49 protein-coding genes (2 of these 49 cut by a window edge) are annotated in these 56,921 nt (G+C 62.1%); 38 read left to right on the top strand and 11 right to left on the bottom strand.

The features are described 5' to 3' along the window. From ACIOMR_RS10295 to ACIOMR_RS10305, 3 genes are all read left to right on the top strand, one after another. Nucleotides 1–329: the final stretch of a helix-turn-helix domain-containing protein gene (locus tag ACIOMR_RS10295; RefSeq protein WP_008437064.1), read on the top strand. Its footprint begins 436 nt before the window's first position; 329 of the gene's 765 nt are visible here — the last part of the coding sequence; the start codon falls outside the window, past its left edge; it ends in the stop codon at nucleotides 327–329. An 89-nt stretch (nucleotides 330–418) separates the two neighbouring features. After that, nucleotides 419–592, top strand: a complete 174-nt coding sequence (locus ACIOMR_RS10300) for a DUF1427 family protein (protein ID WP_177008241.1) — start codon at nucleotides 419–421, stop codon at nucleotides 590–592. A 28-nt stretch (nucleotides 593–620) separates the two neighbouring features. After that, nucleotides 621–1,580 carry a zinc-binding alcohol dehydrogenase family protein gene (locus tag ACIOMR_RS10305; RefSeq protein WP_102369314.1) on the top strand — a complete coding sequence of 320 codons (960 nt, stop codon included), beginning with the start codon at nucleotides 621–623 and terminating at the stop codon, nucleotides 1,578–1,580. 126 nt (nucleotides 1,581–1,706) lie between these two features. On the opposite strand, the gene ACIOMR_RS10310 is transcribed toward ACIOMR_RS10305, so the two are convergent. Then, the gene (locus tag ACIOMR_RS10310; RefSeq protein WP_177080214.1) at nucleotides 1,707–2,744 is read right to left on the bottom strand and encodes a purine nucleoside permease; all 1,038 of its coding nucleotides are present in this window, start codon (nucleotides 2,742–2,744) and stop codon (nucleotides 1,707–1,709) included. Between the two features lie 20 nt (nucleotides 2,745–2,764). Next, nucleotides 2,765–3,721, bottom strand: coding sequence for a nucleoside-specific channel-forming protein Tsx (locus ACIOMR_RS10315; RefSeq protein WP_032899590.1), 957 nt, complete (start codon nucleotides 3,719–3,721; stop codon nucleotides 2,765–2,767). Between the two features lie 224 nt (nucleotides 3,722–3,945). On the opposite strand from ACIOMR_RS10315, the gene ACIOMR_RS10320 reads away from it, so the two are divergent. After that, nucleotides 3,946–4,755, top strand: coding sequence for an aminoglycoside phosphotransferase family protein (locus ACIOMR_RS10320; protein WP_008437070.1), 810 nt, complete (start codon nucleotides 3,946–3,948; stop codon nucleotides 4,753–4,755). On the opposite strand, the gene ACIOMR_RS10325 is transcribed toward ACIOMR_RS10320, so the two are convergent. Then, nucleotides 4,725–5,672 (bottom strand): helix-turn-helix domain-containing protein, encoded by a 948-nt coding sequence (locus tag ACIOMR_RS10325; protein ID WP_401193863.1) that lies wholly within the window; start codon nucleotides 5,670–5,672, stop codon nucleotides 4,725–4,727. The two genes, ACIOMR_RS10320 and ACIOMR_RS10325, sit on opposite strands and share 31 nt — an antisense overlap. Before the next feature lie 214 nt (nucleotides 5,673–5,886). Here ACIOMR_RS10325 and ACIOMR_RS10330 point away from each other — a divergent pair, with 214 nt between their 5' ends. Both ACIOMR_RS10330 and ACIOMR_RS10335 read left to right on the top strand, forming a co-directional pair. Continuing rightward, nucleotides 5,887–7,197 carry an ABC transporter substrate-binding protein gene (locus ACIOMR_RS10330; protein WP_401193866.1) on the top strand — a complete coding sequence of 437 codons (1,311 nt, stop codon included), beginning with the start codon at nucleotides 5,887–5,889 and terminating at the stop codon, nucleotides 7,195–7,197. Nucleotides 7,198–7,219: 22 nt separating this feature from the next. Further along, nucleotides 7,220–7,993, top strand: a complete 774-nt coding sequence (locus tag ACIOMR_RS10335; RefSeq protein ID WP_008437073.1) for an L-iditol 2-dehydrogenase — start codon at nucleotides 7,220–7,222, stop codon at nucleotides 7,991–7,993. A gap of 163 nt (nucleotides 7,994–8,156) precedes the next feature. Here ACIOMR_RS10335 and ACIOMR_RS10340 read toward each other — a convergent pair whose 3' ends face one another. Further along, a complete protein-coding gene (locus ACIOMR_RS10340; RefSeq protein ID WP_401193869.1) occupies nucleotides 8,157–8,864 on the bottom strand; it encodes an NUDIX hydrolase in 708 nt (235 codons plus the stop codon). Nucleotides 8,865–9,011: 147 nt separating this feature from the next. Here ACIOMR_RS10340 and ACIOMR_RS10345 point away from each other — a divergent pair, with 147 nt between their 5' ends. From ACIOMR_RS10345 to nadE, 3 genes are read left to right on the top strand one after another with little or no spacing between them, the layout of a single operon-like run. Next, complete coding sequence (locus ACIOMR_RS10345) at nucleotides 9,012–9,659, top strand: nicotinamidase (RefSeq protein WP_177008239.1); 648 nt, start codon at nucleotides 9,012–9,014, stop codon at nucleotides 9,657–9,659. Nucleotides 9,660–9,669: 10 nt separating this feature from the next. Next, the gene (gene pncB / locus ACIOMR_RS10350; RefSeq protein ID WP_003208126.1) at nucleotides 9,670–10,896 is read left to right on the top strand and encodes a nicotinate phosphoribosyltransferase; all 1,227 of its coding nucleotides are present in this window, start codon (nucleotides 9,670–9,672) and stop codon (nucleotides 10,894–10,896) included. A gap of 1 nt (nucleotide 10,897) precedes the next feature. Then, nucleotides 10,898–11,713 (top strand): ammonia-dependent NAD(+) synthetase, encoded by an 816-nt coding sequence (gene nadE, locus ACIOMR_RS10355; RefSeq protein WP_087694155.1) that lies wholly within the window; start codon nucleotides 10,898–10,900, stop codon nucleotides 11,711–11,713. Here nadE and ACIOMR_RS10360 read toward each other — a convergent pair. Together ACIOMR_RS10360 and ACIOMR_RS10365 are read right to left on the bottom strand one after the other, a co-directional pair. Further along, a complete protein-coding gene (locus ACIOMR_RS10360; RefSeq protein ID WP_401193873.1) occupies nucleotides 11,693–13,123 on the bottom strand; it encodes a serine hydrolase domain-containing protein in 1,431 nt (476 codons plus the stop codon). The genes nadE and ACIOMR_RS10360 overlap by 21 nt on opposite strands. Nucleotides 13,124–13,148: 25 nt before the next feature. Then, entirely contained in the window at nucleotides 13,149–14,063 is a 915-nt protein-coding gene (locus tag ACIOMR_RS10365; RefSeq protein ID WP_003208132.1) for a LysR substrate-binding domain-containing protein, read from the bottom strand. Between the two features lie 389 nt (nucleotides 14,064–14,452). Here ACIOMR_RS10365 and ACIOMR_RS10370 point away from each other — a divergent pair, with 389 nt between their 5' ends. From ACIOMR_RS10370 to ACIOMR_RS10410, 9 genes are all read left to right on the top strand, one after another. Next, complete coding sequence (locus ACIOMR_RS10370) at nucleotides 14,453–16,012, top strand: ABC transporter substrate-binding protein (protein ID WP_087694153.1); 1,560 nt, start codon at nucleotides 14,453–14,455, stop codon at nucleotides 16,010–16,012. 2 nt (nucleotides 16,013–16,014) lie between these two features. Beyond that, nucleotides 16,015–16,956, top strand: coding sequence for an ABC transporter permease (locus tag ACIOMR_RS10375; protein ID WP_003208135.1), 942 nt, complete (start codon nucleotides 16,015–16,017; stop codon nucleotides 16,954–16,956). Continuing rightward, nucleotides 16,953–17,831 (top strand): ABC transporter permease, encoded by an 879-nt coding sequence (locus ACIOMR_RS10380; RefSeq protein WP_168197512.1) that lies wholly within the window; start codon nucleotides 16,953–16,955, stop codon nucleotides 17,829–17,831. Before ACIOMR_RS10375 ends, ACIOMR_RS10380 begins: the two co-directional genes overlap by 4 nt. Then, complete coding sequence (locus ACIOMR_RS10385; protein WP_307519272.1) at nucleotides 17,828–19,471, top strand: ABC transporter ATP-binding protein; 1,644 nt, start codon at nucleotides 17,828–17,830, stop codon at nucleotides 19,469–19,471. Before ACIOMR_RS10380 ends, ACIOMR_RS10385 begins: the two co-directional genes overlap by 4 nt. A gap of 112 nt (nucleotides 19,472–19,583) precedes the next feature. Further along, nucleotides 19,584–20,837, top strand: coding sequence for an OprD family porin (locus ACIOMR_RS10390; protein WP_401193879.1), 1,254 nt, complete (start codon nucleotides 19,584–19,586; stop codon nucleotides 20,835–20,837). 207 nt (nucleotides 20,838–21,044) lie between these two features. Then, on the top strand, nucleotides 21,045–22,163 hold the full coding sequence (locus ACIOMR_RS10395; RefSeq protein ID WP_087694149.1) for a succinylglutamate desuccinylase/aspartoacylase family protein: 1,119 nt from the start codon (nucleotides 21,045–21,047) through the stop codon (nucleotides 22,161–22,163). A 166-nt stretch (nucleotides 22,164–22,329) separates the two neighbouring features. After that, on the top strand, nucleotides 22,330–23,523 hold the full coding sequence (gene rocD, locus ACIOMR_RS10400) for an ornithine--oxo-acid transaminase (RefSeq protein ID WP_177080209.1): 1,194 nt from the start codon (nucleotides 22,330–22,332) through the stop codon (nucleotides 23,521–23,523). After that, entirely contained in the window at nucleotides 23,520–26,171 is a 2,652-nt protein-coding gene (acnA, locus tag ACIOMR_RS10405; RefSeq protein ID WP_401193884.1) for an aconitate hydratase AcnA, read from the top strand. The genes rocD and acnA overlap by 4 nt, the downstream gene beginning before the upstream one ends. Next, a complete protein-coding gene (locus ACIOMR_RS10410; protein WP_003214641.1) occupies nucleotides 26,164–26,877 on the top strand; it encodes a transporter substrate-binding domain-containing protein in 714 nt (237 codons plus the stop codon). The genes acnA and ACIOMR_RS10410 overlap by 8 nt, the downstream gene beginning before the upstream one ends. On the opposite strand, the gene ACIOMR_RS10415 is transcribed toward ACIOMR_RS10410, so the two are convergent. Next, nucleotides 26,874–27,236, bottom strand: a complete 363-nt coding sequence (locus tag ACIOMR_RS10415; RefSeq protein WP_177035985.1) for an NUDIX hydrolase — start codon at nucleotides 27,234–27,236, stop codon at nucleotides 26,874–26,876. The two genes, ACIOMR_RS10410 and ACIOMR_RS10415, sit on opposite strands and share 4 nt — an antisense overlap. A 141-nt stretch (nucleotides 27,237–27,377) precedes the next feature. Here ACIOMR_RS10415 and ACIOMR_RS10420 point away from each other — a divergent pair, with 141 nt between their 5' ends. After that, nucleotides 27,378–28,358 carry a Gfo/Idh/MocA family protein gene (locus tag ACIOMR_RS10420; protein ID WP_401193887.1) on the top strand — a complete coding sequence of 327 codons (981 nt, stop codon included), beginning with the start codon at nucleotides 27,378–27,380 and terminating at the stop codon, nucleotides 28,356–28,358. A gap of 36 nt (nucleotides 28,359–28,394) precedes the next feature. Beyond that, entirely contained in the window at nucleotides 28,395–29,033 is a 639-nt protein-coding gene (locus ACIOMR_RS10425) for a ribonuclease (RefSeq protein WP_401193890.1), read from the top strand. Nucleotides 29,034–29,039: 6 nt separating this feature from the next. On the opposite strand, the gene ACIOMR_RS10430 is transcribed toward ACIOMR_RS10425, so the two are convergent. From ACIOMR_RS10430 to ACIOMR_RS10440, 3 genes are read right to left on the bottom strand one after another with little or no spacing between them, the layout of a single operon-like run. Beyond that, nucleotides 29,040–29,882: a metal-dependent hydrolase gene (locus ACIOMR_RS10430; protein ID WP_401193893.1), complete on the bottom strand. Its 843-nt coding sequence runs from the start codon at nucleotides 29,880–29,882 to the stop codon at nucleotides 29,040–29,042. Between the two features lie 15 nt (nucleotides 29,883–29,897). After that, nucleotides 29,898–30,797 carry an SDR family NAD(P)-dependent oxidoreductase gene (locus ACIOMR_RS10435; RefSeq protein ID WP_401193896.1) on the bottom strand — a complete coding sequence of 300 codons (900 nt, stop codon included), beginning with the start codon at nucleotides 30,795–30,797 and terminating at the stop codon, nucleotides 29,898–29,900. Further along, complete coding sequence (locus ACIOMR_RS10440; protein WP_177022782.1) at nucleotides 30,794–32,329, bottom strand: NAD(P)/FAD-dependent oxidoreductase; 1,536 nt, start codon at nucleotides 32,327–32,329, stop codon at nucleotides 30,794–30,796. Before ACIOMR_RS10440 ends, ACIOMR_RS10435 begins: the two co-directional genes overlap by 4 nt. A 303-nt stretch (nucleotides 32,330–32,632) precedes the next feature. Between ACIOMR_RS10440 and ACIOMR_RS10445 the strand changes: the two genes are divergently transcribed. From ACIOMR_RS10445 to ACIOMR_RS10500, 12 genes are all read left to right on the top strand, one after another. Continuing rightward, a complete protein-coding gene (locus tag ACIOMR_RS10445; RefSeq protein WP_102369302.1) occupies nucleotides 32,633–33,631 on the top strand; it encodes an alpha/beta fold hydrolase in 999 nt (332 codons plus the stop codon). Between the two features lie 318 nt (nucleotides 33,632–33,949). Continuing rightward, entirely contained in the window at nucleotides 33,950–35,230 is a 1,281-nt protein-coding gene (locus ACIOMR_RS10450; RefSeq protein WP_102369301.1) for an alkane 1-monooxygenase, read from the top strand. Nucleotides 35,231–35,376: 146 nt separating this feature from the next. Next, entirely contained in the window at nucleotides 35,377–35,871 is a 495-nt protein-coding gene (gene praA / locus ACIOMR_RS10455) for an alkane oxidation protein activator PraA (RefSeq protein WP_102369300.1), read from the top strand. 131 nt (nucleotides 35,872–36,002) lie between these two features. Continuing rightward, nucleotides 36,003–36,518, top strand: coding sequence for an alkane oxidation protein activator PraB (gene praB / locus ACIOMR_RS10460; protein ID WP_008437145.1), 516 nt, complete (start codon nucleotides 36,003–36,005; stop codon nucleotides 36,516–36,518). A gap of 148 nt (nucleotides 36,519–36,666) precedes the next feature. Continuing rightward, a complete protein-coding gene (gene praB, locus ACIOMR_RS10465; RefSeq protein ID WP_087694131.1) occupies nucleotides 36,667–37,182 on the top strand; it encodes an alkane oxidation protein activator PraB in 516 nt (171 codons plus the stop codon). Nucleotides 37,183–37,285: 103 nt separating this feature from the next. Then, nucleotides 37,286–37,780: a protein activator gene (locus ACIOMR_RS10470; protein WP_146013732.1), complete on the top strand. Its 495-nt coding sequence runs from the start codon at nucleotides 37,286–37,288 to the stop codon at nucleotides 37,778–37,780. Nucleotides 37,781–37,887: 107 nt separating this feature from the next. Next, on the top strand, nucleotides 37,888–39,330 hold the full coding sequence (locus tag ACIOMR_RS10475) for an outer membrane protein transport protein (protein WP_008437147.1): 1,443 nt from the start codon (nucleotides 37,888–37,890) through the stop codon (nucleotides 39,328–39,330). Between the two features lie 262 nt (nucleotides 39,331–39,592). Then, entirely contained in the window at nucleotides 39,593–42,130 is a 2,538-nt protein-coding gene (locus ACIOMR_RS10480; RefSeq protein WP_401193904.1) for an acyl-CoA dehydrogenase, read from the top strand. Nucleotides 42,131–42,289: 159 nt separating this feature from the next. After that, entirely contained in the window at nucleotides 42,290–43,633 is a 1,344-nt protein-coding gene (locus ACIOMR_RS10485; protein ID WP_401193907.1) for a 3-oxoacyl-ACP reductase, read from the top strand. A gap of 2 nt (nucleotides 43,634–43,635) precedes the next feature. Continuing rightward, nucleotides 43,636–44,526 carry a MaoC/PaaZ C-terminal domain-containing protein gene (locus ACIOMR_RS10490; RefSeq protein ID WP_177047368.1) on the top strand — a complete coding sequence of 297 codons (891 nt, stop codon included), beginning with the start codon at nucleotides 43,636–43,638 and terminating at the stop codon, nucleotides 44,524–44,526. Beyond that, complete coding sequence (locus ACIOMR_RS10495) at nucleotides 44,523–45,821, top strand: acetyl-CoA C-acetyltransferase (protein WP_401193911.1); 1,299 nt, start codon at nucleotides 44,523–44,525, stop codon at nucleotides 45,819–45,821. The genes ACIOMR_RS10490 and ACIOMR_RS10495 overlap by 4 nt, the downstream gene beginning before the upstream one ends. A gap of 31 nt (nucleotides 45,822–45,852) precedes the next feature. Continuing rightward, the gene (locus ACIOMR_RS10500; RefSeq protein WP_003214676.1) at nucleotides 45,853–47,556 is read left to right on the top strand and encodes an AMP-binding protein; all 1,704 of its coding nucleotides are present in this window, start codon (nucleotides 45,853–45,855) and stop codon (nucleotides 47,554–47,556) included. Between the two features lie 114 nt (nucleotides 47,557–47,670). Here ACIOMR_RS10500 and ACIOMR_RS10505 read toward each other — a convergent pair whose 3' ends face one another. Next, complete coding sequence (locus ACIOMR_RS10505; RefSeq protein WP_003214679.1) at nucleotides 47,671–48,567, bottom strand: MurR/RpiR family transcriptional regulator; 897 nt, start codon at nucleotides 48,565–48,567, stop codon at nucleotides 47,671–47,673. 303 nt (nucleotides 48,568–48,870) lie between these two features. Between ACIOMR_RS10505 and iolC the strand changes: the two genes are divergently transcribed. From iolC to iolD, 6 genes are all read left to right on the top strand, one after another. Continuing rightward, nucleotides 48,871–50,808 (top strand): 5-dehydro-2-deoxygluconokinase, encoded by a 1,938-nt coding sequence (gene iolC / locus ACIOMR_RS10510; protein ID WP_401193915.1) that lies wholly within the window; start codon nucleotides 48,871–48,873, stop codon nucleotides 50,806–50,808. Between the two features lie 147 nt (nucleotides 50,809–50,955). Continuing rightward, a complete protein-coding gene (iolE, locus tag ACIOMR_RS10515; protein WP_087694126.1) occupies nucleotides 50,956–51,849 on the top strand; it encodes a myo-inosose-2 dehydratase in 894 nt (297 codons plus the stop codon). Beyond that, nucleotides 51,846–52,640: a 5-deoxy-glucuronate isomerase gene (iolB, locus tag ACIOMR_RS10520; protein WP_003214687.1), complete on the top strand. Its 795-nt coding sequence runs from the start codon at nucleotides 51,846–51,848 to the stop codon at nucleotides 52,638–52,640. The genes iolE and iolB overlap by 4 nt, the downstream gene beginning before the upstream one ends. A gap of 22 nt (nucleotides 52,641–52,662) precedes the next feature. Next, nucleotides 52,663–54,165, top strand: a complete 1,503-nt coding sequence (locus ACIOMR_RS10525) for a CoA-acylating methylmalonate-semialdehyde dehydrogenase (protein WP_401193920.1) — start codon at nucleotides 52,663–52,665, stop codon at nucleotides 54,163–54,165. Between the two features lie 27 nt (nucleotides 54,166–54,192). Then, nucleotides 54,193–55,008, top strand: coding sequence for a TIM barrel protein (locus ACIOMR_RS10530; protein WP_003214691.1), 816 nt, complete (start codon nucleotides 54,193–54,195; stop codon nucleotides 55,006–55,008). Between the two features lie 10 nt (nucleotides 55,009–55,018). Continuing rightward, nucleotides 55,019–56,921, top strand: partial view of a 3D-(3,5/4)-trihydroxycyclohexane-1,2-dione acylhydrolase (decyclizing) gene (iolD, locus tag ACIOMR_RS10535; RefSeq protein ID WP_087694124.1) — the 5' portion only. The gene runs 29 nt beyond the window's last position; the window shows 1,903 of its 1,932 coding nt (coding positions 1–1,903); it begins with the start codon at nucleotides 55,019–55,021; its stop codon lies off the right edge, out of view.

The raw sequence follows: 56,921 nt of genomic DNA on the forward strand, positions 1-56,921 counted from the left end.
TCCGTATCGCCTTGCCCGTGGGCGCCGACCGACGCCTGACCAGCGCCTGCCAGGCGGTGATGGCGTCACCGTCCCTGGACATTCCCTTTGAACAGCACGCCGAAGCCGCCGGCGCCAGCGTACGCACCCTGGCCCGGCTGTTCCAGAACAGCCTGGGCATGGGCTTTGCCGAGTGGCGCCGCCAGGTGCAGTTGGCCACCGCCGTGGCCGAGTTGATCCAGGGCCAGTCGGTCAGCGCGATCGCCCGTTCCCTGGGTTATTCGCCGAGCAGTTTCAGCGACATGTTTCGCCGTGAACTGGGGATGGCGCCGTCGCAGTATCCCGTCTGAGGCTTGGCCGAAATCCTGAAGCACTTGGCCGATGCTTCGGTTTCAGGCCCCCTACACTGACCGCCTCAACCCTTGCTGCGGAGTGTTCCATGAATTACCTGATTTCCTTGGCCATCGGCCTGTTGGTCGGCGTGATTTACGGTGCCCTGGACTTTCGCTCGCCTGCGCCTCCCGCCATTGCCCTGGTGGGGCTGATGGGCATGTTGATGGGCGAGAAACTCTGGCCCATGGGCCGGCAGTTGGTCAGCACCTGGTTGTCCTGAACCCTTTGAACTTCGATGGATATTGGCCATGAAAGCACTGCAATTTTCCGCCACCGGCGATCTCGCCGCCCTTGCTTACGTTGATGTCGCCACGCCGGTGCCGGCGGCCGGTGAAGTCCTGGTGCAGATCAAGGCTGCCGGGCTGAACCCCAGCGACGTGAAGAACGTGCTCGGGCGTTTCCCCTACACCACGTTGCCACGCATTCCCGGCCGTGATTTTGCCGGGGTGGTGGTGGAAGGCCCGCAGGAACTGGTCGGCCAGGAGGTCTGGGGCACCGGTCGCGACCTGGGTTTTTTCGCCGACGGTTCCCACGCCCAGTACCTCACCGTGTCGGCCAAGGGCGTGGCGCACAAGCCCAGCCATCTGAGCTTTGCCCAGGCCGCCAGTCTCGGCGTACCGTACACCACGGCGTGGGATGCGCTTGAGCGCAGCGGTGTCGGCAAAGGCACTCGCTTATTGGTGATTGGTGCCAATGGAGCGGTAGGCAGCGCGGCGTTGGCCCTGGCGAAGATTCGTGGGGCCCAGGTGCTCGGGGCCGTGCGTCGGCCGGAACAGGTCGAGGCCTTGCGCGAGCAGGGTTTCGAGGGCTTGTTACTGGGCCAGCCGGAAGCGCTGGGAGGGCAGGTTAATGCGCTGTTCGGTACGGGCGCCGATGTGATCTTTGACACCACCGGCTTCTGGTTGCCGGCAGCGGTGGCGGCGCTGGCGCCTTTTGGCCGTATCGCGATCATCGCCGCGCCGGTGGACGGGCACGTGCAACTGCCGGCCCTGGCGTTGTATCGCAAGGGTGGTTCGGTGGTGGGGATCAATTCGCTGCTCTACAACTGCGAGCAATGCGCCGTGATGCTGGAGCAGTTCGGGCGGTTCTTCGATGAGGACTTGTTGCCGCTGCCGACCGGTTTGCGGGAAGTGTCGCTGGCCGACGGTGTGAAGTGCTTTGAGCAAGTGAACCAGGGCAGTGCCGACAAGATTATCTTCCTGCCCTGACCCGCTTATTGTGGGCGCGGGCTTGTGTGGGAGCGGGCTTGCCCGCGAATACGGTGTGTCAGCCAATACATTCGGCACTGATCCACCGCTTTCGCGAGCAAGCCCGCTCCCACATTTGATCTTTATTCAGGCTTCGGGAACGCCTTTTTCCCACGCCGACCAGTTCTTCAGAATTGCCTGCACCAGCGGATTACCGGTGCGATACAGGTTCTCCAGCGCCGGCACAAACCCGCCCTGGTCCGCATACTTCAGCAGGTTGTCCACTTCGCTGTAGCCCGGGTACGGCCGATCAAAGTCGGAACCGGCCCGCACCACCGCCAGGCGATTGATATCCACCAACCCTTCACGGCTGGCCCGCAGCAACGCTTCATAGGTGGAGTTGTCTTCCTGCTGGGTGGTGCAGTACACGCCTTTATTGTCCGTCAGCAATTTGGTCCAGACCTCGGCGCGCTCACTCAGGCGCGTCCCGGAGAACCAGGTATTGCCCGCCAGGGTGTCGCACTGGGTGACCTGCGGCGGCTGATTGGCCGGCGCGTACGGATAGTGTTTGCGCCAGGCCGTGGACTCCTTGCTTTCACTGAGCTCGACTTTTTGCGACAGCGCAAACGCCTTGGCTTGCAGCTTGGGATTGAGCTCGAACACTTCGGTCTTGTAGTCCAGCGGCGGCTTCTCGTTCGGCCCCTTGGTATTGATGCCGATATAGCCGGTCGGCCAGTCCTTCGGCGCGTCCCGTGAATCCAGTTCCCATTGGGTTCCGAACTCCACCAGGTAATGGGCCCACGCGGCGGTGCCGATGGTGCCATGGTGCGGGTTGATCCCGGCGATCCCGGCGATCAGGAAGTAGCTCTGGCGCAGGTCGAACTTGGGCGACAACGCCAGTGCCAGGGTCGAGGCGGCGGCGTTGGTCTGGCCCATGCCGGTCACCAGCAGGCACACGTCCTGGGTGTTGCAGCGAATCACCGGATACTCGGCCGACAAGCCCGGCACGCGCACTTCCTGCTTGAGCTCCAGACGGTCGATCCAGTTCTGCGCCTCGGGGGCAAACATGGTGATCAGCATCACCTTGGGCTTGATCGGGGCCGGTGTATCGGCCAGCACGACCTGCGGCAACAGCGCCCCGGCGGCCAGGCCGATGGCGATTGAAAGGCGGGTAAAGGTCTTCATCTACTGCTCCTTGTTCACACTCAGAATTGATAGCCCACACCGGCGTAGTAACCCCAGCCGTTGGAGCGGGCGCGGAAATTGCCGTCGCCAAAGTTCAGCTCGCTGCCGTCTTCCCAGTTGCCGCCGTTGTGGAAGTAACGGCCTACCAGGGTGAAACGCAGGTGAGTGAACGAATACAACAGCACGTTTGTTGCAACCAGGGAGTTGGCGGTGCGCGCGGGGTTGTCTTTGTGCAGATCCGAGCCGAAATCGTAGTTGGTGAAGCCGATATAGGTCAGCGACGCACCATTGTCGAAGCTGCCGATGGGCACGATGTATTTCATCTGCGCACGGTAGCCGTCCCATGAGTATTCGTTGCTGGCGCCGTAGTTTTCCCACTGGTAACGGCCATAGAAGTTGGCCGACAGGTTGACCCGCGAGTGGGTCTCGATGTCGGTGCCCAGGCCGCTGTACAAGGTGTTGGCACGGTTGTCCTTGTTGCTGCCGTGGTCGTAGATCCAGTCGAACGCCACATACCATTCCTTGAACGGGCCGATGGCCAGGCTGCGACCGGCCAGGTAGTCGATGGAGATGCGCGGTTCGTGCTCCATGAACACCGGCGAGCCGTGGTCCCACGCGCCTTTGTCATTGCTGTTGCCGATCCCGAAGATCTTCGGGATGTCGACGTAGCCATACAGTTCGAACGGGCCCTTGCGGCCGAAGTATTCGTACTCCAGGTACACGTCATCGGCGGGTTTGGGGCCGAAGCTGATGTCTTTGCTGCCGATCACCGTCAGGTCCTGGTTGAACCAGTCCGACAGGTACACGCCTTTTTTCGACGGGCTGGCTTCCGGGGCCAGGGCTTCGCCCTGTGCTGAGTCATCGGTGGGTTTTTCCTGCGCCAAAATGGGTCCGCTGAGTACTCCCGTAACGGCAGCCAGTAGCAGGGAAACAGCAAAAGGGGTAGCCGACGCGGATCGTCTGGAAGTGGGTTGCATTGAAAATCCCTGTTCGTACGCGGTTGGGGCCCGATTCTTCGGGTTGAGGTGAACCTGGTTGCCAAGTTCGTTCCGCAAACGTTTGCACAGGTTGTACCAATTTGTGTCAATTGCATGAAGGAATTGAGAAAAGTGGGAAATAGTCGGCCTTTTGGTCAGAAACGTAACGGACCGGGTAAAGGCGTGTGTGGCATCCTGCAGGACCTCGCACTGGGAGCCGCCCGATGTTCGATCACTATTTGAAACGCTGGAACCTGACACCCGAGGGTGACGCCATCATCACCCCCGGCAGCGACCTGCTGCCGGTGCGCTGGGACGGGCAGCCGGCGATGCTCAAGATCGCCCGCGAGCCCGAGGAAAAGCTCGGCGGCGAATTGATGACTTGGTGGGCCGGCAAGGGCGCCGCCCGCGTGTTTTTCCATGACGGCGATGCCGTGGTGATGGAGCGCGCAACCGGCCCGGGTTCGCTGATGCACATGGCCCTCAACGGCCAGGACGATGAAGCCAGCCGCATTGCCTGCGCCACCGTGGCGTTGTTGCATGCGCCGCGCCCGTCGCCACCGGCGGGCTTGCACTCATTGGAGCTCTGGTTCCGCTCCCTGTGGCTCGCCGCTGAGGGTAAAGGCGGGCGGATACGCGAGTGTGCCGCCACGGCGCGCAGCCTGCTGGCGTCACCTCAGGAACCGGTGGTGCTGCACGGTGATGTGCACCACGACAACATCCTCGATTTCGGCCCCCGGGGCTGGCTGGCGATTGATCCCAAGCGGGTGGCCGGCGAGCGTGGCTATGACTACGCGAATTTGATCTGCAATCCGGATTTGCCCACTTGCACCGATCCGGCGCGATTTACACGCCAGGTCGAGATCATCGCCGGGGCTGCGGGCCTGGAGCGCCAGCGCCTGTTGCAATGGGTGGTGGCGCACGCCGGTTTGTCGGCGGCGTGGTTTCTGGAGGATGACCAGCGACACCGCGCCGATGGGGAGCTGGAAGTGGCACGCCTGGCTCAATGCGCCTTGGTAAACGGCAGCGCCTGATCGCCATTGCGGTTAAACAGGTACATCGCGGTTTCCCGGCGATATTCGCTGGGCGTCTGGTTCATCTCGATGCGAAAGTGCCGGTTGAAGTTGGAGAGGTTGGCGTAACCCACTTCAAAGCAGATATCGGCGACTGACATCTCGCTTTGCAGCAACAGGCGGCAGGCGCGCTGCACCCGGAACTTGCGCATCAGGTCGATAAAGCCGTGACCGGTGACGCGCTTGAAAAAACGCGAGAAGCCCGGTTCGCTCATGTCCAGCCGTTGGGCGATCACCGACAGCCGCAGGTCGCCGGTCAATTCCGTCATCAGGTATTCGAAGGCCTTGTGGATACGCTCCGAGCTGCGGGCATCCAGGCTTGGCGTGTAGCAGGCACTGGCCAGGCAATGGGCTTCCCCGGAGGGTGCCTGCCCCAAGGTATGCAGTAACTGGATGAACAGAATCAGGCGCGCCAGGCCCTCGGCGGGGCCGATGGCCTCCAGCAGGTGCGCAGCCTTCAGGGCGGTTTCACCGGTGAATTCCAGGCCGCGCCGGGCCCGGTCAAACAGGCCTTGCAGGTCGCCCAGCTCAGGCAGCGTGGTGCGCAGGGCCAGCAATGCGGCGCCGTCGAACTGCAACACCACATCGCGCCCCGTCAGGTACTCGCCGGGGGTCAGGTCGCCGATCCAGTCGTGGGGCAGGTCGGGGCCGATCAGTGCGACATGGCCGGCGCCAAACGCACCGATATAGTCGCCCGCCACCAGCTTGCCGCTGCCGTGGCGGATCAGGTGGATTTCGAATTCGGGGTGATGGTTCCAGCGGGCCAGCTCGAACGGATAGTCATGTTCGTACCAGCGAAAGCCATGCTCGGGCTCGGCCAGAATCACTTCCAGCTCGGCGGGGCGCTGCTCGAAAAGGGCGGATCGGCTTGCAGGCATGGGCTTGGCCCTTCTGGGCTTTTTGGAATGGGACCAAAATACGCCCTTTGTCCAAGTAGCCGCTACCCCGGGTTTTGCCCGCCACTGATACTTTTTTGATCTTGGCGATGCGGTTAAAAAAGTATCAGCCGGGCATCCGCCAGTCGTTTGTCCGGCCTTGGGCAAGCTGCTGTAATCGGGCCGTCAACAACAAAAACAATATGTGGAAACCGCCATGCTCAAGATTCCGAAAGCGCTGTTCCTGCTCTCCGGCCTCACGCTCGCGATGGCCGCACATGCTGCCGAAACCGTGACCATCGCCACGGTCAACAACAGTGACATGATCCGCATGCAGCGCCTGTCCAAGGTGTTCGAACAGCAGCACCCCGAGGTGAAACTCAATTGGGTGGTGCTCGAAGAAAACGTCCTGCGCCAACGCCTCACCACCGACATCGCGACCCAGGGCGGCCAATTCGACGTACTGACCATCGGCACCTATGAAACCCCGCTGTGGGGTGCCAAACACTGGCTGGAGCCGATCACGCCACTTCCCGCCGATTACGACCTGGAAGACATCTTCCCCGCCGTGCGCCAGGGCCTGTCGGTGAACGACACCCTCTACGCCTTGCCGTTCTATGGCGAAAGTACCGTCACTTATTACCGCACCGACCTGTTCAAGCAGGCCGGCCTGGCGATGCCCGAGCATCCGACCTGGACCCAACTGGGCGAGTTCGCCGCCAAGCTCAACCAGCCCGCCAAGGACCAATACGGCATATGCCTGCGGGGCAAGGCCGGCTGGGGTGAAAACATCGCGTTGCTGAGCACCATGGCCAACGCCTTTGGTGCACGCTGGTTCGACGAACAATGGAAACCCGAGCTGACCAGTCCCGAGTGGACGGCGGCGGCGAACTTCTACGTCAACACCCTGAAAAACTATGGCCCGCCGGGCGTCTCCAGCAACGGTTTCAACGAAACCCTGGCGCTGTTCAACAGCGGCAAATGCGCGATCTGGGTCGACGCCAGCGTTGCCGGCTCGTTCACCACCGACAAAACCCAAAGCAAAGTCGCCGACAGCGTGGGTTTTGCCGCCGCACCCACCGAGGTCACCGACAAGGGTTCGTCGTGGCTGTACGCCTGGTCCCTGGCAATCCCGGCCACCTCCAAGCACAAGGACGCCGCCAGAGCCTTTATCACCTGGGCCACCTCCAAGGAATACATCCAGCTGGTAGCGGATAAGGACGGCATCACCAACGTACCGCCGGGCACGCGCCAGTCCACCTACAACGCGGCGTACCTGGCCGCAGCGCCGTTCGCCAAGGTGACCTTGCAGATGATGCAACACGCCGACCCCGCGCACCCGTCGGCCAAACCCGTGCCGTACGTGGGCATCCAATACGTGACGATCCCCGAGTTCCAGGCCATCGGCACCTCGGTGGGCAAGCTGTTTTCGGCAGCGCTCACCGGCGGCATGACGGTCGACAAGGCACTGGCCGAGGCGCAGTCCACCACCGAGCGTGAAATGAAACGCGCCGGCTACCCGAAATAATCACCTCAGGGACACTGCATTGATGAATCGACTGGAAGGTAAAAGTGCGCTGGTCACCGGCAGCGCGCGGGGCATTGGCCGGGCGTTTGCCCAGGCCTACATCAACGAAGGCGCGACCGTAGCCATCGCCGACATCAACCTGGAGCGGGCGCGGGCCACCGCCACGGAGCTGGGCCCGAAAGCCTACGCGGTGGCGATGGATGTCACCGACCAGGCGTCCATCGATGCCGCGATTGCCGCCGTGGTGGCGCAGGCCGGCAAGCTCGACATCCTGATCAACAACGCCGCCTTGTTCGACCTGGCGCCCATCACCGACATCACCCGCGAGAGCTTCGACCGGCTGTTCTCGATCAACGTCGCCGGTACGTTGTTCACCTTGCAGGCGGCGGCCCGGCAGATGATCAAGCAGGGGCATGGCGGCAAGATCATCAACATGGCCAGCCAGGCCGGGCGCCGGGGTGAGCCTCTGGTGGCGGTGTACTGCGCGACCAAGGCGGCGGTGATCAGCCTCACGCAATCGGCGGGGCTGAATCTGATCAAACAGGGCATCAACGTGAACGCCATCGCGCCGGGAGTGGTGGACGGCGAACATTGGGACGGGGTGGACGCGATGTTTGCCAAGCACGAAGGGCTGCCGCTGGGCGAGAAGAAAAAGCGCGTAGGAGCAGAGGTACCGTTTGGGCGGATGGGGACTGCCGAGGATTTGACCGGAATGGCGGTTTTCCTCGCGTCCAAAGAGGCCGACTACGTGGTTGCCCAGACCTACAACGTCGACGGCGGCAACTGGATGAATTGAGCGGGACGCAGCTCCTCGAACCATCGCAGATCAAAAACTGTGGGAGCGGGCTTGCTCGCGAAAGCGTTGTATCAGTCAATCTAGCCGGCGACTGACACTCCGCATTCGCGAGCAAGCCCGCTCCCACAGTTGATCTTCATTGTCCTGGGAAGGGGGCTTGGTCTTATTCGGCAAAGCTGCGATCAAAGAAGTACACCGCCCCAGGCTTCAGATTCTCCACTGTCGCCTGCGGCCGTCCGCCCTCGCCATGCTTCTTGTGCCCCGTCTCCCGCAAAAAACCGGCCTCGGTCAACTTCAGCAACCGCTGGCGAATACTGGTCTTCAGCACCGGCCGCGCCAATACCAGCGAAAAGATCGTAGTCGCCTCCGGCGCACTGAACTCATTGCCCAAAAACATCAATGGCAAGCTGCTGTACAGCGACTTGGAAAACAGCCTTTCCTGTACCGCTGCCACAATCGCGTTGTGATCGAAGGGCAGCTTGACCCCGCCAGTCGCCACGGCATCAACAGAGCACCACTTTTGATGCCCCCCCAGCTCCACCTCATCAGCCACGATCGCCAGGTAATAGGTCGACGACGACCAGCAGCGCGGATCGCGAAACGCATCGCCCACCGTCCCCACTTGCTCATACCAGGCCAGCGGCAACCCAACCTTGTCACTGGCCCGCAACCGCTCCACGGCATCCTGCAGGCTCAGATCTTGCACGCCGCCATTCACCACTACACCGGGCAAGGCCCAGTGCCCGGCGAAGGGCTCGGCGTCGCGCTGGTTGAGCAATATCTTCAGTTCCCCGGATGCACGGCAATAGAACAGCACGCACAAGTCCACGGTGTGCAGGTAGGCGCTAAGGGTTGGGGCGTGGTCTGGCATGTCGGGTCCTGTTGGCAGCGGTGGGGCACAGTCTAACGGATCAAACGGGTATGTCGTGTACTTGATCCAGGATAGATAACAAAATGTTTCTTGCCATGAAAGTACATGACGTGTACTTTTATATCCAGGCCACAGGAGAACACGACCATGACCGTCTCTAAGAACGCTATCGCCTCATTCGACGTTGACGCCCAGAAGAGCTTCACACCGCTGTGCCCCAACGAATTGCCGGTCGCTGGTGGTGACCAGATCGGCGCCGAGCTCAATTACATGGCCAGCCTCGCCGCGCGCCGTGTCGGCAGCAAGGACGCCCATACCCCGCACGCGCCCTGGGTGGTGCAACAGCACAGCGAGATGCTGCAACCCACCGGGCTGGTACATGCCGATGTCACCTGGGTCGCCCACTGTGTGCCCGGCACCGAAGGTTTCACCCTGTTGGACGAATTGCCCACGCCCTATGACTACGACTACTTCATCTGGAAGGGCGTCGAACCCGACCTGCATCCCTACGGCGCCTGCTATCACGACCTCCACGACAAACTCTCCACCGGCGTCATCGAATACCTCAATGCCCAAGGCATCCAGCGTGTGATTGTCGGTGGCCTGGCCCTGGACTACTGCGTCAAGACCACCGCCTTGCAACTGCTCAAGGCCGGTTTCGAGGTGATCCTGCACCTGCCGGCATGCCGTGGCATCAGCGAGGAGGGCGGTGTGCAGGCGGTCAGCCATCTGCAACAAGCGGGCATTGTAATTACCCGCAATCGGGAAGAACTGGCCGCGATGGCCGCGCGTTAAGGAGTACCTCATGGAAAGTGCATACGACTACGAAAACGCTGTGATCCAGGGCCTGCTGGACACCGACTACTACACCTTCACCATGATGCAGGCCGTGTTGCACCAGCACCCGAATGTCGATGTGGAATACCAGTTCATCGTCCGCTCCAGAGAGAAACTGGGGCACCTGATTCCCGAGCTGCGGGTGGAGCTGGAAAAACTCGCCGGCCTCAGCATGCGCGAAGGCGAGCTGCGCTTTCTGTTCAACCAGCGCCGTGAGTACTTGACCCCGGATTTCGAGCGCTTCCTGGGGCTGTTCCGCTTCAACCTGCGCTATATCCACGTCAGTGAAATCGACGGCCAACTGAACGTCCGCGTGGTCGGCCCGATGCTGCACTGCATCATGTTCGAACAGCCGGTATTGGCCCTGGTCAGCGAGCTGCGCAACCGCGACAAATACCCCGACGTCAGCCTCGAAGACGTCACCCGCAAGCTCTACCAGAAATTCGACTGGCTGGAGAAAAACCTCACCCGCGACGAACTGGCCGACCTGCGTGTCTCGGACTTCTCCACCCGCCGGCGGTTGTCGTTCAAGGCCCAGCGTGAAGTGGTCGACATCATGCGCCGCGACTTTCCCGGCCAGTTCATCGGCACCAGCAATGCGCACCTGGCCTACGAATTCGACCTGCCGCTGATCGGCACCATGGCCCACCAGTGGCTGATGGTGCACCAGCAACTGGGGCGGCTGCGGGAAAGCCAGAATGCGGCGCTGGAAAACTGGGTGCGCGAATACCGTGGGCGCTTGGGTATCGCCCTGACCGACTGCATCAGCACCGACTTTTTCCTCAAGGATTTCGACCTGTACTTTGCCAAGCTGTACGACGGTTTGCGCCAGGACTCCGGTGACCCGATCGTCTGGGCCGACAAGGTGTTGGCCCGCTACAAGGAGCTGGGCATCGACCCGATGACCAAGGACCTGATGTTCTCCGATGGCCTGAATTTCGAGAAATGCCTGCCGATCCTGCGGCACGTGCGGGGCAAGGCCAAGTTCGGCTTTGGCATGGGCACCAGCCTGGCCTGTGATGTCGACGGAGTGGAGCCGCTGAGCATCGTGATGAAACTGGTGCGGGTGCACGGCGAGCCGGTGGTGAAATTCTCCGATGACCCGATCAAGAACGTCTGCGAAGACGCCTCGTTCCTGCAGTATGCGGCGCAGGTGTTCAACGTCGGCAACGTCAATCCGCAACTGGGGGTGTGACATGGACACTCAGGCACGTATCGCACAAGAACTGAAGATCAACCGGCTGCTCGGCAAGGGGGGCGAGGGCGCTGAGCTGCAACGGCGCATCGACTTCATCAAGGGCACCTTGCGCCAGTCCGGCTGCCATGCGCTGGTGCTGGGCATCAGCGGCGGTGTCGACTCACTGACCGCCGGGCGCCTGTGCCAACTGGCAGTGGAACAACTGCGCAACGAAGGCTACGAGGCGCGGTTTATTGCCATGCGCCTGCCCTATAAAACCCAGGCGGACGAGCGCGACGCCCAGGCTTCCCTGGACTTTATCGCACCGGACCGGATCGAGACGCTGAACATCGCCGCCTGCGTCGACGGGCTGATGGGCAGCCTGTCTGCCGCGCAAGCCAGCGCCGAACGCATCGACTTTATCAAGGGCAACGTCAAGGCCCGGGCGCGGATGATGGCGCAGTACGCCGTGGCGAACCTGCACAACGGCCTGGTGGTGGGCACCGACCATGGCGCGGAGGCGCTGATGGGATTTTTTACCAAGTTCGGTGACGGCGCCTGCGACCTGGCGCCGCTCTCAGGGCTGACCAAGACCCAGGTGCGCCTGCTGGCCAGCGCCCTTGGCGGGCCACGGCAGTTGGTGGCCAAGGCACCGACCGCCGACCTGGAAGAACTGGCACCGGGCAAGCCGGATGAGTTGGCGTATGGCTGCAGCTATGACGAGATCGACCGCTACCTGATGGGCGAGGCAGTGAGTGAGCGGGTGAGGGCGATTGTCGAGAGCGCCTACCTCAAGACCGCCCACAAGCGAGCATTACCGGCTGTTCCCGACTAGGGTTTCCTGCTCCTTCCCGGCACTGTTGACGTTGACCGTACGCGCCACGCTCACGCGGTCACCGTCAAACCCGCATACCACCCGATCGCGAAACGCGGTTTGCGGGTAGATCCAGGTCATCTCCAGCGTCCTGGTATCCAGCCAGCGCGCGCCGGCAACGATCTGCGCATCCTTGAACTCATAACCGTGGTGCAACGCCCGGCCCGGCATGTTGGTGGTGCCGGCGATCCAGTGATCAATCCCCACCTCTAGGGCATGAGTCGCCTTGCTGTCGGTCAGTTGGAAGCGCAGTACATTGCCTTCGACGGCGAACGCCAATTGCTGCACATCCAGCCCGTTGGGCTCTACCTGATACACGCCCGTGAAATCTCTCGGCCCTGCACACGCTGAAAGCAACTCAGGCCGCTGTGCCATGCTCGCCAGACGTTGCTCCAACCGTGAATCCGCTTCGGGTTTGACCGTGCAATCATCGCCAAACGCCGCCGGAAAACGCCGCTCGACAAACGGAATCAGCTCCGCCGAATTCTTCATCCCGCCGATCACCACCAGCGTTGCACCGTACTCGCGGAATACCATCGCCATCTGCACAAACACCCCGACAGCGCTGAAGGCGTGTGCCGGTTTCATCATCCAGTGATAACCGTAGCGGCTGTCCGGCCCGCCTTGTGGTCGGGTGGCCGCTGCAACCCAGGCCGCCGGTAGAACCTGCTTGCCATCCCACACGCCGCCTTGTGCATGCAGCACACCCAGCTTGAGCATGGCCGAGGTCGGCGCCTTCAAGCCATTGCCGCCGGGATTCACGCCATCGGGGCCGATGTCCCAGCTTTCATTATGGATATCCAGCGGTACAAACAGCCGGGGCTTGAGGTACGCGTGCAAGGTTTGCCCGGTGACCTTATTGATCAGCGCCGAGAGCATGTAGCTGGCCGCACTCGTATAGACGTAGGTGGTGCCCGGTGCATAGGCCAGCGGGATTTTGAAGAACTCGGCAATCCAGCTGGTCTCGATCCCCCGCCACACTGAACCCGAGGTATTGGCGGCGTGGCCGGTGCGCATGGTCAGCAGGTGTTCTACGGTCATGTCCGCCAGGCGCGGGTCGGCATCCACCGGCACACACTCCGGAAAGAACGCCACCAGCCGGTCATCCAGTTTCAGCAAGCCTTCATCCACGGCCAGGCCAATGGCGCAGGCGGTGAAGCTCTTGGCCACCGAGTGCAATACCCGCGGCTCGTTGGGGTCCACCGGCCAGCTCCAGCCTTCGGCGACCACGTGGCCGTGGCGGTGCAGCATCAGGCCTTGCAGGTCGAGGCCGGCCGCTTTCACTTCATCGAGAAAGGCAATCAGGTGCTCGGGATCAACGCCGACGCTGCTGGCGCTGGCGCGGGACAAACCATCGTAGGACATGGGCATAAACAGGCTCGTAGGGGGAGGGAAATCAACGGCTGCGGTGCACCAGCCGCGAATAGGAAATCAGCATGCTGGTCAGTTCCTGGCTGACGCTGGTGAGCGGCGACGAACGGCGGCTGATCAGGCATACATCGCGGGTCGCCAGCGGTTCTTCGATGGCGATGGTGGTCAGGGCGCTGGAGAACAGCTTCATCCCCGGCAGCATGCGCGGTTCGATGGTCAGGTAATCGGTTTCCGAAACGATGTGCAGGGTTTCCAGCAACGAATCAGTGGTGATCGCAATCTTTGGCGGCGCCAGGCCCTGGGTACGGAACAGCTCAATCAAGCGGTTCTCCGCGCCGCCCACTACGCCGGCCGGGCGTACGCTGATCCACTGGCAGTCGGTGAGGGCTTGCACGGATTTTGCGTGGGCCTGCGGGTGGCCCTTGCGCGCAATGATGCCGGCGTTTGAGCTGTAGAGGCGGTCGATGGCCAGGTCGATATCGGCCACGTTGGGCGCCAGCGGGCACAAGACGAAATCCAGGCGGCCATCGCGAACTTTTTCCACCAGGCCCTTGGTGGTGCCGCTGGCCACGTGCACCTGCATGCGCGGGAAGCGCTGGGTGAAGTTGCTCAGTACCGGCAGCAGCAATTCGGCCAAGGGTTCGGAGGTGACGCCCAGGGCGATATGGCCTTCGGGCTCGCCTTTCCAGGGTTGCAGGTCGAGCAGGGCACGTTCGCAGTCGAGAGTGATGGAACGGGCACGGGCCAGGAACACCTCGCCGGCCGGGGTCAGGTTGATGCCTTGGTTGGAGCGTTGCAGCAGCACCACCCCGAGTTCCTTTTCGAGGGTCTGGATTGACTGGGTCAATGTGCTTTGGGCCACATCCAACTGACGTGCGGCCGAGCGGAAGCTGCCTTTTTCAACCACGGAGCAGAACGCGCGAAGATGGGTGAGGGTCATGACGGTGGGCTCGCTCAGTGCTGCATTTAAACCATTGAATGCCAGCCAGCTTATCTGATGACTATAGGTGAGCACAGATCGGTCTGGATGATCGCGATCATTATTTTTGATCAGGAAAACCCCATCTTTTCCAGCTCAAGGCCCTGATTTCTCGGTACGGTAACGCCAGGGCAACCCACGGACGGTTGATGATCGGATAAACCGAGCCCGATCACTCGGAGCGTTCTTCTCAAGTTGATTGGGTGGCGAATAAGATCGGTCCAGGAACATTCGCAAACCGTAATCAGCGACTAAAACAACAACAACTATTCAGGTGTTCGGCCGTGCCTCTTTTTGGGTCCTGCCAGCGTCCGAACCCAAGCGTAAGGATCATTCAAGGTGCATTTATCATGAACAAGACTTTATTCCTGGCTGGCGCCTTGTCCGCCGCGCTGGTGGGCACTGCCCACGCCGAGAATCTATTGAAAGTCGCGTTGAACGCCGACATTCGCAGCACCGAGCCAGGCGTCAACCGTGACACCAATTCCGACGCCGTCATCTTGCACATTACCGAAGGACTGGTGGCCTTCCGTGAAGATGCCACCGTCGGCCCGCTGCTGGCCAAGGACGTGCAGGTGTCCGACGACGGCCTGCGCTACACCTTCCACCTGCGCAACGGGGTCAAGTTCCAGAACGGTGCGCCACTGACCTCCGCCGATGTGCTGTGGACCTGGAAACACTACCTCGACCCGAAAACCCAATGGCGCTGCGCCCCTGAATTCGACGGCCATGGCGGCGCGAAAATCGTCGACATGAGCGCCCCGGACCCACTCACCGTGGTGTTTACCCTGGACAAGCCCAACGGCCTGTTCCTCACCAGCACCGCGCTGCCGGAGTGCGGTGGCAGCGGCATCCTGCACCCCGACTCGGTGGTCGACGGCCAGTGGAAAGCCCCCATCGGCACCGGCCCGTTCCGCCTGGGCGAGTGGAAGCCCGGCCAATACATCGACCTGCTGCGCAACGCCAACTACACCCCGCGCGACGAGAAAGAGCCGGATGGCTACACCGGCAATAAAACCACGACCCTCGACCGCGTGCGCCTGCTGGTGATCCCGGACCCGGCGGCGGCCAAGGCGGCCTTGCTGTCGAAGAACGTCGACCTGCTGATTGACGTCACGCCGCTGGACGCCACCGAACTGGCTGCCAACCCCGGCATCAAGGTCACCTCCAGCGGCACCATGTCAGTCAACGCGTTGCTGTTCCAGACCCGCGACCCCTTGCTCAAAGATGTGCGCCTGCGCCAGGCCATCGCCCATTCGCTGGACTCCGCACAAATCGTCGCCGCCCTGACCGGTGGCCGTTCCCAGGCCAACAATTCGATGGTCGCCAGTGGCAGCCACTACCACCAGGCAATCGAGAACCAGGGCTTCGATTTCGACCCGGCCAAGACCGCCCAACTGCTGCGGGAAGCTGGCTATAAAGGCCAGCCAATCAAACTGATCGTCAACAAGCGCTACGCCGCGATCTTCGACATGGGCGTGTTCGTGCAAGCCATGGCCAAGGCCAGCGGCATCAACCTGGAACTGGAAACCCTGGAGTGGGGCACCCAGCTGGAGCGCTACCAGACCGGCAACTACCAGATGATGGCGTTCCCGTATTCCGAACGCCTTGACCCGGCCCTGAGTTTCGACTCGATGACCGGCGACAAGGACAAGGAAGCGCGCAAGGTCTGGGACAACCCCCAGGCCCAGGAATGGCTGCGTGAAGCCCAGCGCGAAGGCGATATCAGCAAGCGCCAGGCGCTGTTCGACCAACTGCATCAGCAGATGCTCAAGGACGTGCCGATGATCCCGATGTACAACGGCAACGCCATCGCCGCCAGCCGTGATTACGTCAAAGGCCTGCGCACCTGGCCGGTGTCCAAGCCGCGCCTGTGGACCGTCAGCGTTCCTGCGACCGGGAGTAACTGAGGATGTTGCGTTTCATCTTTCAACGGCTGGCGATGTCGATCCCGACCTTGCTGCTGATCTCGCTGATGGTGTTCGCGATCATCCGCCTGGTGCCCGGTGATCCGGCGCTGCTGATGCTCGGCGACATGGCCGATGCCCACAGCCTGGAGGTCGCCCGTGCGTCCCTGGGCCTGGACCAGCCGCTGCCGCTGCAGTTTGTGATCTGGCTCAAGGCGGTGCTCAGCGGCGACCTCGGGCATTCCATCACCACCAATGAAGCGGTGTTGCCGCTGATCCTTGACCGCTTCCAGGTGAGTGCCGGGATCGTGCTGGTCTCGGTGTTGCTCGCGGCGTTGATTGCGGTACCGGCGGGCTTGCTCTCGGCGTGGAAACAGAACAGTTCCCTGGACTTTGGCGTGGTCTCCACCGCGACCCTGTTGCTGTCGATCCCGAGTTTCTGGCTGGGCCTGCTGTTGCTCTACGCGTTCGGCATCAAGCTCGGCTGGCTGCCGGTGGTGGGTTACGTGTCATTCGGCCAATCGCCGTGGCAGGCCTTGAGTTTTATCGTGCTGCCGATTGTCACGCTGACGTTGGTGGAACTCGGCGCGATCACCCGCATGGCCCGGGCCAGTGCAATTGAAGTGCTGCGCCTGGAATACATCACCCATGCCCGCGCCAAGGGTTTGTCGGAGCGGGCGGTGTTGTGGCGCCATGCGCTGCGCAACTCGTTTGCACCGACCCTGACCCTGATCGGCCTGATCCTCGGCAACCTGCTCAGCGGCATCGCGGTGCTCGAAACCGTGTTCACCCTGCCAGGTATCGGCCGGCTGATGGTCGACGCCATCTACGCCCGGGACTACCCCGTGCTGCAAGGCTGCCTGCTGCTGGTGACCTTTGTTTATGTGCTGGTCAACCTGTTGGTGGACCTGCTGTACCCGCTCTTCGACCCCAGGGTTAAGTTATGAATAAGCCTCTACCTGTCGCACCCGAGGTGCTGTTGCCGGCACCGGCGCGTGCCCCCAGGGCCTGGCGTGTGCCGCCGCTGAACGCGCTGATCGGTGCGCTGCTGCTGGCCTTGTTGTTGATCATGGCCTTGCTGGGCCTGGTCTGGACGCCCCATGACCCGTTGGCCTTGAACCTGCTGGCGCGCTTGCAGGCGCCCACCGCCGCGCACTGGCTGGGCACTGACGAGTACGGTCGCGACGTGCTGAGCCGCCTGATGATCGGCGCGCACACCAGCCTGTGGGTGAGTGTGTTGACGGTGACGCTGGCGATCACCGCCGGCACGGTACTGGGCCTGCTGGCCGGGTTCCTGCGGGGCTGGGTCGACCGGGGCTTGATGATGGTCAACGATGCGTTGCTGGCGTTTCCCGGGATCCTGCTGGCCCTGGGCTTGATGGCGATCATCGGCCCGAGCCTGTACGGCATCGTGTTTGCCTTGAGCCTGGCCTACACACCGTCGGTGGTGCGGGTGGTGCGCGGCACGGTGTTGTCGTTGCGCGAGAAAGAGTTTGTCGAAGCCTCGCGGGTGATCGGTAACTCCGAGCTGTACACCATGCTGCGGCACATCGCGCCGAACTGCGTGGCGCCGGTGTGCGTGCTGGCCACCAGTATGTTCGGCTGGGCGATTCTGGCGGAAAGCTCCCTGAGTTTCCTCGGCCTGGGCGTCCCGCCGCCGGCCGCCACCTGGGGCAACATGCTCGCCGCCAGCCGGCCGTATATCGCCACGGCCAGCTGGCTGGGGCTGTTTCCCGGTGTCTGCATCGCCATGGCGTTGCTGGCGTTCAACCTGTGTGGCGATGCCTTGCGCGATCGTCTCGACCCGCGGATGAGTAAATGACCATGACTGACATCCTTCTGGCAGTCGACAAGCTGAAAATCCGCGTGGGGGCCAACGGCCCGCTGGCGGTCAACGACCTGAGCTTCACCATCGCCCCCGGCGAAATCGTGGCGCTGGTGGGCGAGTCCGGCAGCGGCAAAACCATGGCCGCCCGCGCCGCCATCGGCCTGTTGCCACCGCCGCTTGCACAATGCAGCGGCCAGGTGCGTTTCCAGGGCCATGACCTGGGCAGCCTTGCGCCGGAGCAATTGCGCCAGTTGCGTGGGGCGAAGATCGGCATGGTGTTCCAGGAACCCATGGTGTCCCTCAACCCGTCCATGAGCATCGGCGAGCAAATGGCCGAGGGCCTGCGCCTGCACACCAGGCTGAGCGATGCGCAGATCCGCGAGCGCAGCCTGGAGATGCTCGGGCATATCGGCATCAAGGACGCCGAGCGTTGCCTGGCGGCGTTTCCCCACGAGTTCTCCGGCGGCATGCGCCAGCGCATCATGCTCGCCTCGGTGATGCTACTGCGCCCGGCCTTGCTGATTGCCGACGAGCCCACCACGGCCCTGGATTGCCTGGCGCAACTGGACGTGTTGAAACTGATGCTCGACCTTACGCGCGAGCAGGGCACGGCGATCCTGTTTATCAGCCACGACCTGTCGCTGGTGGCGCGCTACGCCGACAAAGTGGTGGTGATGCGCGAAGGCCGCGCGGTGGAGCAGGGCACCATCGAGCAGATCCTGCTGGCGCCCAAGGCCGAGTACACCCGGCAACTGCTCGAGGCCCTGCCGCGGCGCGGCACCCTGGCAGCCTTGCCCAAGGCGGACCGGCCGTTGCTGACGGTCAAGGACGTGTGCATCGAGCACCCGGGGCCGCGCAGCCTGTGGGGCCGCAGCCAGTTCAAGCGGGTGGTGCATTCGGCCAACCTGTCCATCGCCCCGGGGGAAACCCTGGCGCTGGTGGGCGGCAGCGGCTCGGGCAAGACCACCCTCGGCCGGGCGATTGTCGGCCTGAACAGCCCGTGTTCCGGTGCCATCGAGTTTGAGGGCGTGGACATTCTCAAGGCTGGCAACCGTGACCATCGCCTGCAATGCCAGATGATTTTCCAGGACCCGTATTCGTCCCTCGACCCGCGCATGAAGATTGGCGACATCCTCGCCGAACCCCTGCGCCATGTGCCCGGCATGACGCCCGCGCAGCGTCGTGAGCGGGTGGCGAAAACCCTGGTGGACATCGGCCTGGCGGAACAGTTTGTCGACCGCTTCCCGCACCAGTTGTCCGGTGGCCAGCGTCAACGGGTGGCCATTGGCCGGGCGCTGGTGCGGCACCCGCGACTGGTGATTGCCGATGAGCCGATCTCGGCGTTGGACATGACCATCCAGAAGCAGATCCTCGAGCTGTTCGAGCGCCTGCAGGCGCAGTACGGCTTTGCCTGCCTGTTCATCTCCCACGACCTGGCGGCGGTGGAACGCATCGCCCACCGGGTGGCGGTGATGAGCGAGGGCAGGGTGGTGGAAATGGGTGCCCGCGACGAGATCTTCGACCGCCCGCAGCACCCCTACACCCGCAAGCTGCTGGCCGCCGCCAGCCCCTTGGAGAAACTTGAAAACGGTGGCTACCGCATCCGCCAGGGCCCCGTACCGCTAGCGCTGTAACCCAGGACTGACGTCACCCGCCGCGCAAATCGCCGATTTGCGCGAACGGCGAAGCCATGCCCGAAGAACAATAAAAACACCAACCCCCACCCCACTGCCAGGAGCTAAAAAAATGAAAAAATCCCTGACTCAACTCATCACCGGCGTCGGCGTTGTCAGCAGCGGGCTGGTCCCGTCACTGGCCCATGCAGACTTCATCAAGGACAGCAGCGGTACGCTGGACTTGAAGAACTACTACTTCAACCGTGACTACCGCGAGGCCGCTTCCCAGTCGATGCGCGCCGAGTGGGCCCAAGGTTTTATCCTCGGTATCAAGTCCGGTTTCACCGAAGGCACCGTGGGCTTCGGCCTGGACCTGACCGGCATGCTGGGGGTGAAACTCGACTCCAGCCCGGGGCTGTCCGGCACCGGTTTGCTGCAGCGTGACAGCGACAAGAATGTCTCCGACGAGTACTCCAAGCTTGGGGTGACCGCCAAGGCCCGCTTCGCCCAAAGCGAGCTGCGTGTGGGCTACCTGGTGCCGGACCTTCCGATCCTGCAGCCCAACACCAGCCGTCTGTTTCCGCAGTCCTTCAGCGGCACCCAGCTGGTGTCCAACGACATCAGCAACCTGAAAATCACCCTCGGGCAGATCGACCAGGCCAAGGACCGTGACTCCACCAACTACGAAGACATGAAGCTGACCACGGTGAGCAAGGTCTACAAGAGCACCGCCCTGAGCGACCAGTTCCGCTTTGCCGGTGGCGACTACTCGCTGACCCCAAACACCTTGCTCAGCTACCACTTCGCGGCGCTGGACAGCATCTACCAGCAGCAATACGTGGGCTTCAAGAACAACTTCGGCCTGGGGCCGGGCACGCTGAAAACCGACGTGCGCTACTTCAAGTCGGACAAGGACGGCGCGGGCCTGGCGGGCAAGGTCGACAACAGCGCCTTGAGCAGCCGCCTGACCTACCAGTACGGCGGGCACAGCATCGGCGGCGGCTTCCAGCAGCAATACGGCACCACGCCGTTTACCTACCTGGACGGCTCCATCACCTACCTGTTCACCGAGTACCAGTTCAGCAACTTCACCCAAACCAGGGAGCGAGCCTGGCACGCCCGCTACGACTACAACTTCGCCGATCTCGGCTTGCCCGGCCTGTTGTTTGGGATCAAGTACGCCAAGGGTGATTCGGCTGAAGTGCTCGGCTTCAACCGCGAAGGCCGCGAGTGGGAGCGCGACCTGGACCTGGGCTACGTGGTGCAGAACGGGCCCTTCAAGGGCGTGTCGATGCGCTGGCGCAATGCGCTGAGCAAAGGCAACTACTTCAACGACGTTAACGAGAACCGCGTGATGCTGGGTTACACCCTGGCGCTCTGGTAACCACCCACTGTGGGAGCGGGCTTGCCCGCGATGGCGGTGGGTCAGTCACGGAATAGGCTGGCTGACCCACCGCCATCGCAGGCAAGCCAGCTCCCACACTGATCGGATTACCAGATCAAGATAGTGTGGGCCGCCCTTACAGACGATCACGCCGGCTCGTTAATATTTCTTCAGCGTTCATCACTCGAATATCGAGATTTCCGGTTTATGAAACTTAAATCACACCCCTTGCTGCAAGCGACACAAGGCACCCACAGGCACGTGGACAGTGAGCATTACGGTGCAATGGGTGCAAGTCGAAAAATCTATATCCAGGCGGCGCTGCATGCCGACGAAACCCCGGCGCTGCTGGTGGCCGCGCACCTGCGCCGGCAATTGGTAGAACTGGAAAATGCCAACCGGCTGAATGCGCAAATCGTGCTGGTGGCCGTGGCCAACCCCACCGGGCTGAGCCAATACATCATGGGCGCGCCCAGCGGGCGTTTCGAACTGGGCAGCGGGCGTAATTACAACCGGGGCTTTCCGGTGCCGTACCAGGCAATCGCCGACAGGATCGAGCACCTGCTGGGCCAGGACATCGACGCCAACCGCCAACTGATCCGCCAGGCCTGGGGCGAATGTCTGCTGGACGCGGCGCCGCTGGACGAATTCCAGTCGCTGCAACGCACCCTGATGCTGCTGGCCCACGATGCCGACATCGTGCTGGACCTGCACTGCTCCCGCGAAGCGGCGATGCATGTGTACACCGGCGAGGCAGTGTGGGCGACCGTGGAGCCGCTGGCGCGCTACATCGGCTCTGAAGCCTCGTTGCTGGCCACCGATTCCCAGGCCAACTCGTTCGATGAGGCGCTGTACCTGCTGTGGGTCAACCTGCGTGAGCGGTTTGGCGATCGGTTTCCGATTCCGGACAGCAGCGTGGCGGTGACCGTCGAGCATCGTGGCCAGCGGGATGTGTCCTATGAACTGGCAGAACATGACGCCACGGCGATCATTGATTACCTGACCCACCTGGGCGCGGTTGAAGGCGCGCCACGGCCTTTGCCAGCCCTGCGTAACCCGGCGACGCCGTTGGCCGGCAGCGAACAGTTTTATGCGCCGTGCGCCGGGGTGCTGGTACACCGGGCGGCGGTGGGCAGTCGCATCGAGGCCGGGCAGGCGTTGTTCGATATCGTTGATCCCCACAGTGGGCAGGCCACCACGGTTTGCAGCCACAACACCGGCGTGTTGTACATGCGCCGTGACGTGCGCTTTGTGAAGCCGGGGGATCCGCTGGGCCGGGTGTCCGGTGCCACGCCGATTCGCAGCGGCAAGCTACTCAGCGCCTGATTTGCCAGCTATGGAATACGGTCAAAATGTGGGAGCGGGCTTGCTCGCGAATGCGGAGGGTCAGTCGCCGGAGATGTTGGCTGACCCTCCGCATTCGCGAGCAAGCCCGCTCCCACATTGGGTCTTTGTTGTTCATTCATTATTTATTCGGCAGGACATCCCCACCATGCACCCCAACCCGGCAATCACCCTCGAAAACCAATTCTGCGCCCACAACTATTCCCCCTTGCCGGTGGTGATCGTCAAGGGCGAGGGCGTCTGGGCCATTGGCGATGATGACAAGCGCTACCTGGACATGATGTCGGCCTATTCCGCCGTCAGCCACGGCCATGTCCACCCGCGCATCCGCGCCGCCGCCGTGGCGCAGATCGACAAGATCAGCGTGGTGTCCCGGGCGTTCTACAGCGAACCCTTGGGCAACTTCCTCAAGACCTTGTGCCGCATCACGGGCTTCGACTCGGCCCTGCCGATGAACAGTGGCGCCGAAGCTGTGGAAACCGCGATCAAGGCGGCGCGACGCTGGGGCTACCGGATCAAGGGCATCCCGGCCAATCAGGCCAACATCGTGGTGGCCGACAACAATTTCCACGGCCGCACCTCGACCATCGTCGGCTTCTCGTCGGAGGCGGACTACAAGGCCGACTTCGGCCCATTCTGCAACGGTTTCACCGAGGCGCGCTTCGGTGACATCGAGAGTTTCCGCCAGGCCATTACCGCCGACACCTGCGCGGTGCTGATCGAGCCGATCCAGGGCGAGGCCGGCATTCGCGTGCCGGCCGCAGGTTTCCTGCGGGAACTGCGCCAGCTGTGCGACCAGACCAACACCTTGCTGATCCTCGATGAGATCCAGTCCGGCCTGGGCCGTACCGGCAAGTGGTTTGCCTTCCAGCACGAAGGCATTCGCCCCGATGCATTGATCCTCGGCAAAGCCCTGGGCGGCGGGATCATGCCGGTGTCGGCGTTCGTCGCTGATCATTCGATCATGGACCTGTTCGACGCCGGCAGCCACGGCTCGACCTTCGGCGGCAACCCGTTGGCGGCGGCCATTGGCCTGGAAGCGTTGAAGGTGCTGGAAGAGGAGGGCTTGATCGATAACAGCGCGCAACTGGGCCACTACCTGGTGGAGCGCCTGAAGGCCATGCACTCGCCGGCCATCCGCGAGATTCGCGGGCGTGGCTTGTGGGTCGGCGTGGAACTGGACCGCGATGCGCGGCCCATCTGCGAAGCGCTGCTGGCCGAAGGGCTGCTGACCAAGGAAACCCACGAAAACGTACTGCGCATCGCACCGCCGTTGTCCATTACCCGCGAAGAACTGGACTGGGGCCTTGAGCGTATCGAGCGGGTATTCAAACAGCTATGAGTGAGTATCTCAGTCACCTCGACATCGACGGCCAGCGCTTTGCCTGGATCGACCTGCACCAGTTGCTGACCCCGGCGCAACTGCAGCGCCTGCCGTATTCCGTGCGCATTCTCCTGGAAAACATTGCCCGCTGCGCCCCGGCTTCATTGCCACAGGTAGTGGCGCGGGCCATCGGCGAAGGGCCGGATTGCGAGGTGCCGTTCCAGCCCAACCGGCTGATGTTCCACGACACCACGTGCCTGCCGGCCCTGGCGGATTTCGCCGGCATGCGCGATGTGGTGGCCGAGCTGGGCGGTGATCCCCGGGCGGTGAACCCCTCGATCCCGGCGGTGCTGACCATCGACCATTCGGTGATCGTCGAGCACTACGCCGAGGCGGGCGCGGTGGATGCCAACCTGGACATCGATTTTCGCCGCAACAGCGAGCGCTACCGTTTTATCAAGTGGGCCCAGGCCAGCCTGGATAACTTCAAGGTGATCCCGCCGGGCACCGGGATCATCCACCAGATGAACATGGAGTCCATCGCCCAGGTGGTGTGGGAAAGCGCGCCGCGCAACGGCCACGTGCTGTTGCACCCCGACTGCATGGTCGCCACCGACAGCCACACGCCGATGATCAATGCCATCGGCGTGCTGGGCTGGGGCGTTGGCGGGCTGGAAGGGCAGGCGGCGATGCTCGGCGAACCGGTGCCAATTCCTTATCCGCAGGTGGTGGGCATTCGCGTCACCAATGCGTTGCGCGACGGCGTGACGGCCACTGACCTGGCACTGACGGTGACTGAACTGCTGCGCCGGCGCAGCATGGTCGGCAAGTTTGTCGAGTTCACCGGACCGGGCCTGGCGTCCCTGAGTTGGGCGGCGCGGGGCACCGTGGCGAACATGGCGCCGGAATACGGGGCCACCGTGGTGTTTTTCCCGTTTGATGACGAGACGCTGGCGTACCTGACCCTGAGTGCGCGCCCGCAGGCCTTGATCAACAAGGTCTCGGCCTACATGTCGGCGCAATCTCTGTGGCGCCGGGACGACGATCCCGAGCCGGTGTTCGATGAGTTGATCGAGCTGGATCTGGCGCAGGTTGAACCGAGTGTCGCCGGCCCGCATCAGCCCCATCAGCGCCAGTCCCTGGCCCAGGCCGGGGCGTCGTTTCATCAGCATGTATGCGCGCAAAAGCAGGATTTCTTCGAGCCGTCATTCCAGGTGCCGATCACCCATGGCGCGGTGGTGATGTCGGCCATCACCAGTTGCACCAACACCGCCAACCCGGCGCAGATGATCCAGGCCGGGCTCTTCGCCCGCAACGCCCGCGCCCGTGGGCTGACGCGCAAACCGTGGGTCAAGACGTCGCTGTCGCCAGGCTCACGGGTGGTGGCCGATTACCTGGAAGCCGCCGGCTTGCTGGAGGATTTCGCCGCGCTGGGTTTCGACCTGGCGGGCTTTGGCTGCATGACCTGCATCGGTAATTCCGGCAGCCTCGAACGCCATGTCGAGACGTTCGCCGAGCAGGGCTTGAAAGGCGTGGTGGTGCTCTCGGGCAACCGCAATTTCGAAGGCCGGGTCAACCCGAAAGTCCCTGCCGGCTACCTTGCTTCGCCCGCGTTGTGCGTGGCCTATGCGATTGCCGGCAGCATCGACACCGACCTGTCGGCCCAGCCGCTGGCGATGGATGCCCACGGCCAGCCGGTGTTCCTGCATGAGTTGATGCCCAGCGAAGCCGAGGTGGCCGCGCAAGTGGCGGCGGTGGTGCGCCCGGCGCTGTTTCACCAGCGCCAGGCACTGCTGTGGCAAGGCACTCACCATTGGCAGGCGCTGGAAGCCGACGCCAGCGTGCAGTTTGCCTGGCACCCGGCCTCCACTTACCTGCGCCGCCCGCAGTACCTTGCCGGGGTAACGCCGGTGCCGGCCGCGTCCTTGGCCATCAGCAACGCCCGGGCTTTGGTGGTGCTGGGGGATAACGTCACCACCGACCATATCTCCCCGGCTGGCACGATTCCGGCCGACAGCCTGGCCGGGCACTGGCTGCGGGAGCGCGGTGAAGCGCTGGCGGACCTCAACCAGTATTCGACCCGGCGCAGCAACCACGAAGTGATGGTGCGCGGCGCGTTTACCAACCCGCGCCTGAACAATCTGCTGTCCTGCGACCAGCCCCCGCGCCAGGGTGTCTGGGCCTGGAATGCCGACCGCAGCGACTACCTGCCGCTGTACCTCGCCGCGCAGAGCTACGCCGGTACACCCACCGTGTTGTTCGCCGGGATCAACTACGGTGCCGGCTCCAGCCGCGACTGGGCAGCTAAAGTCCTGACCCTGCTGGGGATCAAGGTGGTGGTGGCCCGCAGTATCGAGCGAATCCATCGCAGTAACCTGATCGGCATGGGCGTGTTGCCGCTGGTGTTCGATGAAGGCGCATCGGTGCAGGACTTGAACCTCGACGGCAGTGAGTCCCTGAGCTTCCTCGGCCTGGACGCGTTGCAGGTCGGCGACAACCCGATCACCTTGCAGATTGACCGCGCCACCGGTGAGACCACGCGTACCCCCCTGACCTTGCGCCTCGACTCGTTGCAGGAGGTTGGTTACCGTGAACACGGCGGCGTCTTGCCCTTCGTCATTCGCAAGACCGTGCAAAGAACTGTTCTAGGAGCGCGTAATGATTGACCCGCAGGTACTGCAACAACTGGCCCCCGAGGGTGTGCTCAGGGCTGCCATCAACTTTGGCAACCCGGTGCTGGCCCAGCGTGGCGAGGACGGCCAGCCCCAGGGCGTGTCGGTGGCGCTGGCCAGGGCCCTGGCCGATGAGTTGGCGGTCGACCTTGAGTTGATCACTTTTGATGCGGCGGGCAAGGTCTTCGCCGCGCTGGGCGATGACCGCTGGCGCGTGGCATTCCTGGCCATCGAACCGGTGCGCGAGCAGGAAATCGCCTTCAGCGCGCCCTACGTGATCATCAAGGGTACGTACCTGGTGGCGGTGGATTCACCCCTGGGCAGCGTGACCCAACTCGATGCTCCGGGCCAACGCATCGCCGTCGGCCAGGGTGCCGCGTATGACCTGTACCTGAGCCGCACGGTGCAGCATGCCGAACTGGTACGCGCGCCGACCTCGGCGGGTGCCGTAGACCTGTTTATCGAGCAAGGCCTGAACGCCGCGGCCGGGGTTCGGGATTACCTGCGAACCCGGCTGGATGAGCGCTGGCGCCTGCTGGAGGATGACTTCATGAGCATTAGCCAGGCGGTCGCGGTACCGGTAGCGCACGCAGCCGCTGCCGCGTTCGTCAAATCCTTTGTCGAACGGCAGAAAGCCAATGGCCTGGTAAGACAGGCGTTGTTGTGCAGCGGGCAAAGCCCGGAACTGGCGGCGCCTTAGAGACGGCGCAGGAAGGATTTGACGATTTTCTGGGTGGCCTGGGTGGTGTCCAGGTCATCCAGGCGACTGTAGGGATGCCACTGGCATTCCTTGATTTCACTCAGGGGCCGGGCATCTTCGATATTCACCACCGACGCCTCGAACACATGGTGCAGGGTGTCGCTGGCCTTCAGCTCCTGCAATAACAGCAAACCGTCCACGTTCAGCCCGGTTTCCTCTTCCAGTTCTCGTGCGGCAGCACCTGCCGGGCGCTCATGGCGCTCGACCTTGCCGCCGGGCAATGCCCATTTCGAGCGGGCTTTACGCACGAACAGGATGTGCCCGTCGTGCTCGCAAATCACCGTGGCCCTTATTTTCATCGTCTGTGCCCCCGCAGGTGGATGATTGTCATAAAAGTGTAATGCAATTGTCATGCTCAGTCTTTATCCGGCAGGGTGGAGAGGGGGCCGGAAAACACCGATACTGCCCCATCGAAAAAAACTCACCTGAAGGAGATGCAGATGAACACCGTACGCTGGGGCATGATCGGCTGTGGCGATGTCACTGAACTCAAGAGTGGACCCGCCTTCTACAAAGCGCCAGGTTCTGCGCTGGTGGCCGTGATGGGGCGGCGCGAGGAGGCCGTGCGCGATTATGCGGCACGCCACGGCATTGCCCGTTTCTACACTGACGCCCAGGCGCTGATCGACGACCCGGAAGTAGACGCGGTCTACATCGCCACACCGCCCGACAGCCACCTCGAATACAGCCTGATGGTGGCCGCTGCCGGCAAGCATTGCTGCGTCGAGAAGCCCATGTCACTGAATGCCGAGCAAAGCGCGCTGATGCAGCGCACCTTCGAACAGGCCGGGCTGCACCTGTTTGTCTCCTATTACCGGCGTTCCCTGCCACGCTTCCAGCAGGTGCGGGACTGGCTGCAGGACGGGCGCATCGGCGAATTGCGTCATCTGACCTGGACCCTGTGCAAGCCGCCTTCGGAAGACGATGCCAGCAGTGCCAACTGGCGCACCGACCCGGCGATTGCCGGCGGCGGGTATTTTGCCGACCTGGCCAGCCACGGTTTTGACCTGTTCCAGTACCTGGTCGGGGATATCGTCGATGTGGCCGGGTTTACCGCGCGCCAGGCCGGGCGCTACGCCGCCGAAGATGCCGTCACCGCCTGCTGGACGTTCGCCTCGGGCGCGCTGGGCATGGGCTGCTGGAACTTTGTCGCCGACCGGCGCGAAGACCGGGTAGAGATGATCGGCAGCAAGGGCCGCATCACGTTTTCGGTGTTCGATGAGGCGCCGTTGCGGCTTGAGAGCGAGACCAGCGAGGTGCTGGAGGTGCCCAACCATGCACATATCCAGTGGCATCACGTGCTGGGGATGAATGCGCATATTCGCGGCGAGAGCAAACACCCGGCACTGGCGATCGAGGCGTTGAAGACCGACCGGGTCATGGACCGGGTGCTACAACGTAACCCCAACCTGGCGGTTTAGCGGTGCTTTAATTTTGTCTTTTTAAGGAATGAACGGATGAAAATGAAAGCAGCCTGGATTGTGCTTTGCCTGGCGTTGGCCGGGGCCGCGACGGCAGCGCCACGGGCCCAGGGGCAGGCCGGGGAGTTTGACTTTTATGTGTTGTCGCTGTCCTGGTCGCCGACCTTCTGCCTGACGCACCCGGACGACCAGCAGTGTTCGGGCAAGGGCTACGGGTTTGTCCTGCATGGGCTGTGGCCGCAGTACGCGAAGGGCGGCTGGCCGGCTTCGTGTGAGCCGCAGTCGCGCTTGTCGGATGCAGACTTCGCCCGGGGCAGGTCGCTGTTCCCGTCGCCCAAACTGCTCAGGCATGAATGGGCCAAGCACGGCACCTGCAGCGGCCTTGAGGCTTCGGCTTACCTGGACAAGACCGATGCAGCGCTCAGCGTGGTCAAGATTCCGCAGCAGCTTGAGCCCTTCAATGTCCGAAGCGGCCTGGGCGCGCGGGACATCGAAGCGCTGTTTCGCGCGAGCAACCCGGCCATGGGCAACCATGGCCTTGCGGTGATCTGCAAGGGTGCCGTGCTGACCGAGGTGCGGGTGTGCCTGACCAAGGACCTGGCGTTTGCCGGCTGCCCGCGCAGCGTCAAGAGCCAGTGCCGGGATGGCGATATTCGGATCCCGACCCAGCGTTAAGCGGACTCAGGCGGGCCCATAACCTTTATGGGCCTGCTCGATCTCCTCCACCAGGCGGTCAATGCCCGCCAGGCGTGCCCGGTTGTCGTGGTCCCAGGGATGGAACCCGGGCTTGAAGTAATGCAACCAGGGCAGCGCCATGCGCGGGAATACGCCATTGGGCCCGTACAGAAACTTGAGCATCCGCCAGAAGCCCTTCAAATGCCCGCCCGAACGCCGGTCGGCAAACAACAGGCGCAGGTGAAAGTCCAGGATCGTCAGCCAGAACAGCCCCGTGGTGATGAGCATGGTGGAAGTGCGCAGCAGATAACGCTTGGGCCCGGGCTTGATCACGCTGTTCCACACATCAAACGCCACCGCCTTGTGCTCGGTTTCTTCCAGGGCATGCCAGTACCACATCTGCTGGTAACCCTTGACCGAATCCCCGAACCGCGACGGGTCGCTGAGGAGGATTTCCGCGAGCATCGCGGTGTAGTGCTCCAGGGCAATGGTCACCGCCAGGTTGAAGGAGGCGGGCAGGTATTTCTTTTGCGCGTCGAGGATCATCTTCAGCCGACGGTCGAGGGTATTCGCCGGCAGCCCTGCGGCTTGCAGCAGATCGTTGTAGGCCACGTGCTCGCGGCTGTGCATGGCTTCCTGGCCGATAAAGCCCTGGATTTCTTTCTTCAGCTCCGGGTCTTCGATGCGCTGGCGGTAGTGACGCACGCTGTCCATGAAGAACAGTTCGCCCTGGGGAAACAGCAACGACAGTGCGTTGAAAAAGTGGGTAATGAACGGGCCTTGTTCATGCCAGTCCTTGATGCGTTCGGCCGGCAGGGCAAAACGGAGGTCGCGGCGAATCGGCAGCATGGTCGGTACTCCAGTTCAGAGACGGTGCTCTTCGTTGGTTTCAAGGACGGGCGAGGGCGCATTGCGTTGCTTGGGCGCCATGCGTTTGCTGGCGAGCACCACCAGCGCTTGATAGGCGGCAGGCAGGCAGCGCGCGAGCAGGTCCAGAAAATAGGCGTCGCGGCCAATCAGCACGCGGCGTTTGTTTTTGCGTACGCCTTGCAGGATCACTTTGGCGGCCTGGTCGGCGTCGGTGATGAACAGCTTTTCGAAGTCGGCCCGGGCCTGCTGTTCGCTGTGAATCAGGAAGCCGGTCATGTTGGCGTCGATCCGGCTGCTGCGGCAGATGTCGGTGCGGATCCCGCCAGGATGCACGCAGGTGGCCGAGACCCCGCTTTTCTGCAGGTCGAGTTCCTGGCGCAAGGACTCGGTAAAACCACGCACGGCGAACTTGGTGGCGTTGTAGCCGCTCATGCCCGGCTGGGCGAACAGGCCGAACACGCTGGAAGTGTTGACTACATGCCCGTCGCCGCTGGCCTTGAGGTACGGCAAAAAGGCCTTGGTGCCGTACACCACGCCCCAGAAGTTGATCCCGACGATCCATTCCAGGTCGGTGTAGTCCACGCCTTCGACGGTGCTCGACAGCGCGACGCCGGCGTTGTTGAAGATCAGGTTGATCTGGCCATGTTCGGCGGCGCATCGGGCGGCCCAGTCTTCCACGGCCTGGCGCTCGGAAACGTCCAGCACCCGCGAGGTGACCAGCACCGGTGCAAGCACCTGGGCCTTGATCAGTGCGACGGTCTGCTCCAGGCCCTGGCTGTTTTTATCCGCCAGCGCCAGGTGGCAGCCTTCACGCGCCAACGCCAGGGCCAAGGCGCGGCCCATGCCGGAAGCGGCGCCGGTAATGGCCGCCACGCGGCCGTTGAATGACTTCATGACAGGCTCCCTTCTGCGGTGGTGTGGGGCGTTGCGGCCGGGCGCGCGGTGGACGGTATCGGCACCAGGCTGGCGACGTAGTCCTTGAGGGCGAAATGCCGGGTGACCTGCTTGAAACGCCAGGTGGAGCCGGGCCACAGCGTGGTGTTCTTGCCGGTGCGTGGGTCCAGGTACCAGCTCTTGCAGCCGCCGGTGGACCAGATGGTGCCGTTGAGTTTTTCCTGCAGCCTGGCGTTGTAGGCCAGTTCCACCGCCGGCTTGACGTCCACCGTAGCGATGCGATGACGCTGCATTTGCTGCAGGGCATCGAGGATGTAGGTGACCTGGGCCTCTATCATCAGAATCATCGAGTTATGCCCCAGCCCGGTGTTGGGGCCGACGATCAGGAACAGGTTCGGATAACCCGGCACCGTGGTGCCCAGGTAGGCGTGGGCGCCGTCTTGCCAGGTGTCCATCAGGTCGATGCCGTGGCGCCCGATGATGCAGTTGCGGGGCAGCGGATCGGTGGCCTGGAAGCCGGTGCCGAAGATGAGGCAGTCAGCCGGGTGCTTGATGCCGTCGGCGGTGATCACCCCGTCCGCCTCGATGCGCAGCACGTTGTCGGTTACCACCTGCACATTGCTGCGGGACAGGGCCGGGTAGTAGTCGTTGGAAATCAGCACGCGCTTGCAGCCGATGGTGTAGTCCGGCGTCAGGGTCTTGCGCAGGGAAGGGCGGGCCACTTGTTTGTGCAGGTGGCGCATGGCGATTTTCTGCACCATTTTCATCAGGCGCGGGTGCAGGGCAAAGCCCACCACGCGACCTTCCAGTGCCCAATAGAACGCGCCGCGTACCAGGCGCTGGGTGAACGGCAGGTGCTTGAATGCCCAGCGCTCGAAGCGTGAAATCGGCCGGTCGGGCTTGGGCATGATCCACGGCGGGGTGCGCTGGAACAGGTCCAGGTGGGCCACCTGCGGCGCAATCTGCGGCACGAACTGAATGGCACTGGCGCCGGTGCCGATCACCGCCACGCGCTTGCCCTTCAATGAATACTCGTGGTCCCACTGCTGGGAGTGGAAGCGCTTGCCCTTGAAGCTGTCCAGGCCCGGAATATCCGGCAGTGCCGGGCGCGACAGGCCGCCCATTCCCGACACCAGCACCCGCGCACTCACCTGGCGGCCATTGCTGAAGCTCAGGCTCCAGCGCTGTTGCGCCTCATCAAATACCGCCTTCTCCAGGCCCATGCCAAAGCGCAGGAACGGCGCCAGTTCGAAGCGCCGGGCGCACTGCTCCAGGTAGGCGCGAATCTCCGCCTGTGGCGCAAATTGCCGGGTCCAGTCCGGGTTGGGCGCAAAGGAAAACGAATAGACATGGGATTGCACGTCGCAGGCGCAACCGGGGTAGTGGTTGTCCCGCCAGGTGCCGCCGAGAGCATCGGCCTGTTCGGCAATAAAGAAGTCGTGGAACCCGGCCTCCTTGAGTTTGATCGCCATGCACAGCCCGGCAAATCCGGAACCGATGATGGCGATGTCGATGGTGTCATGGGCATTCATAGGCTGTCCCTCGTGGGCCGGTGGCGCCTTACGGGTGTCGACATCGGATGTGCTCCTTGTTTTTGTTTTGGCTTTTTAGATAGAACACCATTGCAAAGGAAAATTGAATTATTTATTTTAAAAAAGATTTTAAATAATCTACCTGAAAATATCGTCTAGGCTACGACCCAGTTCCTCATGTGCGACTTATCCGACGGACGAGAGCTTGTACGCACACAGTTAAGGTCCAGGGTGGACGATGGCTGAGGCCTTGACCAATACCGGTCGGGCCGCCAGCAACGCAGGGATGCAGAGGACCGAGCTATGGCTGTCGAGTGGGTTGTCGCTGCGGGTGTGTGTGTAGGGTTAAGCGTAGTGTTGTGGGCCTTCAGTGCCCGGATGACACGGCGTATAGAGGCTGCTGTTCCGATCAACGGGCGCTTTCTGGAGATCAACGGCGAGCGCTTTCATTATGTAGACGAGGGCAAGGGCCCACCGCTGGTGATGATCCACGGGCTGATGGGCAGCAGTCGCAACTTGACGTACGCCTTGTCTGCCCAATTGCGTGAGCACTTTCGAGTGATCACCGTGGATCGTCCGGGGTCGGGTTATTCCACCCGGCATGCCGGCACGGCCGCGGACCTGCCTGGCCAGGCCCGGCAAGTCGCCAGCTTTATCCAGACGCTTGACCTGGATAAGCCGCTGGTGCTGGGGCATTCCCTCGGCGGGGCGATTTCCCTGGCCCTGGCCCTGGACCATCCCCACGCGGTGTCCGGATTGATCCTGGTGGCGCCCCTGACCCATCCCCAGCGCCTGCTGCCGCTGGTGTTTATGTCGTTGGCGATACGCCCGGGATGGCTGCGACGCTTTATGTCGCACACCCTGACCATGCCGATCGGATTGCTGACCAAAGGCTCGGTGGTCAAGGGCGTGTTTGCCCCCGACCCGGCCCCGGAAGACTTCGCCACCCGTGGCGGCGGCTTGTTGGGCATGCGGCCCGAGAACTTCTATGCCGCCTCCACCGAGATCAACCTGGTCAACGATTTCCTGCCGGACATGGTCAAGCGCTACCCGCAGCTGACGTTGCCGATCGGGCTGATTTATGGCGCGCAGGACAAGGTGCTGGATTTCCGCAAACACGGGCAGGCCCTGGCCAGCCTGGTGCCGGGCCTGAAGCTGCAGCTGGTGGAAGGGCGCGGGCATATGTTGCCGATCACGGCCACCGAGCGTGTCGCGGCGGTGGTCGAGCAGATAGCCAAGCGCGTCCGGCCGCCGGAAAGCGCCACGGTGTTGCACACGCCGTTTGCGTTGGCGAGTAAATAATTGTGCGACTGAACTCGCGGTTCGAACTCGTCAATGCTTGCTCTAGACGCCTGACCAAACGGCTGAAAAAGAGACTGCCCGGTCACGTTCAAAAGGGTTCAAGAAACTAGTTGACGACCTAACGATTCCGCGCTATTTATTTAAAAAAATTATTTCAATGTCTAATTTGAAACAATTTTTGAAATGCCTAAGAGCGAATAAAATAATGAAAAAAACGCCTTTTATCGCATGGTTGAATTCTCGGGGCAGTCACCGCTCCGTGTACCTGTCCAGTGTTGATTTTTGCTCCCTGCCTACCTGCGTCGTGCGGAGGCTGCCATGAATCAGACCCTGGCTGCCCCGAACGTCTGGACCGACGGCAAGCGCCACCTGTGGTGGCTCGGCATCATGCCCCTGGCAACCCCAATTCTCTCTGGTGCCCTGGCCATCACTACCGGCGTGCAACAACTGTGGTGGGTCGGTGTGCTGGTGATCTTCGGCCTGATCCCGCTGATCGACGGCCTGCTGGGTGAAGACGTCAGTAACCCGCCCGAGTCCGCCGTCAGCAACCTCGAATCCCAAAGCTACTACCGCTGGATCGTCTACACCGGCGTGCTGTTTGTCATCTCATCCCTGGTGGTCACCGGGTGGCTGGCCGCAGGCGGTATCGACTGGATTATCAATGGCGGCCTGTTGCATGCCACCGCCACCCTGGACCCGTCGAGCTGGCTGGCGAAAACCGCCGCGTTCATCACCGCGCGCACCGAGCTGCATGGCCAGGTGAGCTGGTTCACCTACCTGGGCATGGCGATGTCCACTGGCGCTGCCACCGGCATTGCCATCAACACCGCCCATGAGCTGGGGCACAAGCCGCGCCTGCTGGAAGTCGTGCTGGCCAAGATCACCCTGGCACCGACCTTCTACGGGCACTTCTACACCGAACACAACCGTGGCCACCACGTGCGCGTCGCCACCCCGGAAGACCCGGCCAGTTCGCGGTTGGGGGAGAGCTTCTGGGCCTTCCTGCCGCGCTCGGTATGGTTCAGCGCCCGCTCGGCGTGGAACCTGGAGCGTGAACGCCTGCGCAAACTCGGCCTGCCGGCCTGGCACTGGAAGAACGCCGTACTCAGCGCCTGGATGTACAGTGTGGTGTTGTGGGGCGCGATGATTGCCTGGCTGGGCGCGGCAGTGATTCCATTCCTGATCATCCAGGGCATCTACGGTTTCTCGCTGCTGGAAGTGGTGAACTATGTCGAGCACTACGGCCTGAAACGCCAGAAGTTGCCCAACGGTCGTTATGAACGTTGCTCGCCACGCCATTCCTGGAACAGTAATCGGATTGTCACCAATATCTTTCTGTTCCAACTGCAGCGGCACTCCGACCATCACGCCAACCCAACCAGAAGTTATCAGTCACTGCGTCATTTTGATGAATCGCCGCAACTCCCATACGGTTATGCCAGCATGATTGTCTGGGCGTATGTACCGTACTTGTGGCGACGACGCATGGATCACCGGGTACTTAATCATTACGCCGGGGATATTACCCTGACCAATCTTCAACCTTCACAGCGTTTGAAGTACCTGGAGAAGTACAGCAACACCACCAGACCCTTCTAACGAAAGCAGTCAGTTGTAGGGCGTACTCGGGATCTGTGCATCGCGCAGGTTTTCATCGCCCAGGCTTTACCGGTTTCGAGTACGGCTTAGTTGCAAGACAGTTGTTTGACCCGAACAAAAATAAAATGAAGGGAAGGACGTACACCATGCAAACCCCTGCCAAGTTCACCACGCACATTGTATTGGCCGCGCTGGGCCTGATCGTTTACCACCAGGCCCAGGCCGCCCGTATCGAACCTGCCGGCAGCGCGTTTACTGCCCAGGGCCCCATCAGCTTTTCCAAAGGCGCGCTGATCAGCGCGGATTGCACCATCAAGGTCGCCGGCAAAGTGGCGGCGGATGGGTCGTCAGTAAATGTCGACAAAGTTGAGTTCGACGGCGGCCTCAAGTGCAGCCGGGTCGAAGCCATCAACTTGCCGTGGGTATTGGTGGCTAAAGATACCAGGAGCGGCTCGATGTCGAAGATCGCCGTGGATGTGCATGCCTTTGGTTTGGGCGGTAAGTGCGGGCCTTCTACTGCCGATGGAACCTGGGATAACGCCACCGGCAAGCTGGAAGCGTCGAATGTGCCTATCGGCGAAGACTGCAAGATCAAGACGGTGTCGATCAAGATGCCGCCGAGTTTCAAAGTTATTGAGTAACAGTGGGATGTTGTAGCGGTAATTGAATTGAAATTTGGCTGGAAAGGGAAGTTCTGCAGATTCACCGTGACCTCTCGATCATGGCCATTACCCCTGGCGAAATGACTCGCCATAACATGTGAGGAAAAATAATGAAAAGCTTGAAAACCCTCGTGTCTTTGACTGCTTTGACTGTTTGCATGGGTGCTGCTTCGATGGCCAGTGCGGCGTCTTTCAGCCCTATTGGTGCAAGCATCACCGCTAACGGCAGCATTACGGTCAAATCGCCGTCGTCGTTTCAGCAGCCAGTGACTTGCAACATTCTTTTCCAGGGTGTTGTTAACGCCGATGGTACTGCCAATATCAATAGCGCCACCGTATCGGGTTCCAACAGCCTGTGCGCATTGCCCAAGATGACTAACCTGCCATGGAAACTATCGGCTACCTCCGTTACTGCGGGTACCGTGACCAACGTTGGCTACACCATCGCAGGTGCACCGCCAATCATTCCTGCCACCAACTGCGGCCCGACCACTATTGCCGTGGGCCTGGCGTCAACTGCCAGCCCAGCTTCCAGCACGATCACTGCAACCAACCAGACGCTGACCGGCAGTTGCACCGTGGTGTCGCTGAGCCTCACCGCACCGGGTGCCGTGGTAATTCCTTGATAGGCGTACTCCGTAAAAAGGGTTGATCACCCCGATGGAAGGCAGGCGCCTCGCGAGAGGCGCTTGTTCAGGGATGGACAGCCAACGGATCGGCTGACAACACCGTTCATTGCGCTTGGTGAATACGTCACCAGACAGGTGGAAAAACATGGAAAGCTTGAAAACGTTCGTGGGTGCTACTGCTGTTGCAATGTGCATTTGTGCGGCTTCGATGGCCAACGCGGCGTCTTTCATTCCTGCCGACCAATCATTTACCACCGTTAACGGCACCCTGACGCTGAAGTCGCCGTCTTCGATGAGGACACCTGTAACGTGTAATATCCAGTTTGTTGGGCGGGTATCCCACGATGGTTCCACGGCAAGTCTGACCAGTGTTTATATCGCCGGCAGCAACGCCCTGTGTGCCATGTATCGTGTCAGTAACTTGCCATGGGTATTGAGTCCAACAGCCAGTGCTTTCGGCGCATTATCTAATGTCAGTTTCACTGTGGCGAGCCTTCCGCCAATCATTCCTGGTACTAACTGCGGTCCTGCAACTATTAGCGTTTCTCTCTTCAATAACACCGATGGCTTAAATCTTTATGCAATCAATCAGGTACTTCCCGGTAGCTGTGAAGTTGTGTCGATGCGCTTCGCAATGCCATACCTGATGATAAATCCTTGATAAACGAATTTTGATCGGCTTGCGCCTCAGGCGAGGTGTCTGGCCATGTAACTGATGCCGGCGGAGCCGGTGGATAACAATAAAAAGTCTGGGGACTAAGACAATGCAAAGCCTTACCACACGTATTTCTCTAACTGCGCTGCTGCTTGGCCTGGCATTCACATCCTCAATGACCCACGCGGCATCGTTTGCCCAGGCGGGCGCCGCATTTACTGCCACTGGCTCGATCTCTACCGCAGTAAAACTTTTGGTATGGACACCCGTCCCTTGCACTGTCGCGCTGACCGGAAAGGTCGCTTCCGACGGTTCAAGTGCGACCATCACCGGTGCCACTTTTACGGGCAACGCACTGTGCGGAGTTTCCGGGCCGCTTAATCTGCCGTGGACCCTCGTACCGACGAATGCCAGCACCGCAACACTTTCAGGTTTCGCCGAGAAGTTCTTCTCCGACACGTGCGCGTCTCCAAGTACGTTGACCACGCAATGGAGTGCTGCTGATAACACCTTTAGCCTCCTTAGCCCTCACACCGTAGGCGACAGCTGCCGAATCACGGCATTCAGTTTCAAGCCTTCGCCAGTCCTCACGATTAGTCCTTGAACTTGATCATCAGGTCAAAGGTTGAAATATGCCCCTGAACGGGCAAACGAAGCAGCAAGACGAGCCGGCTCGAGCAGGCTCAGTTTGATAACAATAAGGAGTGCCGCATGAATAATAAAAAACAACAGGTGCAGGCTGTATTGGGGCTCGCATTGCTGGGGGGGCTGATGATTACCGCTCCGGCGCAGGCAGGTGGTTTTGCTACCCCGACCTATGGCGCGCAGGGCTGGGGCCGTGCCTTTGGTGGTGGTTCGCTGTTCAAGGATGACCCTTCAGCTGCGTACAACAACCCGGCTGCCATGGCATTTATTGATCACACTATCGTGCAGCAAACCGTCGACTACGCCCGCGTCAATATCAAGTACAAGGGCAGTGCTTACGACTACAAGGGAGATCCGAGCAGTTCCAGCGTCATTGATCCGTTGACAGGTATACCTACCTCAACCCCGCGCACAGGCAACGGCGGCGAAGCAGGCTTCACCGCTTGGCTGCCTACCGGCTTTGCGGTGATTCCGCTCAATGACCGTTTTGCGCTCGGCTTTAGCGCTGTTGTCCCTCAAGGCATGAAAAGTACCTGGGACCCGGACTGGAAGGGTCGCGACTTCGCCGTCGACACCAAGATCGAAACGGTGGGTGTGACGGGCTCGCTGTCGTTCAAGGTCAACGACCAGTTCTCCATTGGTGGTGGCGCCATCGTGCAGCACAGTAGTGGCTTCGTCAGCCAGAACGTCGACCTGCTGGCAGCGGCGGCCTTGTCGCCAGGATTGGGCGGTGCACCCTTTCCTTCGGGGGTTGGGCATGCCTTGATGCGGGTCAAGGTAGATAACACCTCTGTCGGCTGGTTTGCCGGCGTGGTCTGGAAGCCAACGCTGCAGGATACTGTTGGCCTGAACTACCACGCCAAGATCAAGAACAAGCTGGAGGGTAACTACAATATCTATGCCGATGACGGCTCCAGAAGCCTGATGACCGATATCAACCCTGCTTTCGGCAAAACCCTGGTAGAGCAGGCGTACCCGGGCCTGCATCTTTACCCGGATGGCGCCAACGCCTCAACCCAGCTGGATATTCCGGCCAATGCCGCGATTGATTGGGTGCACGTGTTCAATGACCGCTTCACCCTGGGTGTCAGCGCCATGTGGACGCAATGGTCTTCGTTCAAGGACCTGACCCTGAAGTCCGACGGCAGCACCATCGTGTCGATTCCCTACAAGTACCGTGACGTCTGGATGCTGTCGGTGGGCGGTGACTACAAACTCACCGACGACTGGACCGTGCGTGCCGGTGTCGCCAATGACCAGACTCCAACCCGTAACTCCACACGTGACCCACGTATTCCTGACGGTGACCGCTGGTTTGCTTCCCTGGGGCTGAGCTACGCCGTAAGAGCTATTCCGGGGCTGACCCTGGACGGTGCGTACTCCCGGCAGTTTGTGGAAGAGGTCAAGTTGAAGACGCAGAACGTCGATCGTCTCGGCGGCGCACGCCTGGATGGCAAGGTCGACAGCAAAGGGGAGGTGGTCAGCTTATCAGCGACTTACGCGTTCTGATCGCGTGCAGTGAAGTGAATTGACTAGCCGATAAAGGAGGGCAGCAAGCGCATCTTGCTGCTCTTCCGGCATTTCTCACGTGCTCCCTTTGATCCATCAGGCTGACTTGCTCAGCCCTTGATTTTTTCGCCCAAGCATTAAATAAAAATTTCAAAACAAAATTTGAATTTATCTTTTCAAGTTTGTAGTGTGGCTTTACGTCACAGGTCATTCCGATCTGCCCGGGCGTTGGCCGTACCCTGAATTGAGTAGAGGTATCCCCATGGTTATCTGGTTATTGGCGGGACTCGCAGCAGCGATTGCCCTGGCGTATCGACAAGCCGCTGCCACCCTCTGGCTGGGTGCCGGCCTGGTCTGGCTGGCGGCCGGTTACCTGTTCAACGCAGTCGCCGGTTTCGGCGCCGGCGTCGTGGCGGTGCTGGTGGTGTTGCCCGCGCTGCTGCTGACGATCAAACCCCTGCGCCGCACCCTGTTGACCAGCAAGGCCCTGGGCCTTTTTCGCGGCATCATGCCGGCGATGTCCGACACCGAGCGTGCTGCCATCGAGTCCGGAACCGTGTGGTGGGACGCCGAGCTGTTCAGCGGCAAACCGCGCTGGGAACGCCTGCTGCAAGCCGCACCGGCCAGCCTCAGCGCTGAAGAACAGGCTTTCCTCGACAACGAAGTGGAGACCCTGTGCGACATGTCCAACGACTGGGAAACCACCCAGGTCTGGCAAGACATGTCCCCCGAAGGCTGGCAGTACACCAAGGATGCCGGCTTCCTCGGCATGATCATTCCCAAGCAGTACGGCGGCAAAGGCTTCTCCCACTATGCGCATTCGCAAGTGGTGATGAAGCTCTCGACCCGCTGCTCGGCGGCGGCGATTTCGGTGATGGTACCCAACTCCCTGGGCCCGGCCGAACTGCTGCTGCATTACGGCACCGACGCCCAGCGCAACTACTACCTGCCACGCCTGGCCCGTGGCGAAGACATCCCGTGCTTCGCCCTGACCAGCCCGTATGCCGGCTCCGACGCCGGCGCGATTCCAGACCTGGGCATCGTCTGCAAGGGCGTGCACGAAGGCGAGGAAGTACTGGGTTTCCGTGTGACCTGGGACAAGCGCTACATCACCCTCGGCCCAATCGCCACGGTGCTCGGCCTGGCCTTCCGCGCCGAAGACCCGGACGGTCTGCTCGGCCAGCCGGGTTCCCTGGGCATCACCTGCGCGTTGATCCCCACCACCCATCCGGGGGTGAACAGCGGCCGGCGTCACTGGCCACTCAACGCGGTATTCCAGAACGGCCCGACCACCGGCAAGGATGTGTTTATCCCGCTGGAATGGGTGATCGGCGGCCGCGAGCAAGTCGGCAACGGCTGGCGCATGCTGATGGAATGCCTGGCGGCTGGCCGGGCGATTTCCCTGCCGTCGGCCAACGTCGGCCTGGGCAAGGTGGCTGTGCGCGGCACCACCGCTTATGCGGCGATGCGCAAGCAATTCGGCCTGCCCATCGGCAAGTTCGAAGGCGTGCAGGCGCCCCTGGCGCGCATGGCCGGGCATTTGTATGCCTGCGACGCGGTGCGCAAGGTCTCGGTAGCGTCATTGGATGCCGGTGAAAAACCCTCGGTGATCTCGGCCATCGCCAAGTATCACGTTACCGAGCGGGCACGCATCATCGTCAACGACGGCATGGACATCGTGGCCGGCAAGGGCATCTGCATGGGGCCCAACAACTTCCTCGCCCGGGCCTACCAGCAAAGCCCCATCGCCATCACGGTGGAAGGCGCGAACATCATGACTCGCTGCCTGATCATCTACGGCCAGGGCCTGATCCGCTGCCATCCGTATGTGTTCCGCGAGATGGAAGCGGCGCGCAATACGGACCGGCGCAAGGCCCTGGTAGATTTCGACAGCGCAATGTTCGGTCACCTGAGCTTCGTGCTGGCCAATACCGTGCGTGCCGCAGTGTATTCGCTGACGGGCGGACGGCTGATTTCCGTGCCGGGCAAGACCGATCCGGCGCTGGCGTCCTACTACCGCCAGGCCAATCGGCTGTCGGTGGTGTTGGCGTTGATCTCGGACATTTCCATGGGCGTGCTGGGCGGTGCCCTCAAGCGCAAGGAAAGCATCACCGGGCGGCTGGGGGACATTCTGTCCCAGCTGTACATCCTGTCCTGCGTGCTCAAGCGTTTTGAGGATGATGGCCGGCCACAGGCAGATTTGCCGCTGGTGCATTGGGCGGCCCAGGACGCGTTGCTGCGCGCCCATGAGGCCCTGGCCGAAGTGCTCGACAACTACCCGTCGAAAGCCGCGGCGGCGGTGGTGCGTGGCTTGACGTTCCCGTTCGGTATTCCACAGCGCAAACCGTCGGATCGCCTGTTGGCCCAAGTGGCGGAACTGGTGCAGGTGCCGGGGGAAACCCGCGACCGCTTGCTGGGTAATTCCTACATTCCTCGGCCGGAAATCGACAAGCTGGCTTACGGCGAGCTGGCCTTGCGCCTGTTGCCGCAAGTGGAGCTGATCGAGGCGCGGCTCAAGGGGGCGATCAAGCAAGGCCTGATCGAGCCAATGCCGATTTCCAGTGCGGCGTTTACTCCGTGGCGAGTCAAGGCGCGGGCGCTGGACCTGATCAGCGAGGAAGACGACAGCTTGCTCGCGCGCTATGTGGAATATGGCGATCACGCGATCCAGGTGGACGACTTCCCGCAGGACTTCGGTTTGCTGGAAGCCTTGCAACAGCGCCAGCAGGCGCTGGAACTGGCCGCCAAACCGAGCGCAAGACGCCGCGCCAACCAAGGCGAAAACGCACCGGTCAACTGACTGGAACTGGAGGAGCACGACCCCTGTAGGAGCTGGCTTGCCTGCGATAGCGTTGGTTCAGTGCCAGATGTGTTGGCTGACACACCGCAATCGCAGGCAAGCCAGCTCCTACAAGGATCGGGTTTCCATGGCAACACCGTGTTGTGAGTGAGTTTATCCATGAGTGACAGCTACCTTTCTTTCGTCAATTCCCCCTGGGGAGCCTGGCTGGCCCGCACTGCCGGGCTGCCCCAACCCCTGGCATTGCAACGTCACCGCAGCGGCCAGCAAGGCCTGGCCAACCCGGTAATCGTCGCGGGGGTAGGGCGCCTGGGGGCGCAAATCCAGCGCATCTTCACCGCCACCGACACAGTGACCGCCACCGCTGCGACCCTCAAGGCACCCTCCACGGTCAAGGTCCAGGGCGCGGTGTTCGACGCCAGCGACATCGCCGACCTCAAGCAGTTGGACGAGCTCTACGAATTCTTCCACGCCAACGCCAGGCGCCTTGGGCAGCACGCCCGGGTGGTGGTGCTCGGCACCGCGCCGGAGTTGTGCAAGGACCTGCCCCAGGCCATTGCCCAGCGTGCCCTTGAGGGCCTGGTGCGTTCGTTGGCCAAGGAGTTGCGCCGGGCGATCACCGTGCAGTTGATCTACGTCGCACCGGGTGCCGAGGACGGGCTGGAAAGCAGCCTGCGGTTCTTCCTGTCGCGGCGCTCGGCCTATGTTTCGGGGCAGGTGGTGCGCCTCGAAAAACCCGTCGATAGCCCAACCGAAATCAACTGGGACAAACCCCTCGGCGGCCGCCGTGCCCTGGTCACCGGCGCCTCCCGTGGCATCGGCCTGGCAATCGCCCAGGTGCTGGCCCGCGATGGAGCCCATGTGGTCTGCGTGGATGTGCCCCAGGCCCAGGATTCGCTGCAAAAGGCGGCCGGCAGTGTCGCAGGCACCGCACTGGCGCTGGACATCACCGCCACCGATGCCGCGCAGCAGTTGCACGCCCATGTCAGCCAACACGGTGCATTCGACGTGGTGGTGCACAACGCCGGGATTACCCGTGACAAGACCATCGCCAAGATGACTGAGACCGCGTGGCGCAGCGTACTGGCGGTCAACCTGGAAGCACCGTTGCACCTGAGCACGGCGCTGCTGGATAGCCAGGGCCTGAATCCGGGCGGGCGGATCGTGTGTGTCTCATCAATTTCCGGTATCGCCGGCAACCTCGGGCAAAGCAACTACGCCACCTCCAAGGCCGGGGTGATCGGACTGGTACAAGGCCTGGCCCCGCAGGCGGCGGCGCAGCAAGTGACGGTGAATGCCGTGGCACCGGGCTTTATCGAAACCCAGATGACCGCGAAGATCCCGCTGATGATTCGCGAAGCGGGGCGGCGGATGAACTCGATGTCCCAGGGCGGGCAACCCATCGACGTGGCAGAAACCATCGCCTGGCTGGCGCATCCGGCATCCGGCGGGGTCAATGGCCAGGTGGTGCGGGTCTGCGGCCAAAGCCTGTTGGGAGCCTGAGCATGGACTATGTGACGCAGATTATTGACCCGCCGCCCTCGCGGTCGCGGCTGTTGCTGGACGGGGTATTGGGGCTGCGCAAACCGAAGCTGGAAGGCGAGCCGACGTTGCCGAAAGAACGCCTGGTGCGTTCGGCCGTCGAGCTGTCTGCCCAAGGGATCGCGGCTTACGGTCGGGCCTGTGGTTTCCGCCGTGAGCAAGGCGTGCCGCTGTCCTATCCCCATGTGCTGGCGTTCCCCTTGCACCTGATGTTGCTGACCCGCCCGAGTTTCCCGTACCCGGCCAGCGGCATGGTGCATTTGGCCAATCGCATCCGCCAGCATCGACGGCTGGAGGCGGGCCAGGCCTTGCGCCTGGAGGTGTATTGCGAACGCTGGGTCGCCCATCCCAAGGGCCAGGCCCTGAGCATCGCCACCCGTGCCTACAGCGCGGGCGCCCTGATATGGGAGAGCGACAGCCTGTACCTGCGTCGTGACGTAAACGCGCCGGTTGGCGAGCCGTGGGACGACGCGTTGCCCTTGCAGGAAGAAGGTTTGCTGCGCACTCAACGCTGGGTGCTGCCGGCGGATCTGGGGCGGCGTTTCGCCAGGGTCTCGGGGGATTTCAATCCGATTCACACCTCGGTGATTGGCGCCAAACTCTTCGGCTTTCGCCGGGCCATCGCCCACGGCATGTGGACCCTTGGCCGCGCCCTGGCCGCCCAGCAACCCCCCGGCGGACTGGACCAGGCCGAGGCCCATTGCGACTTCAAGCTGCCGATCTTCCTGCCCGGCCAGGTGGCGCTGTGGAACGTTCCGCCAACCGGCCCGCGCCGTGAGTTTGAAGTGCGTAATTTCGCCGGCGACAAACCCCATATGCGTGGGCTGTTTATCTGGAATGAGACCGATCGATGAGTGACTACAGTTTCAACCCGGCCCCGACGCGCCGCGTGGCGATTATCGGCGGCAACCGTATCCCGTTCGCCCGCTCCAACACCGTGTACGCCCATGACAGCAACCAGGATCTGCTGGTCGCCGCCCTGCAAGGCCTGGTGGACCGCTACAACCTTCACGGCCTGCGCCTGGGCGAGTTTGCCGCGGGTGCGGTGATCAAGCACTCCCGGGATTTCAACCTGGCCCGGGAAAGCCTGCTGTCTACCACACTGTCTCCCGAAACCCCGGCCTACGACCTGCAACAAGCCTGCGGTACGGGCCTGGAAGCGGCGTTGCTGGTGGCGAACAAGATCGCCCTCGGGCAGATCGAAGTGGGCATTGCCGGCGGTTCCGACACCACCTCTGACGCGCCCATCGGCATCAACGAGTCCCTGCGCCGCACCTTGCTTTCAGCCAACCGCGCCAAGGGTACCGGCGCCAAGTTGAAGGCACTGATGAGCGTGCGACCGTCGATGTTCTTCAAGCCGCTGCTGCCGCGCAATGGCGAGCCGCGCACCGGCTTGTCCATGGGTGAACACTGCGAGGAAATGGCCAAGCGCTGGCAGATCAAGCGCCTGGCCCAGGACGAGTTGACCCTCACCAGCCACCAGCGGCTGGATGCGGCGTACAAGCAGGGTTTCTTCGATGATTTGATCAGCCCGTATCGCGGCCTGGCCCGGGACAACAACCTGCGGGCCGACGCCAGCCTGGAGAAACTTGCCGGCCTGTCCCCGGCCTACGACCGCCAGAACGGCACGCTCACCGCCGGCAACTCCACGCCCCTGACTGACGGCGCGTCGGTGGTGCTGCTGGCCAGCGAGGAATGGGCCGCCGAGCGCGGCTTGCCCGTATTGGCGTACCTGCGAACCGGTGAAACCGCTGCGGTGAATTTCGTCGACGGCACCGAAGGCCTGCTGATGGCCCCGGCCTACGCCGTGCCACGCATGCTCAAGCGCGAAGGCTTGACGTTCGCCGACTTCGATCTGTTCGAGATTCACGAAGCCTTCGCCGCTCAGGTGCTGTGCACCCTCAAGGCCTGGGAAGACCCGGATTACTGCCGCGACCGCCTGGGCCTCGACGCGCCGCTGGGCAGCATCGACCGCAGCAAGATGAACGTCAACGGCGGCTCCCTCGGCTGCGGCCACCCCTTCGCCGCCACCGGTGGCCGGCAACTCGCGGCACTGGCCAAAGCGATCCACCAGCGTGGCGGCGGCCGCGGCCTGATTTCGATCTGCGCGGCGGGTGGGTTGGGCATTACCGCTATCGTCGAAAAGTAGTTCCCACCATAAAAACAACAAGGAGACTGCCATGAACGCTGTAAGCCTGGAACAGACCGAACGCCTTTGGTTGAACGCTTACCTGCCCGGCGTACCGGCAGACATCGATGCGGGCATCGAGGACTACCCGTCGTTGCGCGAGGTATTCCTGGAGCACCTGCACAAATTCCGCGACCGCGTGGCCTACGTCAGCATCGGCACCGAAATGACCTACGCCGACTGGGAGGTGCAGGGCATCGCCTTTGCTGCGTGGCTGCAAGCCCAGGGTGTGAAGAAGGGCGACCGGGTGGCGCTGATGATGCCCAACTGCTTGCAGTACCCGATCTGCCTGCTGGGCACGATTCTCGCGGGTGCGGTGGTGGTCAACGTCAACCCGCTGTACACCGCCCGGGAGCTGCAGCATTTGCTCAAGGACAGTGGCGCAGAGACCCTGGTGATCTTCGAAAACTTCGCCCACACCCTGGAGAAGGTGGTGGCCGCCAGTACCGTCAAACGTGTGGTGATCGCGGCCATCGGTGACCTGCTCGGCACCTTCAAGGGCGCGGCGATGAACTTCATCCTGCGCAGCGTGCAGAAGCAGGTGCCGCGTTTCAACCTGCCAGGAGCCGTGCGCTTCAACCAGGTGCTGAAGCAGGGACGCGGCCAGACCCATCTCGCCGTGCCGATGAACCGCGAAGACCTGGCCTTCCTGCAATACACCGGCGGCACTACCGGCGATGCCAAGGGCGTCATGCTCAGCCACCGCAACATCATCGCCAACCTGTTGCAGGCCAAGGCGTGGGTCGGTGATCAGCTCGATCAGAACCAGCAGGAAACCAACGTCACCCTGCTGCCGCTGTACCACATCTTTTCCCTGACGGTGAACTGCCTGATGTTCATGTGCCTGGGCGGGCGCAACATCCTGATCGCCAACCCACGGGATGTGAAGCGGGTGCAGATGATCCTGCGCAAGGAGCGTTTCAACGGGATTGCCGGGGTGAATACGCTGTTCAACGGCCTGCTGGAAAACAAGGAATTCTGCGCCCGGGATTTTTCCGATTTGCGCATGGTGATCGCCGGCGGCATGGCCACCCATACCGCTGTGGCCAAGCGCTGGAAGGAAGTCACCGGCTTGCCGATCATCGAAGGCTACGGCCTCACTGAATGTTCGCCGGTGGTGAGCATCAGCCCCATCGACATCTCACGCATGCGCGAGATGGAATTCACCGGCAGTATCGGCGTGCCGTTGCCGTCGACCTGGGTGCGGTTCATTCGTGAGGACGGTGAGTTGGCGGAACTGGGCGAGCAGGGCGAACTGCAAGTACGCGGCCCGCAGGTGATGCAGGGTTACTGGAAACGCCCGGCGGAAACCGCCGAGGTGCTGGATGCCGAAGGGTGGCTGTCTACCGGGGACATCGGGGTGATGAATGAGCAGGGCTTCATCCGCCTGGTGGACCGCAAGAAAGACATGATCCTGGTGTCCGGGTTCAACGTGTACCCCAACGAGATCGAAGACGTGGTGGCGTTGCATCCGGGCGTGGCGGAAGTGGCGGCGATCGGGGTTGAGGATGGGGTGACCGGCGAACGGGTCAAAATCATCGTGGTGCGCAAGGACCCAAGCTTGACCCAGGAGCAGATTCTGGCGCATTGCCGGGAGTATTTGACGGGGTACAAGGTGCCGCGGTTTGTCGAGTTTCGTACTGAAGAGTTGCCCAAGACGACGGTGGGCAAGGTGTTGCGCCGGGCACTGCGCTAAGCCTTACGATCGTTCCCACGCTCTGCGTGGGAACGCCTCTTGTGACGCTCTGCGTCACGCTTTGGACGCGGAGCGTCCGGGGCTGCATTCCCACGCGGAGCGTGGGAACGATCGTCAGTCGTCGAATCCCACCTGCTCATGAATCTCATCGACCTTCAATTCCAGCCGATACGCCACGGCAATGAACAACGCCTGGCACAGGCACAGCGTCGCACTCAGTGACCTGAACGCAAACGACGAGCCTTCATTCACCAGCAACACCGTGCTCGCCCGCTTGGCCAGGGGCGACAGGTTGCTGTCGGTAATGATCAGGGTCTTGGCCTGATGGTGCTGGGCAATCCGCAGGCAGTGCTGGGTTTCCTTGCCGTACGGCGTAAAGCTGATGGCAATCACCAGGTCGTTGGCCCGCACACTGCGCATCTGCTCGCGATAGCTGCCGCCCAACCCCGAGACCAGATGGATGCGCTTGTTGGTGTGCTGCAGGTTGTACACCAGGTAGTCCGCCACGGCGAACGAGCGGCGCACGCCCACCACGTAGATATTGTCGGCATTCACCACCAGGTCCACGGCCTTGTCGAAGGCTGCGTCATCCAGTTCCAGCCCCAGGCGCTCGATCCCGGAGAGGGTGGCATTCACGCACTCACGCGCCAGGTCGCCGCCGCTGGCTTTCTGCGACTTGTTGGCGATCATGCTGCGGATGCGTTGCTGGTAGTTCTGCACCGGCGTGGTCTTGTGGGTGTAGGCCTCGCGGAACAGCGCCTGCATTTCACTGAAACCACTGAACCCGAAACGCTGGGAAAACCGCACGATGGCCGACGGGTGCACTTCGCATTCACGGGCGATGTCGCTGATGCGGTCGACCATGATCCGGTCGCTCTGCTGGCTCATGTAGCTGGCGATGCGCTTGAGCTGGCGCGGCAGGCTCTCGTATTCATCGGTGATCAGCTGCAACAACCGCTCGGCGTTCAGCGGCGGGCTGGCGAGTGCGTCTTCCGGGGCGCTCTGGGACATAGGGAATCCTTCTGGCTTGTTCTTATAGGGCGCGTCGAGGCGCCCCTGACAATAAGTCGATGTGCGCAAGTCTACAGGGTAGGCGCAAAAAAATACCTCGGCATCCCGCCCCACGGTGCAGCTGAAACGATGCACTGCGGCTGGAACATACCGATGATGGCGTATTGGAAAATATATTCCACAAAAAATATTTATAGAATAAATATTGATTGGTGTCACCAGACGTTCTAGTCTGCTTGCACCAAGAGCGTATGCCGCCACCGCGACGGCACACGCAGGCTGATAAAAATAACAGGAGCCAGCATGGGCCAGACTCGTTTTGCCAGTGGGCGTCAATTGGATCTGATTTGCCTGGGACGCCTGGGCGTCGACCTTTACGCACAACAAGTGGGTGCACGGCTGGAGGATGTCTCGAGCTTCGCCAAGTACCTCGGCGGTTCCTCCGCCAACATCGCGTTCGGCACCGCGCGGCTGGGGCTCAAGTCGGCGATGTTGAGCCGGGTAGGGGACGACCACATGGGGCGTTTCCTGCTGGAGTCCCTGGCCCGCGAAGGCTGTGACGTCAGCGGCATCAAGGTCGACCCGGAACGCCTCACCGCCCTGGTGCTGCTGGGCCTCAAGGACCGCGAAACCTTCCCGCTGGTGTTCTACCGCGAGAACTGCGCCGACATGGCCCTGCGTGCCGAAGACATCAGTGAAGCGTTCATTGCTTCCAGCAAGGCGTTGCTGATCACCGGTACCCACTTCTCCACCGACGGCGTGTACAAGGCCAGCATCCAGGCCCTGGACTACGCCGAGAAGCACAACGTCAAACGCGTGCTCGACATCGACTACCGCCCGGTGCTCTGGGGCCTGGCCGGCAAGGCCGATGGCGAAACCCGGTTTGTGGCCGACCAGAATGTCAGCCAGCACGTGCAGAAAATCCTCCCGCGTTTTGACCTGATCGTCGGCACCGAAGAAGAATTCCTGATTGCCGGTGGCAGTGAAGATTTGCTCACGGCATTGCGCACGGTGCGTGGCCTGACCTCGGCCACCCTGGTGGTCAAGCTTGGCCCTCAGGGCTGCACGGTGATCCACGGCGATATCCCGGCCCGCCTTGAAGACGGCGCGATCTACCCCGGGGTACGGGTGGAAGTACTCAACGTGCTGGGCGCCGGCGATGCCTTCATGTCCGGCTTCCTCAGCGGCTGGCTTGAAGACGCCAGCGACGAGCGCTGCAGCCAGTTGGCGAATGCCTGCGGCGGCCTGGTGGTGTCGCGCCATGCCTGCGCGCCGGCCATGCCGACCCGCGCCGAACTCGATTACCTGTTCAACAGCCCGGTGCCGATTACCCGCCCGGACCAGGACGCAGTGCTGCAACGCCTGCACCAGGTCAGCGTGCCGCGCAAGGTCTGGAAGCAGCTGTTTGTATTTGCCTTCGACCACCGCTGGCAGTTGGTGGAACTGGCCCAAAAAGGCGGCCAGGACCCGGCGCGCATCAGCGCCCTCAAGCAACTGTTTATCCAGGCCGTGGAACGGGTTGAAAGCAAACTGGCGGAGCAGGGCGTCGAGGCTGACGTCGGGATTCTGGCCGACCAACGCTTCGGCCAGGACGCGCTGAACGCCGCCAGCGGTCGCGGCTGGTGGATCGCCCGCCCGGTGGAAGTCCAGAACTCACGGCCGCTGGCCTTTGAACACGGGCGCTCGGTGGGCAGCAACCTGATTGCCTGGCCCCGGGAGCAGATCATCAAGTGCCTGGTGCAATTTCACCCCGATGACGAGCCATTGCTGCGCCTGGAACAGGAAGCGCAACTCAAGGCCCTGTATCAGGCGTCCCTGGTCAGCGGCCATGAGCTGCTGCTGGAAGTCGTGCCCCCCAAGGATCACCCGTCCACCTATCCCGACGTGCTCTATCGCAGCCTCAAGCGCCTGTACAACCTGGGCATCTACCCGGCGTGGTGGAAGATCGAGGCGCAGTCGGCCGCAGACTGGAAAAAGCTCGACGAGCTGATCCAGGAGCGCGATCCCTACTGCCGGGGCGTGGTGCTGCTGGGCCTGAACGCTTCCGCCGAATGCCTGGCCGATGGCTTCCAGCAAGCCAGCCAAAGCCAGACCTGCCGCGGGTTCGCCGTGGGTCGCACGATCTTCCAGGAACCGAGCCGAGCCTGGCTGGCGGGGGAGATTGACGATCAAGCCTTGATTGAGCAGGTGCAGTGCATCTTTGAGCAATTGATTAATGCTTGGCGCAGTTCTCGAAGCTAAACACGCAATCAAATGTGGGAGCTGGCTTGCCTGCGATGGCATCACCTCGGTACACCTGTTAGACCGAGTCGCGCGCATCCCAGGCAAGCCCGCTCCCACATAAAGCAGATCTCAGGCAACTCTGAAAAAACAATAATAGGTGCAGCCATGCCCGCTATCCGAATTGGCATCAACCCGATCTCCTGGAGCAACGACGACCTGCCGGCCCTGGGCGGTGAAACGCCGTTGAGCACGGCCCTCAGCGAAGGCAAGGACATCGGCTACGAAGGCTTTGAACTCAACGGCAAATTCCCCAAGGACGCCAAAGGCGTCGGCGATGTATTGCGCCCCTACGACCTGGCACTGGTCTCCGGCTGGTACTCCAGTCGCCTGGCCCGGCGCTCGGTGGCGGAAGAAATCGAAGCCATCGCCAGCCACGTCGAACTGCTGCGTGAAAACGGCGCCAGCGTGTTGGTGTATGGAGAAGTCGCCGACTCGATCCAGGGTTCGCCGGTGCGCCTGATCGAACGCCCGCGTTTTCACAGCGAACAGGCCTGGCAGGAATACGCCGACAAACTCACCGAACTGGCGCGTTTCACCCTGTCCCAGGGCGTGCGCCTGGCGTACCACCACCATATGGGCGCCTACGTCGAATCCCCGGAAGACATCGACCAACTGATGCGCCGCACCGGCCCGGAAGTCGGCCTGCTGTTTGATTCGGGCCACTGCTACATGGGCGGCGGAGAGCCTATCGAGGTGCTGCGCAAACACATCGCCCGCATCTGCCACGTGCACTTCAAGGATGTGCGCAAGCCGGTGGTGCAACTGGCACGCAACCAGATGTGGAGCTTCCCGGATTGCATCGTCAACGGCACCTTCACCGTGCCCGGCGACGGCGATATCGACTTCGCCGCGCTGCTGGACGTGCTGCTGGCCGCCAATTACCAGGGTTGGCTGGTAGTGGAGGCCGAGCAGGATCCTGCCGTGGCGCCGAGCTACATCTATGCGAAGAAGGGTTACGACACCCTGCGCGCACTGTTGAGCGAGAGGACTGGACAATGAGCCTGTTGGTCAAAAGCAGCAAGCGCGGGCAAACCATGGTGGCGCTGGAAGAAGGGCGCCTGGAATACGTGGGCTTCGCCGCCTACCGCCTGAGCCTGGGTGAAACCTTGCCAGTCACCGCCGGCGACAAGGAACTGTGCCTGGTGCTGCTCAGCGGCCGGGTGACTATCCAGGGCGAAGGCTTCAACTGGGAAAACCTCGGTGATCGCCACTCGGTGTTCGAAGACAAGTCGCCCTTTGCCGCTTATTTGCCGCCAGGCACCGACGCCCAGGTCACCGCGCTGAGCGACGTGCAAATTGCCGTCTGCGCCGCTCCCGGCTCAACCGACGCAGGTCTGGCACCCCGTCTGATTCGCCCCGAGCAATGCAAGCGCAGCGTACGTGGCAAGGGCGCCAACACCCGCTACGTGTGCGACATCCTGCCCGACAGCGAGCCTGCCCATTCGCTGCTGGTGGTGGAAGTGCGCACACCGTCCGGTCACTCGTCGAGCTACCCGCCCCACAAGCACGACACCGACGATCTGCCGCACCAGAGCTTTCTCGAAGAAACCTACTACCACCAGATCAACCCGCCCCAGGGCTTTGTGTTCCAGCGGGTCTACACCGACGACCGCAGCATCGACCAGGCCATGGCCGTGGAAAACAGCGACCTGGTGGTGGTGCCCAAGGGGTATCACCCGGTCAGCGTGCCGTATGGCTACGAGTCCTACTACCTGAACGTGATGGCCGGCCCCAAGCGCGCCTGGCATTTCCATAACGACCCGCAGCACAGCTGGCTGCTGGATCTTTAAGCACTTTCGACGGAGAACAATAATGAGCAACGCCCCGGTAATCGGCCATTACATCAACGGCCAGGTGCACGACAGCGCCAGTGAGCGTTTCAGCAATGTGTTCAACCCGGCCACCGGCGAAGTCCAGGCCCGCGTCGGGCTGGCCAGCCAGAAGACCGTCGATGAGGCCGTGGCGTCGGCGCTGAAAGCCTTCCCGGCGTGGTCCGAGCAATCATCCCTGCGCCGTTCGCGGGTGCTGTTCAAATTCAAGGAATTGCTCGACCGGCACCACGATGAGCTGGCTGAAATCATCAGCCGCGAACACGGCAAAGTGTTCTCCGACGCCAAGGGCGAAGTCACCCGTGGTATCGAGATCGTCGAGTTCGCCTGTGGCGCGCCAAACCTGTTGAAAACCGATTTCAGCGACAACATCGGCGGCGGCATCGACAACTGGAACCTGCGCCAACCGTTGGGCGTGTGCGCCGGCATCACCCCGTTCAACTTCCCGGTGATGGTGCCGCTGTGGATGATCCCGCTGGCGCTGGCCACCGGTAACTGCTTCATCCTCAAGCCGTCGGAGCGCGACCCGTCCGCCAGTTTGCTGATGGCCCGCCTGCTGACCGAAGCCGGTCTGCCCGACGGTGTGTTCAACGTGGTGCAGGGTGACAAGAGCGCGGTAGACGGCCTGTTGCAGCACCCGAATATCGAGGCGATTTCGTTTGTTGGCTCCACGCCGATTGCCGAGTACATCCACCAGCAGGCCACTCAGCGCGGCAAGCGTGTGCAGGCGTTGGGCGGGGCGAAGAACCATATGATCGTGATGCCCGACGCCGACCTGGATCAGGCGGCTGACGCCTTGATCGGCGCGGCTTACGGCTCGGCCGGCGAGCGCTGCATGGCGATCTCGATTGCGGTGGTGGTGGGCGATGTCGGCGACAGGCTGATCGAAAAACTGCTGCCGCGTATCGACCAGTTGAAGGTCGGCAACGGTATGCAAAAAGACAGCGAGATGGGCCCGCTGGTTACCGCCGAACACAAGGCCAAGGTCGAAGGGTTTATCGACCAGGGCGTGGCCCAGGGCGCGAAGCTGATCGTCGACGGTCGTGGCTTCAAGGTGCCGGGCGCGGAGGGTGGTTTCTTCGTCGGTGCGACCTTGTTCGATAACGTCACCACCGAAATGAGCATCTACCAGCAAGAGATTTTCGGGCCGGTGCTGGGCATCGTGCGGGTGGCGGATTTTGCCAGTGCCGTGGCCTTGATCAACGCCCATGAGTTCGGCAACGGCGTGTCGTGCTTTACCAGCGACGGCGGCATTGCCCGTGCCTTTGCCCGCACCATCAAGGTCGGGATGGTCGGCATCAACGTGCCGATTCCGGTGCCGATGGCCTGGCATTCGTTCGGTGGCTGGAAGCGCTCGCTGTTCGGCGACCACCACGCCTATGGCGAAGAAGGCATTCGTTTCTACAGCCGCTACAAGAGCGTCATGCAACGCTGGCCCGACAGCATCGCCAAGGGCCCTGAATTCAGCATGCCAACTGCCAAGTAACGTTTTCGAGTGTGGAGCACAACAATAATGAAGTCGCCTCTACGTTTTGCCCTGAACCGCATGGTCGCCCCCAGCCTTTCCCTGGCGGATTTTATCCAGCTGGCGGTGACCCTGAAATGCGACGCCATCGAGATCCGCAACGACCTCAAGGGCATCGAGATTGAAGACGGCACCCCTGCCAGCCGCGTGCGCGAATTGTGCGCGGTGCATGGCATCACGGTGCTGTCGATCAACGCGCTGTACCCCTTCGATGTGTGGAATGACGAACGCCGCGCCCAGGCCATCAAGCTGGCGGCCTATGCCCGCGAATGCGGCGCGCAGGCGTTGGTGATGTGCCCGTTGAACGACCGCGCCGACTCGCGCAACGAAGCCCAGCGCGCGGCCGGTTTGCGCACCGCCTTGAGTGAACTGGCGCCGATCCTGCGGGAATACGGGATTCTCGGTTTTGTCGAACCCCTGGGGTTTGAAGAATGCTCCCTGCGCCGCAAGCGCGTGGCAGTGGATGCGATCAAGGCCATCGGCGGGCTGGATGTGTTCCGCGTGGTGCATGACACCTTCCACCACCACCTGGCCAGTGAACATGAGTTCTTCCCCGAACTGACCGGGCTGGTGCATATCTCCGGTGTGGAAGATGCCGACGCACCGCTGAACTCGATCCGCGACGGCCACCGCGTGCTGGTGGGCGAGGCTGACATCCTCGGCAATGCCGCGCAGATCGACACGCTGCTCAGCACCGGCTACAGCGGCCACCTGTCATTCGAACCGTTCGCCGAAAGCGTGCACGGCCTGGCAGATATCAAGCAGGCGTTGGGGGCGAGTATCGCCCACCTGCAGAAACGATAAGGGGCACCTCATGACCACAACCCGATTGACCATGGCCCAGGCCCTGGTGAAGTTTCTGGATAACCAGTACATCGAAGTCGATGGTGTGCAGAGCAAGTTTGTCGCCGGCATCTTCACGATTTTTGGCCACGGCAATGTGCTGGGCCTGGGCCAGGCCCTGGAGCAGGACAGCGGCGACCTGGTGGTGCATCAGGGCCGCAACGAACAAGGCATGGCCCACGCGGCGATTGGTTTTGCCAAGCAGCACTTGCGCCGCAAGATCTACGCGTGCTCCTCCTCGGTGGGGCCGGGTGCGGCGAATATGTTGACCGCCGCGGCGACCGCGACCGCCAACCGGATTCCGTTGCTGCTGTTGCCCGGTGATGTCTACGCCAGTCGCCAGCCCGATCCGGTACTGCAACAAATCGAACAGTTCCACGACTTGAGCATCAGCACCAACGACGCGTTTCGTGCGGTCAGCAAATACTGGGACCGCATCAACCGCCCGGAACAGCTGATGACGGCGGCGATCCACGCCATGCGCGTGCTCACCGACCCGGCGGAAACCGGCGCCGTGACCCTGGCCCTGCCGCAGGATGTACAGGGCGAAGCCTGGGATTACCCGGATTACTTCCTGCAAAAACGCGTGCACCGTATCGACCGTCGCCCGGCGACCGAAGCGATGCTGGGGGATGCCGTGGCGGCGTTCAAGGGCAAGCGCAAACCGCTGATCGTGTGTGGCGGCGGGGTCAAATACTCCGGGGCGAATGCCGCGCTGCAAGCCTTTGCCGAACGCTTCGACATTCCTTTCGCGGAAACCCAGGCGGGCAAAAGTGCGGTGGTTTCAAGCCATCCACTGAACCTCGGCGGTCTTGGTGAAACCGGCTGCCTGGCGGCGAACCTGCTGGCACCCGAGGCGGATCTGATCATTGGTATCGGTACGCGCTATACCGATTTCACCACGTCGTCGAAGTCACTGTTCAAGCATCCTGAGGTGCAGTTTCTCAACCTGAATATCAGCCCGTGCGACGCACTGAAACTCGATGGCGTGCAGTTGCTGGCGGATGCCAAGGTTGGCCTGGAAGCACTGGCTGAAGCCTTGGGCGACTACCGTTCCAGCTGGGGGGATCAGCCACGGGATGCCAAGGCGCAATTGGACGTCGAAGTCGACCGGATCTACCAGGCGGAATACCAGACTGAAAACTTCGTCCCTGAAATCAACGACCACATGGACCCGGCGGTGCTGCGTGAGTTTATCGAGCTGACCGGTTCCTGCCTGACCCAAAGCCGCGTACTCGGTGTGCTCAACGAAGCCCTGGCCGACGACGCAATCATCGTCGCCGCTGCCGGCAGCCTGCCGGGTGACTTGCAGCGCAGCTGGCGCAGCAAGGGCGTCAACACCTACCACGTCGAATACGGTTATTCGTGCATGGGCTACGAGGTCAACGCCGCATTGGGCGTGAAGCTGGCCGAGCCCGAGCGCGAGGTGTACGCACTGGTGGGCGACGGCTCGTACATGATGCTGCACTCGGAGCTGGCCACCTCGATCCAGGAGCGGCGCAAGATCAACGTGGTGCTGCTGGACAACATGACCTTCGGCTGCATCAACAATTTGCAGATGGAACACGGCATGGACAGCTTCGGCACCGAGTTCCGCTTCCGCAACCCCGAGACCGGCAAGCTCGACGGCGGTTTTGTTCCGGTGGACTTCGCTATGAGTGCGGCGGCCTATGGTTGCAAGACCTACAAGGTCAACACCGTGGAGCAGTTGCAGGCGGCGCTGGCCGATGCGCGCACGCAAACCGTGTCGACGCTGATTGATATCAAGGTCCTGCCGAAAACCATGATCCACAAATACCTGTCGTGGTGGCGCGTCGGTGTGGCGCAGGTGTCCACCAGCGCGCGCACCGATGCGGTGGCCAAACAACTCAATG

Origin of the sequence: Pseudomonas sp. NPDC087814 (assembly GCF_044742865.1) — a bacterium.
Lineage (GTDB): Bacteria > Pseudomonadota > Gammaproteobacteria > Pseudomonadales > Pseudomonadaceae > Aquipseudomonas.

What these genes read in the sequence shown, in the direction of transcription:
- ACIOMR_RS10305 (WP_102369314.1), top strand. Translation starts at nt 621, where the DNA reads ATGAAAGCACTGCAATTTTCCGCCACCGGCGATCTCGCCGCCCTTGCT.
- ACIOMR_RS10500 (WP_003214676.1), top strand. Translation starts at nt 45,853, where the DNA reads ATGAACGCTGTAAGCCTGGAACAGACCGAACGCCTTTGGTTGAACGCT.
- ACIOMR_RS10480 (WP_401193904.1), top strand. Translation starts at nt 39,593, where the DNA reads ATGGTTATCTGGTTATTGGCGGGACTCGCAGCAGCGATTGCCCTGGCG.
- acnA (WP_401193884.1), top strand. Translation starts at nt 23,520, where the DNA reads ATGAGTGAGTATCTCAGTCACCTCGACATCGACGGCCAGCGCTTTGCC.
- ACIOMR_RS10450 (WP_102369301.1), top strand. Translation starts at nt 33,950, where the DNA reads ATGAATCAGACCCTGGCTGCCCCGAACGTCTGGACCGACGGCAAGCGC.
- ACIOMR_RS10320 (WP_008437070.1), top strand. Translation starts at nt 3,946, where the DNA reads ATGTTCGATCACTATTTGAAACGCTGGAACCTGACACCCGAGGGTGAC.
- ACIOMR_RS10310 (WP_177080214.1), bottom strand. Translation starts at nt 2,744, where the DNA reads ATGAAGACCTTTACCCGCCTTTCAATCGCCATCGGCCTGGCCGCCGGG.
- praA (WP_102369300.1), top strand. Translation starts at nt 35,377, where the DNA reads ATGCAAACCCCTGCCAAGTTCACCACGCACATTGTATTGGCCGCGCTG.
- ACIOMR_RS10475 (WP_008437147.1), top strand. Translation starts at nt 37,888, where the DNA reads ATGAATAATAAAAAACAACAGGTGCAGGCTGTATTGGGGCTCGCATTG.
- ACIOMR_RS10395 (WP_087694149.1), top strand. Translation starts at nt 21,045, where the DNA reads ATGAAACTTAAATCACACCCCTTGCTGCAAGCGACACAAGGCACCCAC.
- ACIOMR_RS10365 (WP_003208132.1), bottom strand. Translation starts at nt 14,063, where the DNA reads ATGACCCTCACCCATCTTCGCGCGTTCTGCTCCGTGGTTGAAAAAGGC.
- nadE (WP_087694155.1), top strand. Translation starts at nt 10,898, where the DNA reads ATGGACACTCAGGCACGTATCGCACAAGAACTGAAGATCAACCGGCTG.
- ACIOMR_RS10375 (WP_003208135.1), top strand. Translation starts at nt 16,015, where the DNA reads ATGTTGCGTTTCATCTTTCAACGGCTGGCGATGTCGATCCCGACCTTG.
- ACIOMR_RS10445 (WP_102369302.1), top strand. Translation starts at nt 32,633, where the DNA reads ATGGCTGTCGAGTGGGTTGTCGCTGCGGGTGTGTGTGTAGGGTTAAGC.
- ACIOMR_RS10505 (WP_003214679.1), bottom strand. Translation starts at nt 48,567, where the DNA reads ATGTCCCAGAGCGCCCCGGAAGACGCACTCGCCAGCCCGCCGCTGAAC.
- pncB (WP_003208126.1), top strand. Translation starts at nt 9,670, where the DNA reads ATGGAAAGTGCATACGACTACGAAAACGCTGTGATCCAGGGCCTGCTG.
- ACIOMR_RS10425 (WP_401193890.1), top strand. Translation starts at nt 28,395, where the DNA reads ATGAAAATGAAAGCAGCCTGGATTGTGCTTTGCCTGGCGTTGGCCGGG.
- ACIOMR_RS10315 (WP_032899590.1), bottom strand. Translation starts at nt 3,721, where the DNA reads ATGCAACCCACTTCCAGACGATCCGCGTCGGCTACCCCTTTTGCTGTT.
- ACIOMR_RS10430 (WP_401193893.1), bottom strand. Translation starts at nt 29,882, where the DNA reads ATGCTGCCGATTCGCCGCGACCTCCGTTTTGCCCTGCCGGCCGAACGC.
- ACIOMR_RS10330 (WP_401193866.1), top strand. Translation starts at nt 5,887, where the DNA reads ATGCTCAAGATTCCGAAAGCGCTGTTCCTGCTCTCCGGCCTCACGCTC.
- ACIOMR_RS10490 (WP_177047368.1), top strand. Translation starts at nt 43,636, where the DNA reads ATGGACTATGTGACGCAGATTATTGACCCGCCGCCCTCGCGGTCGCGG.
- ACIOMR_RS10470 (WP_146013732.1), top strand. Translation starts at nt 37,286, where the DNA reads ATGCAAAGCCTTACCACACGTATTTCTCTAACTGCGCTGCTGCTTGGC.
- praB (WP_008437145.1), top strand. Translation starts at nt 36,003, where the DNA reads ATGAAAAGCTTGAAAACCCTCGTGTCTTTGACTGCTTTGACTGTTTGC.
- iolE (WP_087694126.1), top strand. Translation starts at nt 50,956, where the DNA reads ATGCCCGCTATCCGAATTGGCATCAACCCGATCTCCTGGAGCAACGAC.
- ACIOMR_RS10390 (WP_401193879.1), top strand. Translation starts at nt 19,584, where the DNA reads ATGAAAAAATCCCTGACTCAACTCATCACCGGCGTCGGCGTTGTCAGC.
- ACIOMR_RS10385 (WP_307519272.1), top strand. Translation starts at nt 17,828, where the DNA reads ATGACCATGACTGACATCCTTCTGGCAGTCGACAAGCTGAAAATCCGC.
- ACIOMR_RS10360 (WP_401193873.1), bottom strand. Translation starts at nt 13,123, where the DNA reads ATGCCCATGTCCTACGATGGTTTGTCCCGCGCCAGCGCCAGCAGCGTC.
- ACIOMR_RS10380 (WP_168197512.1), top strand. Translation starts at nt 16,953, where the DNA reads ATGAATAAGCCTCTACCTGTCGCACCCGAGGTGCTGTTGCCGGCACCG.
- ACIOMR_RS10435 (WP_401193896.1), bottom strand. Translation starts at nt 30,797, where the DNA reads ATGAAGTCATTCAACGGCCGCGTGGCGGCCATTACCGGCGCCGCTTCC.
- ACIOMR_RS10335 (WP_008437073.1), top strand. Translation starts at nt 7,220, where the DNA reads ATGAATCGACTGGAAGGTAAAAGTGCGCTGGTCACCGGCAGCGCGCGG.
- ACIOMR_RS10325 (WP_401193863.1), bottom strand. Translation starts at nt 5,672, where the DNA reads ATGCCTGCAAGCCGATCCGCCCTTTTCGAGCAGCGCCCCGCCGAGCTG.
- ACIOMR_RS10300 (WP_177008241.1), top strand. Translation starts at nt 419, where the DNA reads ATGAATTACCTGATTTCCTTGGCCATCGGCCTGTTGGTCGGCGTGATT.
- rocD (WP_177080209.1), top strand. Translation starts at nt 22,330, where the DNA reads ATGCACCCCAACCCGGCAATCACCCTCGAAAACCAATTCTGCGCCCAC.
- ACIOMR_RS10370 (WP_087694153.1), top strand. Translation starts at nt 14,453, where the DNA reads ATGAACAAGACTTTATTCCTGGCTGGCGCCTTGTCCGCCGCGCTGGTG.
- ACIOMR_RS10340 (WP_401193869.1), bottom strand. Translation starts at nt 8,864, where the DNA reads ATGCCAGACCACGCCCCAACCCTTAGCGCCTACCTGCACACCGTGGAC.
- ACIOMR_RS10345 (WP_177008239.1), top strand. Translation starts at nt 9,012, where the DNA reads ATGACCGTCTCTAAGAACGCTATCGCCTCATTCGACGTTGACGCCCAG.
- ACIOMR_RS10420 (WP_401193887.1), top strand. Translation starts at nt 27,378, where the DNA reads ATGAACACCGTACGCTGGGGCATGATCGGCTGTGGCGATGTCACTGAA.
- ACIOMR_RS10415 (WP_177035985.1), bottom strand. Translation starts at nt 27,236, where the DNA reads ATGAAAATAAGGGCCACGGTGATTTGCGAGCACGACGGGCACATCCTG.
- iolB (WP_003214687.1), top strand. Translation starts at nt 51,846, where the DNA reads ATGAGCCTGTTGGTCAAAAGCAGCAAGCGCGGGCAAACCATGGTGGCG.
- iolC (WP_401193915.1), top strand. Translation starts at nt 48,871, where the DNA reads ATGGGCCAGACTCGTTTTGCCAGTGGGCGTCAATTGGATCTGATTTGC.
- praB (WP_087694131.1), top strand. Translation starts at nt 36,667, where the DNA reads ATGGAAAGCTTGAAAACGTTCGTGGGTGCTACTGCTGTTGCAATGTGC.
- ACIOMR_RS10410 (WP_003214641.1), top strand. Translation starts at nt 26,164, where the DNA reads ATGATTGACCCGCAGGTACTGCAACAACTGGCCCCCGAGGGTGTGCTC.
- ACIOMR_RS10525 (WP_401193920.1), top strand. Translation starts at nt 52,663, where the DNA reads ATGAGCAACGCCCCGGTAATCGGCCATTACATCAACGGCCAGGTGCAC.
- ACIOMR_RS10530 (WP_003214691.1), top strand. Translation starts at nt 54,193, where the DNA reads ATGAAGTCGCCTCTACGTTTTGCCCTGAACCGCATGGTCGCCCCCAGC.
- ACIOMR_RS10495 (WP_401193911.1), top strand. Translation starts at nt 44,523, where the DNA reads ATGAGTGACTACAGTTTCAACCCGGCCCCGACGCGCCGCGTGGCGATT.
- ACIOMR_RS10485 (WP_401193907.1), top strand. Translation starts at nt 42,290, where the DNA reads ATGAGTGACAGCTACCTTTCTTTCGTCAATTCCCCCTGGGGAGCCTGG.
- ACIOMR_RS10440 (WP_177022782.1), bottom strand. Translation starts at nt 32,329, where the DNA reads ATGAATGCCCATGACACCATCGACATCGCCATCATCGGTTCCGGATTT.